This is a genomic window from Rickettsiella endosymbiont of Rhagonycha lignosa, from assembly GCF_964031165.1.
Lineage (GTDB): Bacteria > Pseudomonadota > Gammaproteobacteria > Diplorickettsiales > Diplorickettsiaceae > Aquirickettsiella.
On the sequence record NZ_OZ035011.1, the window covers coordinates 1,150,687 to 1,206,926 of the forward strand.

Consider the following 56,240-nt stretch of genomic DNA (forward strand, 5'->3'; position numbering starts at 1 on the left):
CCTACTTGGTATTGGCGTATACACACTGAAAGCAGCAATAACACTAGCCGAAAAAATTCTTTACCCAAACGCCTTAAAAGAAATTATGGCTGAATTAACTCCTTACTATGAAGAAGCTAAAAAGGAATTAGACCTTAACCAAGATAAAAAGATTGTTTTAGAAGGCAACTCTGTAGAAAATAAACCTCAACCTATTTCTTCTGTTTTTTTTAAATCCTCATCAAATAGAGATAATGCCAATAATGAAGAAAATACAGCTATCCATCTCAATAACATGATTTTAGCCACTCAGCTAAGAAAATAGCTCCCTGATGTTTTAATGGCTATTTGATTCTGATTTTTATCGATTTTTTAAGCATGCGTTTATGAAAAGATCTTATGCAGTGGTTTTTTAATATTTTAAAAAACTAAGAAAAAAAGCTGTTCAAATTATTAAATTATTTATCGAGATAAAAAAATAAACTGGAAAATTATTTTTTATCCTAAATAAATAAAAATATCCTGGTTGATCTGGTCAAGTTAAAAAATATCAATTAAACTAGATAATAAAAAAATAGGAAACAATAATAACAGGAGTGAATTATGCTTTTTCCATCTACATTAAAAAAATTTTCTGAAAATGGTTTTTTTGAATTAAAAAACTCAGAATTTTCTTCTGGAAATATTCGGGATCTTGAAAAAAATATCGAACAACTCCAACAAAAGCCATTTAGTATTCCCCTTCGCATTCGCTTAAAAGATATTCAAATGATTCCAGATAGCTCCCGAAGAAAACATGGTTCGGGACCAGTCATTCAACATGTTCCTCGTCGATGGGCGGATAGTTACGGTGATCTCGCTATTAGTCAAATGGGATCGCTGCAAGGTTTTAATACTCCCGTGAGTTTCGGGGATATAAATGAAGTAGTTTGGCACCCATTAGAATTGGAAACTCCACTTGAGTCATTAAAAAAAGACTTACTTTCTCTATTGACTCAATCCTGGAGTTCAATCGAACTGGATCAGTTGTTTTTCTGCCCTTATCATCAGCTAGATGCATTGGCTACGCAGGAGTTTTATAATGAATTATTGAAATCATTAACTAAAAATTCTGCTTTGCAAGAATTATCGATAAGCCCTTTCTCGCTGTCTAAGCAAATAGAGGTTATCCAGTTTTTAGCCAATACGACATTAGAACTGTTACATCTGGAGATTACCGAAGCGGATCCGTCCGCTTGGCAACAACTTTGTCGAATCTTGGAACATCACCCTACACTTAAAGCATTGAATTTAGGTAATAGTGTTCTTGATACTTCTGCTTACACGGCTTTGGCTAATCTATTAGATAAGAATTATCAAATAGACATAATCCTAGCAGAACCCACGGATGTGAAATTACTGAATGTCTATCAAGCTTTAAAAAAAAGTTTATCTAAACCAGGCTTAGAACGATTCAAAGAAAAATATTTATCGCAAGATAAATTACTGCAAATTGCTATGGTAGCTTTAGAGTCACTGAAAGAATTGAATTCCAATCCACAGCAAACCTTACAGCAAGCAAAACTAGAACAACAATTTGCTTTCTTATTAAGAAGTCAAGCCTCCTTGGCTATTACCGATGGAAATTATACCGACCTCCTACATCCTATTTATCAGGATCATCGCTATCTGATTAACGAAAAATCTCCTGCGCTTGTACAATTGCATGTAGATACCTTACCGTCTAATACGAGCAAAACTATCGGCTGTATTTTGCTGGAAAAGGCATTGGAAGCGAACAATCAAAAAGCCATACAAACCTTATTAAATGCAAACGCTAATTTACTTGAATTCCCTCCTCATGAAGAAGAACCTTTTTTAGTTAAACTGCTGCAAACTCAAGGTGCTATTAAAACACTAGTCCTGGAACGTATTCGTCGCGATTCACAATTAGAGGAGTCTGACCTGTTTCAATTACAGCTTGCAGATGGAAGCAAGACCGTCGGTTATGTTTTATTAAAAAAATCCTTAGAAACTCAAAATCTCTCTGCATTGCAGAATTTACTAAACGCTAAGGCCGATTTGTTTGAAACTCCAGAGGATGAACAAGAACCCTTTTTAGTGAAAGTGTTTCAAAGTCCGGGAGAATTAAAAAAATTCGTGGTTGATTATATTCGCCGAGATTCACGATTAATCGCACTGACGTCCGAACGTTTAAAGAATTATTCCGGCTTACTCCAAGTTTTTACGCACTTAAAAGATCATTTAGACAAGTATAGTTTGCATTTGGTGAAAAAGGATAATCCTTCGCTGTTAATGTCGATTGCTTATGAAGCACTCGCTACCTGGAATAAGATGTTAGGCCTACAAAATCCATCCGAAGCAAGAGATAAGGAATGTGCACAAATCTATAAAGACTTAGATGCAAGCCTGAAAGTAATTAATCAGAATCCTTTAGGTGTCACTTATGCGGCACTTTCTGAAGTTCAGATGATTATGCATAAAATGAAAAAAAAGTCTGTCAATGCCTTAAGAGGCATTTTTAATGTCTCTTCTTTACATGATAAAGCCATAAAATTAGTGGATGAATTTGATAGCCAGTTAGAAGCCAACAAGGCTCAGATTTTTACGCAACAAAACGAAATGCTCAAAAATCAAGCAGAGGAAATCAAGCAACTAAGTGAAAATCGTGCAAAAGAACAAAACCAAGCTCAAGAAAAACATGCCGCGACAGAAGCAAAATTAGCAGCGACAGAAATAAAACTCGATAAGGCTCAAGAAAAACTAGTTACAGTACAAACAGAACTAGCCGAGACGAAAGCAAAACAAGCAGCGGCCGAAACACAATATGCAGAGATCAAGAAAACACTTGAGATATTATTAAAACGAACCAGTAAAAATGCTGTTTCAGAAGAAGAAGCCGTCGATCCAACAACAAAAACTAATGTGCAGTTTTTTCGCCGTTAATGTAAAGGTTTTTAAGGAGGATGCTTGTGATGTTTATCGAAGACATGGGCCAACAACTTGCCTATAAACCCTTTGCATGGATGTCCTGGTGGTGGGGAATAAAATGGGGAGGTTTCATTGAGATCTCGCCGCAACTTAGTAAAGAAAATCCTTTATGGCAGCGTGAGAAAGCTGATCTAGAAAACTTAACGCTGTTTAAACAAACGCCGGATGAATTACAACAACAAATTGCCGCTTATTGGAAAAGGCCTTTTTGGCGACGTTGCTTATTACGTTTATTTACGGATATTACCAATCGGATAATGATTTGGTCTTATTATCAACGTTGCCTTGCTTTTCAGCGCATTCATCAAGAGAATCCATTACTCGAACAACGCTTGCGGCTGTATGAACCCGAACAACGACTGGTGGACTTGTTCATAAAAAAATTAAGTCGGGATCATTCGATCTTAGAACATCGTCTCGAAGCCTATGCAGGAAATACTCAATGGATGGAAAAAAATCTTGATGCCCTACTGACTCAACATGAAAAAAAAAGGCAACGGATTTTTTTAAACCTATTGGACCGCTATTTAAAGGAATTACCTGAAGACTGTGATCGCGAGTCCATACAAAAAAAATTAGAAGATGAATATTCAGAACTTGGCAAAATACTCAGAAATTATTTTCAACATTGGTGCCAACCCTATCAGCCCATACAAGAGAACGCCTGTCGAGCATTGGTGTATGTAGGTCCTGCTGTGGTTGAAAAAACAAGCCGTTGCTCTTTGGGTGCTGATTTAAATTCTTCATTGAGTTCAATCAATGAATGGTTAGCGCTCAAACAATATGCCTTAAAGCAGATGTCAAAAGAAAACCCACCTGACTATGCAGCCATCCAAGCATTTTTACAGCAGTGCTTACACAGTCTAGAAGCATTAATTGAACCACTCCTGTCTGACTACGAAAGATTGGTCTATGAAGCAAAACATCAACGCGTTGATTATAGAGAAATGTTAAAGCGCTCCGAGCATTTACAAGGTCGATTTACCTATTTCTTCCGGCATAGTAGTTTATTATTCCATCCAGATAGATCCGATGGAGGTGAAAATCTCGGTCGAATAAAAACAAATTTGTTTCAAGAATTTCAACAATTGGTTCAAGCTTCATTCGAGAGATTGGATCACGGCTTAGTCATATTAAAGCAATGCATTCCGCCCTCAGAATTAGCGCTGGCTAAGCTAAGAGAGAAGCTTGAACAAGACCTCATCATATTCACAGAAGAGCTTGATCAAAGGTTTCAGCAGATACAAACACAACATGCAGAAATAAAGATAAGACAAGCTAGGATGGAAGCAGAAAATGTAGAGATTAAAAAGACTCTGGAGATACTGTTAAAACGAACGAATACTCATATCGATTCAGAAGAAGAAACCGTCGATCCAACAACAAAAACTAATGTGCAGTTTTTTCGCCGTTAATGTAAAGGTTTTTAAGGAGGATGCTTGTGATGTTTATCAAAAACATGGGCCAACAACTTGCCTATAAACCCTTTGCATGGATGTCCTGGTGGTGGTGGGAAATAAAATGGGGAGGTTTCATTGAGATCTCGCCGCAACTTAGTAAAGAAAATCCTTTATGGCAGCGTGAGAAAGCTGATCTAGAAAACTTAACGCTGTTTAAGTAAAGCCTGATATCAAAAAAATTAATTTTACTATTTAGGATACTTTTCAGAATTGTTTTATTATCTTGCATTTCTTGAACCCAATTGTCGCTAAAGTCTATTAGTTTGTGCATTGGATCCCTTTACACGAAATAATCTTCAATCTGTTTGCAATGGGGTCATTTTGAAATCGTCAAGTTGCTGATAGAAAACAAAGCTAATATTAATATTGCTACAGCAAATGGTTACACCCGGTTGCATTCACCTATGATGCGAAAGCATTATGAAATAGCTGCGCTACTTATAAAAAATGGCGCGGATGTTCATGCGGCTACTGCAAATAATAGCACGCCATTACATTTTGCAGAACTTCCGAAAGCGGAAGCCAGTAGGAATTTATTATCAATAAAATTGATTTAATTTAATAATTCTTCAATATTATTTTGATAATATAAACTAGTGTTTATTATTTGATATTAAATTTATCCTCATATGAGACATGTTATGACTAAAACATTAAACGATCGGTTATTTGACGCAATTAATGAAAATGACATAAAGGAAGTTTCTAAGTGCTTAAAAGAAGGCGCTGTCGTTTATGCAACCGATAGTAAAGGACGGAGGCCTCTGCATCTGGCTTATAAATCTGTTGCGATAGCAAAACTACTTATTGAGCATAGAGCTGATCCTAATGCAACCGACAATGAAGGATTAACCCCACTCCATAATGCTTGTTTTTATAGGGGTATTGAAATCTCAAAGTTACTTATTGAGAAAGGAGCTAATATTAATGTAGCTGATAACAAAGGATTAACACCACTGCATAAAGCTTGCTCAAGGGGCCGGACTGACGTAGCAAAGCTATTTATTGAAAATGGAGCTAAAGTTAATGCTACTGACAAAGGATTAATTCATACTCCTCTACATAAAGCTTGTTTAGCTGAATATACGGATATAGTTAAGTTACTTATTGAAAATGGAGCTAATGTTAATGCAACCGACCATAGATCACCTCTCTATATAGCTTCGTCATTTAAGCGTGATGAAATAGTAAAGCTACTCATAAGCGCTATATTATTGGAAAATCTTGGAAAAAAAGAAAAACCTGAATATATAAAACAACACCAAGATTTCTCAGCTTACTGGGATGAAGAGGTTAAAAAAATAAAAATCAGTTTTTTACAAAGTAAATTGGATAGTAAAACTTTGGCAGAAGATATTGTATATAAAATCTCCTTATTGGAAAAAGATACTTTACTTTCTTTATCCTGTCATCAGTTCTTCAAATTACTATACTTAGAAAAAACAAATGAGCTTTCTAAAAAAGCGGATAAATCGGTGAATACTGCGCCTTCTTCTTCGCCTAATTAAAGAAGTTATATTACGCTGACAGCAACTTAATCTTTAGGAAGCCTTATCGTTGTTTATTTTATTGACTAAAACCACTCTTAGGCTTGGTAGGAAGAATTTTTGTAACATAAGGATCTATCGCTTAAGCTAAAGTATGAGTTTAGCTTCAGTTTTTTTTGTTTTTATTTATTTTTCTAAGGTGCCCTACAAGTGTGATGGGAGAGTGGTAAGATTAGCTAAGTGTATGATTTTACTGGTGGGCCGTGATGGAATCGAACCATCGACCAATAGATTAAAAGTCTACTGCTCTACCAACTGAGCTAACGGCCCCATGAAAACGGAAGCCGAGATTGTAGACAATTTGCTAGTGAATAGCAATCCTAATACACATTTTTTTTCGATGACTCTAGCCATTGCAGCAAATAATTCTATCAATTTAATCTTCAAATAAACTTTGTTTAACTAGTCACCTAAAGAATCCCTGAAATTCCTCCGAATAAACCAAACAAAGAAGTCACTAATAAAATAATTCCAACCAATACTGCATAAACAGGTTTTAAACGAAAGTCTTTCGGTAGTGTGCGTAATGCTAAAAGATATAAAAATCCCAATACTATCGGCAATAATAAAGCGTTCATTACTTCGACACCGACACTTAGACTCACTAAATTTACACTCCCAGAAGCCACTAATATTCCGCCTAACACTAAAATTAAAGTATAAACTCCATAAAACCAGGGTGCTTCTTTAGGATGATGTTCTAAGGAGCGGCGATAACCCATCACTTCACCTAAACCCCAAGCGGCTGTTAAAGAAACCACAATACTAGCAATTAATGCAGCACCGGTCATACCCAAAGCAAATAAAACCCGACCTGTTGTAAATCCTAGGCTGGGTGTAATAGCCTCACTAATTTGTTGCACCGTATTCAGAGGTACTTGTGGATTTATTTTGCCTATAGTAGCGGCGGTCGCTATCAATAACGCAGCCATAATTAATTGTGTAATGATTGCCCCTATCGCGGTATCCCAACGTGCAATCCGCAAGTGACTCACATTTAGACCTTTATCCAATACCGCCGACTGCTGATAGAAAATCATCCACGGCATAATCACTGCGCCAATATTTCCGGCCAGCAAATATAAGTAAGATTTATTTTGCCAGGGAATGGCCGTAAAACCAGAAAGTATTTCATGCGCTACCGGTCTTGCATCCCAAGCAACCCATAAAAAAACTAATTCGAATAATCCTAATAAAATGGCAATCCGCTCAACCGAACGATAAGAGCCTGTCCATGCGACGATGGTCAAGAAAGCCACCACTAAGGACAAGGTTTCCCAGGCTGGGATATTAAATAGCGCCCCAACCCCCGCCAAACCACTAAACTCGCTAAGTATGGCCCCAATACAAGATACTACTAAGGTTGAAACTGACAACCAGGCCCAGGTTTTGCCAAAATAATATTTAATTAATTCCCCATGCCCCATACCCGTTGCGATACCTAAACGCACAGTTAATTCCTGAGCAATATACAGGATAGGCATCAAAATAAACTGTAATGCCAATAATCGATATCCCCAAACTGCACCGCTCTGCGCGGCAGTAATTAAACTGCCCGCATCCGTATCGGCTAACATGACGACTAAACCCGGGCCGATTATACTTAACCAAAATAACGGTTTTTTTAAAATACGGCGCCCATGCAAAATTTTCGATATAGACATACTTTCTTTTCAGCCATTTTTATAATTATTCTGGCTAGAAGTGTATCAATTATAATAGGGGACTTCAATAGTAATGATAATCATTATCAATTAGAAATTGGCTATCTAGCTTATATAATACCTAGGCAATATAGGCAATAAAAGATAGTAAAGCTTTTAAAAGCTTGTTTAGCGAGCTATTTTTTTAGTCGCACTGCCCAATAGAAACTCGCTGCTAAACCCAATAAACTTAAAAAACTAAGCATCGTAGCAAACGCTTGCCAATTCATGGGCAAAATTGCAAATAAACGAGAATTACCCGTAATTGATAAAGGTATGGCAAGTAACACATCCATCAACGCTGCGCCTGCTACTAAACCACAACTGAGCAAAACGGCATCGTGTTGTTGAAAATCTATTTGCGACGCTTTCCCTTTTTTTTGCAAATACAATTTAACGCCATAAGCAAACAAACTTCCGATAAATAAGGGAGTAGAAGAACTTAAAGGTAAATAAATTCCCATCCCTACACCTAGCAAGGAAATATTAATTTTACCGAGTTTATTTATAGCGATTAATACCAGCATGATAATTCCACCCACTGCTAAGCTATTCCAAGGCAGATCATGATTAAATACTCCTTGTGTTAATCCTGCCATCATGGCGGCAGGTGGAGCAGATAAAGTTTGCTGTGGATCCATACCGGTGTGCGGTAATACTGTTGTTAACCCATACACGCTAAAAAGTAATTGCATCACATAAGGAATAACTAAAGCAGCAATGACAACGCCAAGTATTAGCATAATCTGTTGCTGACTAGGTGTCGCTCCAATTAAATGCCCTACTTTCAAATCTTGAATATTATCATTCGCAATACAGGCGGTACCGGCAACCACTGCACCGATAATGATCGTCATAGCCGCAGCATTTAATAATTGTGAACTTAACAATTCATGGCCTTTAAAAAACAACAGGCCGCGTAAAATTAATGCCATAAATAATAAACCTGAAATGACTATGGCAGAACCCGGACTCGCTGTTACACCTACTAAACCCGAAAAATAACCACATAGTGCAGCAAACACAAACCCTATAAGTAACACATACACTACTGCACCGATTATAAATAATTGTGGAAATGCAAACATTAAGCTATGAATTGGCAATAAATAATCGAATAAAAAATAGATACTCAGAATAACTATACCTAAACCGGCGATTAAATAATTTAAAGGTATATCTTGCTCGCTGGGTGAAATCTGTTTTAATGGTTGAAACAGACCTTGTAGTGAAATACGCAAGCTTAAATAAAAAGGATGTAATAAATTTAATAAAGTCCATAAGCCAGCGGCTAACATTGCACCTAAACCAATATAATGAATGTCGATGGCGTAAACTGTTAAACTTTTTGCAACAATCAACGTTTTACCTACCGGTGCAAAATAGCTTAATAAAGGTAAACTAATACACCAAGCAATAACTGCCCCTAACAACAAACTAAGACCCACATTCCAACCAATTAAATAACCTACACCAATTAATGCCGGTGCAAACCCTAAACCAAAACCGATGATGTTAGATTTCCCGAATACCATCCATTTTTCAGTGGATACGGCAATAACTTTTAAACCTGTCTGCGCGAACTCCAAACCTGCACCCAAACCAGTACCCATTAACATTTTATTAATATGAAATGTTTGTTTTTGACTTAACTTTAAAACTTCAGATATCGCACGCGCTTCTGGAAAATAGAGTTGCGGCGTGTTGATTAAAATTTTACGGAGTGGAATCGAAAACAAAATACCTAATAAACCTCCTAATAAAGCAATCGCACAATTTGCAAAATAAGGAAAATAATGCCAATAACCGATGATGACTAAAGCTGGAATAGTAAATACAATGCCTCCAGCAACCGCTTCACCGGCAGATGCCGCAGTCTGAATCAGATTCGCTTCAAAAATAGTTCCGTTACGAAATAAACGCAGTATGGCCATCGCCAATATAGCAGCAGGTATGGATGCTGAAGGTAAAATTCCAACTTTTAAGGCGAGATAAGTACTCGATGCTGCCAATAATATCGATAAAAAAATTCCTAAGACAATGACTCTTAAGGTAATACCGGAAGACTGTTTACTATCGTCTTGCATAGACATTCAATTTAAATGAAATCTTCTTGAATATAATTTTTTAATGCTTCTGGTATGCGTATTTTTCCTTGTTTAGTTTGATAATTTTCCATTAATGCCACTAAGGTCCGTCCCACAGCCAAACCAGAACCATTAATCGTATGTATCAATTCAATTTTAGCGTTTTCTGGATTACGCCAACGTGCGGCTAAACGACGCGCCTGAAAAGATTCAAAATTACTGCACGACGAAATTTCACGATAAGTATTTTGGCTAGGCAACCACACTTCTAAATCGTAGGTTTTTGCTGAACTAAAACCCAAATCACCCGTACACAAAGCAACGACACGGTAAGGTAATTCTAATTTTTGCAATATAGACTCTGCGTCCTGTGTTAACTCTTCTAAGGCTTGATAGGAATTTTTAGGGTCGACAAAACGGATTAGCTCAACTTTTTCAAATTGATGCTGACGGATCATACCGCGTGTATCTTTACCATAAGAACCAGCTTCGCTACGAAAACAAGGCGTATAAGCCACATACTTTTTAGGTAAATCCGATGCAGCGTAAATAGTATCTCGGGCAATATTAGTAACGGACACTTCTGCTGTCGGTATTAAATAAAAACCTTGCTCGCCTTTTAAGCTAAATAAATCTTCTGCAAAACCAGGTAATTGACCCGTACCCATCAAGCTTTCAGTATTGGCAATATAAGGCACATAAACTTCTTGATAAGCATGTTCTTTAGTATGCACATCTAACATAAATTGAATTAGCGCGCGTTGTAATCTTGCCAAACGACCATACAAAACCACAAAACGCGATCCCGCAATTTTTGTTGCACTTGCAAAATCCATTAAGCCATTTGCTTCGCCTAATGCGACATGATCTTTTACAGCAAAAGCAAAGTTAGGTACTTTTCCCCAATGACGTAATGTCTTATTTTGCGATTCATCTTGTCCTATCGGAACGCTTGCATGAGGCAAGTTTGGAATAGTCAAATAAATAGCCGACAACTCAGCGAGTATATCTTTGAGTTGACTCTCACAAGTTTCGCGTTGTTTTTTTAAACCTGCGACTTCTTCTAATAAGCCAGTAATTGAATCCCCTTTTGATTTGGCAAGGCCTACGGCTTTTGCGCTGCGATTACTAGTATTCTGCAAAGTTTCAGTTTCAGATTGCAGTTCTTTACGTCGGGTTTCTAAACGCGATATTAAGCGGGTATCCAATTGGTAACCACGATTTGCTAATTGCTTGGAGATTTCTTCAATTTGAATATCGTTACGTAAATACTTGGGATCTAACATATAATGGCCTAGATTGCTCTTTTTTAAAACGGTAAACTACAAGTAATTATGACGGTAAATATCATCGATGGCAAAGCGATTGCTCAACAAATACGTTTAGAACTTAAACGTCGACTGGAAGAACGGCGCAAAAAAGACCTAATTACTCCTGGCTTGGCTGTGATTTTAGTCGGTGAAGATGTCGCTTCGCAAATCTATGTACGTAATAAACGCGATGCTTGTCGAGATGTTGGCATAAACTCCTTTGCCTTTGATTTACCCAAGTCTATTACTGAGAATAAATTATTCACATTGATTCGAAAATTGAATGTCGACCCCAAGGTACACGGTATATTGATCCAACTACCCCTTCCGCCATCGATTAATACTGCACATATTATAGAAAGTATCGATCCAAAAAAAGATGTTGATGGTTTTCATCCCATCAATTTGGGCCTATTAGCTCAAGGTCGGCCTTTTTTACGCCCTTGCACACCTTATGGCGTGATGCGTTTATTAGCCTATGAAAAAATTTCTTTAAAGGGATTGAATGCCGTCATTGTTGGAACCTCAAACATCGTTGGCAAGCCTATGGCTTTAGAACTTTTAAATGCGGGTTGTACCATCACTTTGTGTCATAGTGCCACGCGTGATTTACAACATCACATCCAACAAGCTGATATCTTAGTGAGTGCCATAGGTAAAGCTGACGTTATTCAAAGCACTTGGATCAAACCCAATGCAGTAGTGATTGATATCGGCATTACGCGCGCGCCCAGTGGAAAACTGCACGGTGATATCGAATTTTCCACGGCTAAAGAAATTGCTGCTTATATTACACCCGTTCCCGGCGGCGTCGGTCCCATGACCGTCGCCATGTTATTAGAAAATACTTTATTTGCTGCAGAAAATGCTAGCTAATTTCTCAAATTGGTTATGGGATAAAGTTTAATCTTCAAATAAGAAACGAGTTTTGATCATTAAAAAAATTCGGCGGCTCCTTTTTTTAGATATTTTACCGAAGTAAATCCTGCTGCTAACAATATTTTTATCGCTGCCAGACTTCTCTGACCCGAAAGACAATATAAAATGATAGTATGACTACGCGTTAATTCATTTAAGCGACGGGGTAATTCTTCTAAGGGTATTAATTGACCACCGATATTTTTTTCCTTATGTTCTGCTACAGAACGAACATCAACCAAGCAAGTATCATTTTTTTGTAATAAATGAATCAATTCTTGGATAGAGAGGGCATAATTGTTTAATGATAATTTTTCAGCGCAGACAATTGCAGGAGTCGGCTCATTCACAAACTCGCCATAAACACATAATTGGCAATCAGGATTCTTGCGCAAATGAATCTCTTTAAAGGACATTGCGAATAGATCGACCCTCAGTAAACGTTTTACTAAGCCAACCCCCCTGTTTACTATCCATTTAATTATTTCTACCGCTTGCAGAATCCCCAGCAAGCCGGGTAACACACCTATTACTCCATCCGTTGCACAATTACCGTTAGTATCCGAAGGGGCAGATGGAAATAAGCAACGCAAACAAGGATTTTCTTGGTTGGCATGAAATACTGAACAATAACCTTGAAATTGTCCTGCACTCGCATACACATAAGGTTTGTTAAACTTAAAACACGTATCATGAATTAAATAACGCGTAGCAAAATTATCTGAACCATCAGCAATTATATCGTATTGACTAATGAGCTTATCAGCATTGTCGTGAGTGAGTTTTTCTGTATAGCAATTCACTTCAATACATGGATTAAGCGCTAAAAGTTGCTCTTTAGCAGAAATTGCTTTTGCTTGACCCAAATCTTGAAAGCGATAAAGTATTTGTCTGTGTAAATTAGTTAAATCCACCCTATCATGGTCAGCTATTCCTAGTTGTCCCACACCCGCTGCTGCCAAATAAAGTAGTAACGGTGAGCCCAATCCACCGAGACCTATACATAATACTCGAGCCCCTTTAAGTTTTTTTTGTCCCTCCAGCCCAATTTCAGGTAATTTAATTTGTTGGGCATAACGCATTATTTCATCTGCTGAAAGAAAAGTAGACATTATCTTGGTTGGTTTATTTGTCGTAAAAATTCTTCAATTGCCATACTAGGATCACGCGCTTGTGTAATCGCTGAAATAACTGAAATCCCTTCCACTTTGGACTTTACAATATCCGGTAAACGTTCAAGATTAATCCCACCAATCGCAACCAATGGATAAGAAAGTGTTCTTCGCCAACATTTTAATTGCTCAATGCCTTGCGGTGAAAATACCATTTCTTTACTGTTGGTAAAATATATCGGTCCACAAGCAATGTAGGATGGATTATTGGCATGCGCGCGTGCCATTTCATAATAACAATGGGTACTCACGCCGAGATATAATCCAGAACGATAAATCGCGTTGATATCCGCGTCATGTAAATCTTCTTGACCCAAATGCACACCTGCTGCCTGCAAACGAATAGCCAGTTGCCAATAATCATTAACAAATAACCTGGCTTGATATTGCTTTGTGAGAAGTACACTCCGCTTAATTTCTTGTTCTAAAAATAATTCGTTCGCTTCTTTAATACGTAATTGAATACATTTTACACCTTGCCTTAATAATCTTTCTACCCAGTGACTGCTATCAACAATAGGATATAAACCTGTGATACACGGCTTAAAAATAGGGGGTAATTTCAATAAAGGTTTTGCACAAACAAAAGGAAGATCGATTTGTTCTTCTGGCCATCCATTATGAAAAAACTTTAGCGTTTGATTTTCTGTATAAGCATTACGTAATCCACGTTGTACATACATTTTTGCAATAACCATCGCATCCTTCAGCGAGTAGTTACGCACTAAACAGGAGGCAATAGCCGTAGCAAAAATAACTTTGGTCACAATAGTTTGTTTTGGTAATCGTGGCGTAGCCATCCAAAACGATTCTTCTTGATTACTCCAATAATCTTGAGAAAAGAAATCTTTTTTTAATTGACTTGCTTTGATTAATACACTTTTAGCGCCCCACTGTAACAAGCGCTGCCCAGCTTGTTGTATGTCTTGATAAGTATTCAGCGTTACATCTAATATTTTCTCCACTTCCAGCAAATTACAGATAAGGAGATCGCTAAAGGGAAGTAACTTTATAAAATCTGCGCGGTTAGATTCAGTGTATTTTGTTATTGTCTCGATTATCGTTGCGGATTGAACATTAAAATTTTTCAGTGTTTCTAAATCAATGCTTGCGCTGTTCCCTTCCGGGTCTGAATAATCAATGATTAATAGCTTTGCTGATTTCATACTTTATTTTCTTGCTGCCAAAATGGTGTATCAATTAATGACGTACTGGGATGAGCAACATTTCTTTCTGGCATTATTCCTGCCCTATACGCCTCATGCCCCGCTATAATGGCATGACGAAATGCTTGCGCCATAGCATTAGGCTGCTGTGCAAGCGCAACTGCGGTATTGAGTAACACGCCATCAAACCCTAATTCCATTACTTTCACTGCATCAGAAGGTTTTCCAATACCTGCATCAACAATCAATGTAGTATTTGGTAATCGGCAACGTAATGTTTCTAAGCCATAGGGATTTAACACGCCTCTGCCGGATCCAATCGGCGCCGCCCAAGGCATTAAAATTTTACATCCCACATCGACAAGTTTTTGACAGATCACTAAATCATCGGTGCAATAAGGAAAAACTTCAAAACCTTGTTCAATTAAAATTTTTGCCGCTTTAATTGATTCGATGGGATCCGCTTGTAAATTATATTCATCGCCGATAACTTCTAATTTTATCCAGGAAGTATTAAATAATTCTCGACTTATCTCAGCCGTTTTAATGGCCATATTAGCGTTTCTACATCCTGCGGTATTCGGTAAAAGAAAACAATTTAGTTTTTTTATAGCTTGCCAAAAATCTTCTCCACCCAAGTTACATGCTGTTTGACGTTGAATAGATAAGGTAATGATCTGTGCGCCCGAAGTCTGAATTGCCGCTGTCATCATCGCCAATGAAGGATAGTGTGCAGTACCTAATAGTAATCTACTTTCTAGAATTTTTCCCGCTAGATTCCACATACTTATCCTCCTTGCATAGGTATCAAAACATCCACACAATCATTGGCTTTTAAGAAAGTAGTGTTAAAATCCCTACGTGCCACTAAGGTATTATTGACGGTCACAGCCACATAATCTTTAAGTTGCTCATTATGCATTAAAAAATCATACAAACTTGATTCAGTTTCAATACTAAGGCTTTTGTTATTAAGAAAAACATTTATCATAAGTTTTCCAAAGTTCTGGATATTGAAGATCCTGTTGATTTATTCCACACAAAATTTCTTCCACTAATGCGGGTGCGATTAAATAACCATGACGATATAGTCCATTCACGGCTATTAACCCTTCTTCGTGATTTATGCAAGGTAAATGCGATGCTAAAGTCGGTCGACAATGCGTTCTCGTTTCAATAATTCGTGCTTCAGCAAAACCAGGATGTAAATAATAAGCCGCTGTCATTAATTCCAAACTCGTACGAACTGAGATGGGACTATAATCTTCAGCTTCAATTTCGCTAGCTCCGATAATATAAATATTTCTGGGCCTTGGAATAATATATAAACTATAACGCGGATGTAAAAAACGAATCGGACGCTGTAATTGCACATTAGGTGCATATAAGTGGATTAATTCGCCTCGCACCGCACGTAAATCGTTAAAAATTGTGCGCGCACCCATCCCTCGACAATCGAAAACATAATCAAATTCATAGGTTTTTTTCTGAGTAATTATTCTTCTAGATACCAATGATGTAAGGTGTGTGTTGCAACGAAATGAAATACCTTGCGCCTGCAAATATTTTTTTAGACTATGCATAACAGACTGACAATCTATTTGTGCTTCATCAGGAAAATAATAGGCTGTTTCAAACTTATCGAGTTCAGGTTCAAGTTGCATCAAGCTTTCTTTGGATAAATGCTGAAAATAATCCTTTGCTGGCAATTTACTACTGATCCGCCGAGAAAAATGCTGCCATTCTGCTTTATCATGAGGATGATGAACCGCAATACAGCCAGCTTGCTGAAAATAAATAGGTTCTGCTAATTGTTTGAGAATAGTAGTCCAATAGGATGTAAGCGATTCTTGACCTAAGCGAGAAATCACCGGATCGGCTTTATCACATTCAGAAAATGGCGTTAATAAACCCGCCGCAGTAGAACTACAATTATTATCTCCTTGTTGTTCATCAAATAAGCTGACTTGCCAGCCGACATTATGTAAGGCTAGTGCTAGCAACCGACCCATGATGCCCATTCCTACAATGCCCGCTTGCATCATCATTCGCTGGCCAAACAATCCGCAACGGCCGGTATTTCCGAGTAGGGAACTTTAGGTAAAAATTGATTGGTATAACAGTCCGTGATTGCAAAATGTTTATCGACAATATTTAAATGTTTAGTATAACGGCCAACTTTATCCCAATCTCGTTCAACGTTGAATAAATTACGCGAAAAAAACGGTAAGCTATGCATAAAAATCTTGTGATAAAGCGGCGTACGTAATTGTGGTTTTGCTTGACATAAACATTCATAGGCTTCTTCAGGTTGTTCGGTAGTTAATGTCGCGCCACGTTGCGTTGCTTTAAGAAAAGATTGAACTAATTCAGTTTTTTGTAAGGTTTGCTCCGGAACAATGAATTGTACCGAACAAAAACAGCAACAACCTAAACCAGCAAGTTGATCGATACGCAAAAACACGGTTTCACCGCGTAGATGTTCTAATTCGATTTTTTGGAAATTAACGAAACCAATACCAGCATCAATAATGTTACGACAGATCGCATCAGTGACATTCATTCCTATGCGAACGGTTTCATAGCTATTTGGATCAATACCCGCAAGTCCTGCTAGATTATCAATAATCTTCTTACCAAACTCGCCGATATAACCTACGCGTTTGCTAACGATGTCATGAAATTGCCGAATTCCACTTGATTTTAAGGCAATTAAGCCAGTGGGAGGCTCATCGAGTAGCGTACCAATCGAGGTGACTGGGTAACCTTTCGCTCTAGCGGCGACAGTATGGATCATCGCTTTTACACCAAAATCAACGCTACCCAAACCGACTAATTCGGTTACATCACTGGGATCGTTGGGTTCGAGTATTGCTAATTTAATATCTTCTTGTGCATAAAACCCTAATTGCTGCGCGACAATAATCGGCGCATGGTAAGGATTGGTATACCAGTTGAGTAACAAGCTGACGCGAGATTTTAATACTGACATTGCCATAACCTCTCTTAATAAATAAAAATGGAGATGGCAAAGAAAAACATCCCACCTAGAAATAGGGGATGAATTTTTTGAAGGCGATCCTTACGCTGATATGAATCAGTTCAAGTTCGACGGGTCATAATCTCAGCCGTTTCCGACACCCCGCGCCATCTAACAAGTCAATTCTATATTAAATTTAATGGCTTGTCTTGCAATTATTATCTCCTGAAGCTCTTTCGATTGGCGTCGCTATGTGCTTCTGAAGTTTCTAATCTGCTTATTAACTCCTTTTTCAAACATCCAACTTGTAATATCAATCTAGTTTCGCTTTCAGAACAAGTGCGCATTTCACTTTCACGGTTACGTAATTCTTGTTGATCCGAGGGAAGCTCGCGTTGCAAGTTGGCCAAATTTGCACTTTCAGTTGCCGTTAAATTGGATCGATAGGTAAGATCAGATATTTTATTTTCTTTTCTTGTTACTGCACGTTGTTGATTAGCACGACGTGTGGTCAGCATTTTTAAATCTCGACTACAATTCGAGAGCTCAGTTTGTTTGTTTTGCAATTTCCTGCTGAAGTTGATCAATGGTTGGCATATTTTTTATTTTTCCAAATATAAAAAAATTAGAAAACGCAGTATAAATAAAGGATTTTTTTTTGCAATAAAATTATTGATAATAATAATTTTAACAAAAAAAATAATAAAAATTATTCAATTTGCATTTCGCTAGCATTAAAATCAAAGTATAACTACCTCGTCTCTACATTATTAAAATTACGCAAAAGCATCTTTTTTAAATTAATCCAGGCTTGGTAGCACACACTGCACTTGGAAATTTTATTAAATCGATGGTATTTATAAAGAAAAAATGACGAAGTTGCCCCCATTTAGGCTTTTCGTCAATTTTTTTCATCCCTGCTGTCTGCAGTAATTTAATAGAGGGGGGATTATCTGGACGTGCAGTTGCATAAATACCCGTAAAACTTTCGCCTAAAATTTTATAATTTTCTTTTAATAGGGGTGCATATTCTTGCACAACCAACGGTATGGTTTCCTTCCCATACTTTTGTCCCCAGAATTTCTTATCTAAAGCATAAGCTAAGTGAGCAACACCAGGCCACTTGCTCTCATCTAATAAAACATGTCCAATAAATTCATCGGTATCGTTTTTTAAAATCGCTAATGAACTAAAGGGGTTATCATTATTCCATTTTGCAACCCATTGTTTATGTTGTTCGCCAATTTTATCTTCACTCCAAGGATTTCCATCCATTACTTTAAGCATATTTTCTGAGTCCATAAATAGCTTTTTATAATTACAAAGATGGTTGGGGATAGTAGACTCCATCACTAATCTTTCAGTTTTTATACTTACATTTAATCGATTAGTTTCTGAATTTTTTTCAAAAAAAATATCTGGCATATAACCTCCATGTCAGTAAAATTTCTAATTAAATTGGATATCGTTCTAATAAATAACTAAATACCGTTAATATTGCCATCGCTTCTCCGCCTTCGGGTCGGCCTGGTCTGTTATTAACATTGTAAGCATTAAAATCAAAATGTAACCACGTTGTCTCTGCACTAATAAAACTACGCAAAAACAACGCCGCTGTAATCGCACCCGCAAAGGGTGAAGATCCACAATTGTTTAAATCGGCAAATTTGCTATCGAGCAATTTTTGATACGGTTTATATAAAGGTAAACGCCATACTGGATCCTGTTGTTGGTGACTATGTTGTATAATATCATGTGCTAATTGTTCTTGGTCGGTAAAAAAGGCACTTATTTCTGTTCCGACTGCACCTCTTGCAGCACCAGTCAAGGTAGCAAAATCAATCAACAATTCTGGACTTTCACTATCCGCTTCACACAAAGCATCCGCTAAAATAAGTCGACCTTCAGCATCGGTATTTCCAATCTCTACCGTTAAACCATGTCGAGTCTGAATAATATCACCTGGTTTATAAGCGTTGCCTGCAATCAAATTTTCCACAGCAGGAATCAATAAACGTAAACGCACCGGTAACTGATGTGCCATAATCATTTCGGCTAAACCGATAGCATTTGCTGCACCACCCATATCCTTCTTCATAGCCAACATATTGCCACTAGACTTTAAATTATAACCACCCGAATCAAAGCATACGCCCTTACCCACTAAGGTAACTTTTGGATGTTTACTATCACCCCATTTTAAATCAACTAAACGTGGTTCATGACAACTTGCTTTACCGACAGTATAAATAGCGGGATAGTTAGCGGTTAATAAATCTTCTCCAACTATCTGTGTCACTGAGGCATGGTATTTTTTGCCGATCTGAAATACATTTTCTACGAGTTCTGCCGGATCCATATCATCCGCTGGCGTATTGATTAGATTACGAACTCTATAAATCGCTTCAAGTTTTATCATTAATTGAGCATGGTTCTTTTTTGCAATAAGCAATTGTGCTAAAGGTCGAGTTGATTTTTTATATCGGATAAATTCATACGCACCTAAGCCCCATGCTAAAGCAATTTGTTCCAATGATTTACATTTATCTATCCCTTCAACATGATAATGACCCTCGGGAAGTACAGTGGGTAGCAAACCGAACGTCCAGAAATCCGCTTCATCATTACATATCAACAAAATTTGTTGCAATTGTCCTGCGGTTCCAGGAAGTAAACTGTAACTTCCTGGTTTTGCAATAAAATTAATCGATTGTAACCATTGTTGCGTGGTATTTGTCTGTTCTGCTAACCAAGCTGGCCACGACTCTGGCAAAATAGCCGTAATAGGGACGGATCGCAAGGATTCATGAATAAAACAATTAGACACTCAAAACCTCCCGTGCTGAAACATAAGGCTTATCAAATACATGCGCCACCGCTTGATGTGTGATACGACCACGTGAAATATTCAAGCCATTACGTAAATTGATATCTTCAGCCAACGCTTGGTAAATACCTTTGTTCGCTAGAGCTAAAATATAAGGCAGTGTGGCATGCGTCAAAGCAAACGTCGAAGTACGTGGCACTGCACCCGGCATATTACTCACACAATAATGAACAATATCATCGACAATATAAGTAGGATCCGTGTGTGTTGTCGGCCGGCTTGTCGCAAAACATCCACCTTGATCAATGGATACATCCACAACTACCGAACCTGGGCGCATTTTATTTAATAAATCCCGTGTTACAATTTTCGGCGCTTCTGCTCCGGGTACTAACACCGCACCTATTAATAAATCTGCTAAGGGTACATATTTCTCGATTGAATCTTGTGTGGAAAAAATAGTATTCAATTGTCCACCAAAATGTAGATCTAATTCTTTTAGTTTTGCGGCTGATTTATCCAACACGGTCACTTGCGCTTCTAAGCCTAATGCCATGCGAATGGTATTACTACCCACAACTCCGCCACCTAAAACAACAACACTCGAGGATGAAACACCAGGAACACCCGATAATAAAATTCCACGTCCTCCTTGTGCCTTCTCTAAACAATGTGCGCCAGCTTGTATCGACATGCGTCCTGCTACTTCACTCATAGGCGCTAACAAAGGCAAACCACCCCGTGCATCGGTAACTGTTTCATAGGCAATAGCCGTACAATTCGAAGCTAACAATAATTCTGTTTGTTTTTTATCAGCCGCTAAATGTAAAAAAGTAAATAAAGTTTTTTCTTCATTTAAATAAGCACATTCTTGTGGTTGCGGTTCTTTAACTTTAAGAATCAAATCGCCTTGCTCGAAAACTTCTTGTGCGCTATTGAGGATAGTAGCCCCTGATTCTTGATAATCACTATCTGAAATATCAACACCATTCCCTGCATTTGTTTCAATGAAAACTCGATGACCATGATCAGTCAGTTCGCGAACGATAGATGGCACTATAGCTACTCGATATTCATTGTTCTTAATTTCTTTAGGAACGCCAATATGCATATTAACTCCGTATTAAAGGATGTTGTCAGGTTTGTACCACTTCCTTGTGTAAACTATTCTTCACAAAGCCGTAAGTATATTTTTTAAACGGTTAGCTTCGACTTCTAAGACTACACTTGGAACCCATCACAAAATACACGGGTTTTATAAAAAGTCCATTATAGAGTGTGTTTTCTTTATCAAAAAATATGAAAATTGAGAGTACCCATTAAAATGCAGCCCAGCTATTTATCATTAATGTTGTTTAACATTAAATGATACAAATGTTTTTTTTCCTCTTCGTTCAAACCGGATTGCTTTCCTTGTTGTAATAACTTATCGATTTGTCCTTCTGCAGCTGATTTTTTTAAATGCTTGAGTAAATCATGAAATTCAGCTTGCACCCCAGATTCGGGGATAGTTAAAGGAAAATTTATCAATTGTTTGAAAATTTTATAACGAGCTTCATCTTCTCGCCAATATTCTAGTAACATAGCACTGGTTAACTCTGGATTTTGCTTGAGTAGTAAAAATAATTGAACTAAAAAATCACTCCCAGGTAATTCTAATCTGCTTAATAGTTGACATTGCTTGTCGGAAAGTGATTTAACGATTTGCGGGAATTGCACTAATAAAGCAATCGCCAAACGCATCGGCGAAGAACGATTGGCTGTATTAAACCTTGGTATTTTTTTTGGCATTTTTTTTACTACATTACTTTTATCATTCACAGTAACTTTTTTTAATGTCACTACATCCATATTAACTAAAGTGGCCAATTGTTCAAATAATTTATGCTGCATAATACCCACCGCTACTTTTTCAATCAGCGGGACGGCTAGCTTCGCCAGGCGTGCTTTACCTTCTAATTGATTAATATCAACTTGCGTTAACAAATAACCAAATAAAAATTCACCTAAAGACTGCGCTTGTTGCAACCTAGCAATAAATTCAGTACAGCCTTTTTTTTGTATCAAAGAGTCTGGGTCTTCGCCATTAGGTAATAATAAGAAACGTAATATATAACCATCTGTTAATAAATCTAAGCTTTGCTCTAATACACGCCATGCCGCTTTTTTTCCGGCAATATCGCCATCAAAACAAAAAATTATTTCCTGTGTATGACTCATCAGTCGACTTATTTGATCCTGGCTGGTTGCAGTGCCCAGGGTTGCGACAGCAAAAGAAAGATCCGCTTGAAACAACGCTAAAACATCCATATAACCTTCAACCACTATAATGCGTTCTAACTGACGATTTGCCTGAAATGTTTCATAAAGACCATACAGTTCTTTACCTTTATGAAAAAGTGTAGTTTCAGGCGAATTCAAATATTTGGGTTCCTGTTGCGTCAAGACACGACCGCCAAATCCAATGACGCGTCCTCTTCTATCACGTATTGGAAACATAATTCGATCCCGGAAACGATCATAATAACCTTGGCTTTCAGATTTTTTAATTAATAAGCCCGCTGCATATAAATTTTCGGTATCGTTAAAATTTTTAAGTAAGGTATCCCAAGCCGCTGGGGCATAACCTAAGTTAAATTTTTTCGCTATCTCGCCCGATAGCCCACGTTGTTTTAGATAGTTAATAGCGAGTGTATTTTGTCGTAATTCTTTGGCATAAAATTGCGCCACCTCTTCTAACAAACCATAAAGATTAGATGAAGCTTTATAAATTTCTTGATGTTTTGCATGCTGCGGAACTTCCATGCCTATTTGTTCCGCTAATGAATTCACTGCTTCAACAAAACTTAGTTTTTCATATTCCATTAAAAAACTAAAAGCATTTCCACCTACAGAGCAACCAAAACAATAGTAAAATTGTTTTTCTGGCGTAACGGTAAACGAAGGTGTTTTTTCGGCGTGAAAGGGACAGCAGGCAATATAATTTTTACCTTTTTTTCGCAAGGGAACGCGCGCATCAATAAGCTGCACAATATCTACGCGCGCTAGGAGCTCATTAATAAATTCCTGTGGGATGGGTGCTAGTGACATATTTATGTACTCCTCGCACTTGAATCTTTGTCTGTATTACGGCTCAAGAAGAAATAAACGAATTTTTAAGTCAACCGTGCTTTAATTTTTGCGCTAATTTGTGTCATGTCAGCACGACCTTGTAATCTGTCTTTCAGTTCTGCCATGACTTTTCCCATCTCCTTAACTGAAGTAGCACCTACTTTTGTAATGGCTTCAGATACCATACGATCAATGTCTGCTTCACTTAATGGTTCGGGTAGATAGGTTTGAATAATCTTGACTTCTAAACGTTCTTGATCGGCTAAATCATCACGTTTAGCCTGATCATACTGAGCAATAGAATCGCGACGTTGCTTAATCATTTTATTCAGTATCTGTGTAATACGCGTATCATCTAATTCAACGCGTTCATCCACTTCAACCTGCTTAATCGCCGCCAAAATGAGCCGTACCACACCCAAACGTTGCTTATCGTGTGCTCGAAGAGCAATCTTCATATCTTCCTGAATTTGCTGTTTGAGAGAGGTCGTCATGCCGGTATTAATGCTTACGCTTTGTTTTAGCGATAAAGCAAGGATTATCACGCATCAAGCGCTTGCGACAACGCTTGACTGCTGCTGCGAAACGACGCTTGCGCGCTTCAGTGGGTTTCTCGTAGTATTCACGACGACGCACTTCAGCGAAAATACCTGATTTTTCACAGGCACGCTTATAACGGCGAATAGCCGACTCGAGTGTTTCGCTGGTTTTAAGTATTACGCCGGGCATGTAGTGCAGTTCCTCAATTAAAGTTAAAATAGGTGCTAATTCTAACCAGCAATCCATAAAAATGCAAAGTTTCTATTCAAAGCAAACCGATATCCATCCAAAAAACATACATTGTGTATTAGGGATTGAAACTTCCTGCGATGAAACCGGTATTGCCCTCTATCATGGTCAAAAAGGTCTCATTGCTCATTCGTTATATAGTCAAATTGAGCTACATAATCTGTATGGCGGCGTCGTTCCAGAACTCGCCTCACGCGACCATATTCTTAAAATATTACCCTTACTACAAGAAACTTTGACAGGTGCCAATCTCACGCTCTCAGCTATCGATGGCATTGCCTATTGTGCAGGACCTGGCTTAGCAGGCGCTCTATTGGTCGGTGCGGCTTTTGGACGTAGTTTAGGCTGGGCACTCGGAATTCCCACCTTAGGCGTACATCATATGGAAGCCCACTTGCTCGCGCCTATGCTAGAAGAACGTGCCCCAGAATTCCCATTTATTGCCCTATTAGTTTCCGGCGGCCATACCCTGCTAGCACAAGTATATGGTATCGGCGATTACAAGATTCTAGGCGTCAGTCTAGATGATGCGGTAGGCGAAGCTTTTGATAAAACCGCCAAATTATTAGGTTTAAATTACCCAGGTGGCCCTGCTATCGCTAGATTAGCTGAGCAAGGCCAAGCTAAACAATACACTTTTCCACGGCCCATGGTAAATAGACCCGATTGCGATTTTAGTTTTAGTGGATTGAAAACCTTTGTAAATACAACATTAAAAAATAGCGATCAAACTGCACAAACTAAAGCAAATATTGCTCATGAATTTCAAGCTGCGGTAGCGGATACTTTAGTTATAAAGGCTATGCGCGCTTTAAAGCAAACCGGCCTGCGTCGCTTAGTGGTTGCAGGTGGCGTAGCAGCTAATACCTGGCTCCGAAAAGAACTCGCCAATATGGCAGCTAAGCATGACTTTACACTTTACTACCCACGACCCAGTTTCTGCACAGATAATGGGGCAATGATTGCTTATTTAGGCTATCGTCGCTTAAATTTAGGTCAAAGCGATAATTTAGGCATAAAAACCATTGCGCGTTATCCTTTAGATCAGTTGGATTAACTACACGAAAATTTTCATGTGCCGAAACAACAATCAAACTGTCTATCCCGATCCAGAGGAGGAAAAGAAGTGAGGGAACAATTGACTATTAAATGCAGCAAAGACTCTTCTTCATTATTAAGCTTAGCACAAAATAACAATATTTTTCTTAAACTACTTTTACTTTCAGCATCAAAATTAAATAGTAAACCCAGATCTTTTAATTTTTCATAAATACCGCATATAGTTATATTATCGGGTAACTCATTTTGTTTATAAATCGATAAAAACTTATTAACAGGATCCTTATAATTTCTTTTCCAAGCCCCTGAAAAAAATCGGTAAATGATCCCCAAGCAACCCTCACCTTTAGAATAATCTTTTAATAAAACAATACAGGTTTTTATCGGATCTTGCTCATAAAAATAGATATAATCAGGAATATTTTCTAAATCTAATTCTCGTCCTGGTATTCTATTTGCTAAAGTTAATTCATTGAGTTGAACTTTTTCTTCAGATGTCAAACTATTTTTCAATAAATACGCTAATATCATATTAATTTCAAAAGCAAGAAAACTTAAATCAATATTTTTTCCTTTAAAAAATTGAATACTCACTTTAATCGCTTGTAAATAATCATTAAAAGAACCCGTTGGTGCTTCTTCACTATTCATCGGGGGTTGAAAATTTTGTTCGGCATTGGCCTGTGATGAGCTTGAGGGTTGATTTATTTCATCTTTGCCTAATCCTGATTCAGTTTCAACTTTTTTGATTTCTTTTATGGTATTGTCTATAAGCTCTTCATTACAGTTAAACAATTTAATTAAATTTAATTTGAGGCGTTTTTTTTCTTCATGAACGTCTTTTATTAATCTTTTATTTCTTGTTGATAACACTTCATCATCTATAATATAAAAGAGTTCGACGACCCTATCAGAAAAAGTTAATTTTTTTTCGGCACGCACTATTTCTACTTTAGAAGGAGAGAATATACCCTTTAGAAGTTTTTGTGAGGGATCAGCTAAATTTGTAGCAGAAGTATTTTTAAATTTAATCGGCATAACTAATCTCCATGTAATTAAAATCTTTTTATTGAAAAATCTCTTTCACCCAACAACATAACATAAAAAAAGTTTTTGTAATAAATTTCGGAAACAGTTTCTCTTAAAATAAAAATTATTTTTTCTTCTTCAATTGAGTTTGAGTTAATTGGGGTTCTGTACCTTGAAATAAACGTTGAATATTTGAAAAATGCCGTGCTACGAGTATTATCGTCATTAAAAGAATCGGCAAATAAACCGCCAACGAATAAGAATAAAAAACATAAAAAAACGTCACGATAGCCGCCAGCATGGATGCAACAGAAATATAACGAAATACAAACAACACCACCGCCCAGCTTAATAAACCTATCAAGCCTAGAGGCCACGCTAAAGCAAATAATCCACCCAATGCGGTTGCTACGCCCTTCCCGCCACGAAAACCAAAAAAAATCGGATATAAATGACCTATAAAAGCAAAAAAAGCGACCCATGCCAAAGACGCTAGCGGCAAACCAAACAATTTAGCTAGCATAACGGGAATCCAACCTTTGAGCACATCTCCCAATAATACGATAGCAGCTAATTTTTTTCCGCCTATTCTAAGGATATTGCTAGCCCCTGGATTCCCTGAACCTTGCGTACGAGGATCAGGTAGCCCTGCACATTTACTCACGATAATCGCACTGGACAAAGAACCCAGTAAATAGGCAATTAAGATGAAAATAAGTAGCGATAACATAAATTTTCCTATATAGACTCTTTTTTAAAAAATTCGCATCTTGAATAGATGCCGCGGTATAATATAAACGATAAATAATTTTCTTGATTGAAAATTGCGACAGCCAATTTATATACTCACAGCAATTGGGTTTTGACAAGTGCCGCGAAAGGATTGCCGTCCGCGCGATACACAGACAATGTCAAGTGCCAAGAGTATAGTAATAATTATTAAAAGGTCCTAACATGACGCCCAAAGCGGATAATTTAATTTGGATCGATCTCGAGATGACTGGACTTGATACTAATCAAGATAAAATTATTGAGATTGCAACCATTATCACAGATTCTCAATTAGAGATTATAGAAGAGGGTCCTGTGTTTGCTATATTCCAATCTGAACAACTATTAACCGGAATGGACGATTGGAATAAACGCCAACATAAGGGCTCAGGTTTACTGGAAAGAGTAAGAGTCAGCAAAACAACCGAAGAAGAAGCGGAAAAGCAAACTCTAGAATTTATCATGACGTATGTCCCCCCTAATAAATCACCAATGTGTGGTAATAGTATTTGCCAAGATCGTCGTTTCTTAGCCCGTTGTATGCCGATATTAGAAAAATATTTTCATTATCGGAACTTAGACGTAAGTACATTAAAAGAACTAGCCTATCGTTGGAGTCCAAGCATATTGGATGGCTATAAGAAAAAATCTAAACATTTAGCACTAGAGGATGTACGAGACTCTATTAATGAATTACGTTATTATCGCGAACATCTATTTAAACTTTAACTTTTCGAATTGATTTTTATGGCAGATTATTCAACCAAAGATTTAAAAAACGGTATGAAGGTCATGTTAGATAATGACCCTTACACTATATTAGAAAATGATTACGTTAAACCAGGAAAAGGACAAGCTTTTAACCGGATTAAATTACGTAATTTAAAAAATGCACGCGTTATTGAACGTACTTTAAAATCTGGAGATAGCTTACAAGCGGCTGATGTATTTGATCTTGAAGTTCAATATCTCTACAACGATGGAAATGTTTGGCATTTTATGGATGCCGAAACCTACGAACAATACGCAGCAGATGAATCGGCGGTGACAGAAGCTAAAATATGGCTAAAGGAACAAGACTTATGCACTCTGACCTTATACAAGGGTTCTCCTTTGTGCATAACACCGGCTAATTTTGTTGTTTTAAAAATAATTGAAACGGATCCGGGTGTGCGCGGCGACACATCTGGCGGGGGTGGAAAACCCGCTACTTTAGAAACAGGCGCTATCGTCCGAGTCCCGTTATTTATCCAAATTGGTGAATTAATCAAAGTTGATACGCGCACCGGCGAATATCTTTCCAGAGTAAAAGCCTAAAAGATTCTATTTATACTCAAAGCAATGGGATTTTTGACAAGGCGCCGTAAAGATAAGCAACCGGAGTGTATTCAAAATACATGAGGATTGCGAATTGAGCGGCAACACAGTCAAAAATTCAAGTGCGAAGAGTATAGTATAAAAAAAGATGGATGATCGGTAAAGATCATCCATCTCAGTTGCGCTCCTGCCCCAATCAACTGCTAAAAAAAAACTTAGCAAGCTTATCCAAAAGCATTAATTTGACTGTTAGCGTTTGTCTTTATTACCTGGCCATTGTGGTTTATTTGGATTACCTTCTGGGCCGTGTCCGCCGTGGTGTCCAGGATTGTGTGGAGGTTTTTGTGGACCAATACCTGCATGACTTGGCCATTTTGGTTTTTGGTGTTTCGGATCGTGAGGAAATTTACCTTTGTTCATATGAGCTCCTAATTAAAACATATAATGTCTCTCCTTTAAGCCTAGCAAAGACCTCGCTAAATACCATAATATTACTATTGATTGATCAAAATTTAATCAATTTATACGCATAACTTAGTGAAGCATAAAATCTAAAAAAAACAGCTTATTTAGTGAGATTAAAAAGATATTTAATGCTTAATGGAGAATAATAAACCCATGGCATAGAAAGTCGTAAATAGTTGTCAGCTAAATACTTAATTTATTTAAATCCACTAAACGCCGTGGTGCTATGCGACCATCTTCTAAAATTTCGCCCACACCAATAAATCGGCCACTTTCTTGTAATAGTAAACGCAGCAATCCTTGCTTGGGGAGATTTGGAAGCAATACTGCTTGTCCACGATAAAGATAGTAAGCAGCCGCTTGTGAAATTTTTAAAACCGGCCATTCGTTTAACAAACTATCTAAACTCAGTAATTTTTGATCGCAATCGGCTTGGCTTAAGGTTTGTAATTCTTCCAAACTCACCATTTGTTCCGCATGATAATCAGCCACTCCTAAACGACGCAAATCAGATACATAAGCACCACATCCTAACGCTTCACCTATATCTTCTATTAAAGTACGTATATAGGTTCCTTTACTACATTTAATCTCTAAATTAAGTACATTCTTTGCATTTGATATTGTCTGTGTATCGCGAGGATCGCAATCCTTAGATAGGTTGGATATATCTGCATGCTTGTTGCGATCCAGTAACCGTAAGCTATGTATGGTAACAGTTCGAGGACTACGTTCTACTATGATACCTTGTCTGGCTAATTTATATAAAGGACGACCTTTATGTTTTAGTGCAGAAAACATGGGTGGAATCTGTGAGATTGTTCCGCGAAAAGCTGATAAAACTGTTTCTAGTTGATCAACCGAATAGTTAGAGACGGGACGTGACTCTATTACTTCTCCCTCAGCATCCCCAGTGTTGGTTTTAATTCCTAAGCAAGCACTTACAATGTAAGTTTTATCTGCATTGAGTAAAAACTGAGAAAATTTTGTAGCTTCTCCGAAACATAATGGCAACAAACCCGTAGCTAAAGGATCTAAGCTTCCTGTATGCCCCACTTTACTTGCCGAAAATAACTGTTTTACTGTTTGTAATGCTTGATTTGATGTCATCTTTTTAGGTTTATCAAGCAATAAAATACCATTGATCGAACGTTTTTTGGAGATTAAGGGGTGCATAACTTATTCTTTTATAAATAATTATTTCTATACTCTTGGTACTTGAATTTTTATGAATGATTTATTCAGAACGTTTAGCCTTGTCTTTTGCAATGACGTTGTCGATTAAGCTATGAATACGATCACTTTCTTCCATGAAATCATCATAAAAAAAACGCAGGCTAGGCACTTTGTATAGCTGTAAACGCTTTGCTAAAGCATAACGTAAACGAGCAGCTGCCTTTCTTAATAATTTAACCGCTAATTCCTTACTTTGCTGTTTATCATTTGAGTTTTCCACATCTAACTGTGTAAAAAATATATCCGCATAAGAGAGATCACGTGACACTTTTACTGAAGTAATTGTAATGAATTTCAAACGGCTATCCGCTATTTCTTTATTAAGAATGTTATTACTTAGTTCTTTCTGTATCAGATCGGCAATACGCGCGGTGCGACTAAATTCTTTTGGCATTAGATAGTTCTAGAAATAGAAATACGTTCATACACTTCAATCATATCGCCTACTCGCACATCGGTAAAATTTTTAATACCAATACCGCATTCCATACCATGACGAACTTCAGCAGCGTCATCTTTAAAACGGCGTAAAGAATGCAATTCACCTTCATGAATCACAACATTATCACGCAACAAACGAATAGGCGCATTTCGTCGCACTAATCCTTCTGTCACCATACAACCGGCGATAACACCGAGCTTAGCGGAACGAAACACTTCGCGAACTTCTGCTAAACCTAAAATATTTTCTTTTATTTCTGGAGCCAACAAGCCGTTCATAATATTTTTAACCTGGTCTATCAGGTCATAAATAACGCTATAATAATTCATTATTAAGCCTTCTTTTTCTACCGTTCTTTTTGCAGTGGCATCTGCTCTAACATTAAATCCTAAAATCAATGCTCTTGAAGCTAAAGCAAGATTAGCATCGGATTCAGTAATCGCACCTACGCCCACATACACCAGTTTTATTTTAACTTCAGAAGTAGAAAGTTTATTCAAGGCTTCTTGTAAGGCCTCAGCGGATCCTTGCATATCCGTTTTCAAAATAATATTCAAAGTCTTAACTTGGTTTTCATCCAACTGGCCAAAAATATCATCGGTTTTAATCGTCCGTTGTTGTGCTAACTTAGCTTCGCGTAATTTTCCTTCACGGAATAAAGCAATTTCGCGTGCTTTACGTTCATCAGCAACAACCACTGCTTCATCACCGGCCACTGGAGCACTAGATAGACCTAACACTTCAACGGGCATAGAAGGTCCAGCTGCTTCAACTAATTTACCTCGCTCATCGAGCAATGCTCTGACACGGCCATAAGCAGTCCCTGCTAATAAAAGATCGCCTTTATGTAGTTTTCCTCGTTGTACTAATATAGTGACAACAGGTCCTTTCCCTCTATCTAAACGTGATTCTATAACTATTCCTTGTCCTGGACCTTCTTGTGGCGCTTTCAGCTCTAAAACTTCTGCTTGCACCAAAAGAGAATCTAATAAGTCATCAATACCTGCACCTGTTTTTGCTGAGACTGGGATAAGCATCGTATCGCCGCCCCACTCTTCAGGATTGAGACCTTGTTTGGCTAATTCATTCTTTATTCTATCGAGATCAGCTTCAGGTTTATCAATTTTATTCACTGCAACAACAATAGGCACATTCGCCGCTTTAGCATGTTGGATAGCTTCTATTGTTTGTGGCATCACACCATCGTCAGCAGCAACAACCAAAACAACAATATCTGTCACTCGTGTACCACGCGCCCGCATCGCTGTAAAAGCGGAATGTCCAGGTGTATCCAAAAATGTAATAACTCCCTTTGGTATTTCTACGTGATAAGCACCAATATGTTGTGTAATACCACCCGCTTCTCCCTGTGTCACTTTGGTCCGTCGAATATAATCTAAAAGAGAAGTTTTTCCATGGTCAACGTGACCCATGATAGTCACCACAGGTGGGCGCGTCAGCAATTCACCCATTTGTTGTTGTGTGGTATTTACTAAACCTTCTTCTAATGCATTAGCGCTAACAGGCTTAGCAATATGGCCCCTTTCTTCTACTACAAGTATGGCGGTATCTTGATCGATAGCTTGATTAATAGTTGCAATGACGCCCAATTTCATTAATGTTTTAATAACTTCAGCAGCCTTAACCGACATTTTCTGCGCTAAGTCACCTACCGTAATTGTTTCAGGAATTCCAACCTCATGTATGGCGGCTACGGTTGGTTTTTCAAATTGTTGTTGTAAAAATTGATCGGGTCGTTTGTGCTTACCCGTTTTTTTACGGTAACGAAATTGTTCATCGGATTCATCTTCAAGTTGATAAATCGCTTTATGTCGGTATTTCGCCAACTCTTTTTCTTTTAAATTACGATTTTTATGCTTTTTCTCACGTTCCAGCCTTTCTGCATTAGTAGGTAAAGCAATAATCACTTTTTCGTTAGTTGGTTTAGATTTTTTTTCTGGATTCGTTGCGGGCGCTATGAATTTTTTCTCAGCAGGCACTTGCTCTTTTTCCACAGTTTCATTAGATAATACCGGCTCTTCACTCGCAGGAGTATTACTCTCCGAAATGGGTTCAGCTTGTATTTCAGGTGGGTGCAATTTTTTCTCTGCAGCGATTTTCTCTGCTTGATGTGCTAATTCTTCTGCTTTTTGAGTTTCTTTTGCTTCGTTAGCACGATTAGTCTCTTCATCTATTAAGCCTTCATTACTTTTCACATAAGTTCTTTTTTTGCGAACTTGAACTTTAATAGTCTTGGCTTTACCTGAGGTATCTTTTACTTTAAGTAAACTCGTGCTTTTACGAGTTCGCGTCAACGTAATCACTTTTTTAGGACTATTATCCGCAGAAGTTTCTTTTCCAAGCTCAATGGAAACCTTATTTGCAGTTTTATCTTTAATACTTTCTGTCATACATGCTTCTCCTGCCAATATTTGACAGCTTCGAAAACCTACTTACATTTTTCTGAACATACATTATTGCTGCTTTATTTACTTATCTATCGAACTTTATATATTTATTACACATCCTGTTATTTCCTGGATTTTTTTAAGTAAAAATAATCGTTCTATTTTTTTGACTCCTATTTTTTCTCTTCGGCAAACCAAGGAGCACGTGCAACCATAATTAGCTTTCCGGCTACTTCACGATCTAATTCGATAATATCTAACAAATCATCGACTGCCAACTCAGCTAAAGCCTCGCGTGAAGAAACACCTTTTTTAGCTAATGTGATGGCTATCTCTTCGGTAATACCTTCTAAGGAAAGTAAATCTTGATGCGGCTCTAAAAATTTGTCATGCTCAGAGACCGTCGACTTTTGCTTAGCCGCGGCTTGTGTCGCTAACACTTCTTTAGCACGATTCTGTAGCGTTTCTACTAATTCCGAGTCAAAATCTTCAATATCTAATAGTTCTTGCGCTGATACATAAGCAATTTCTTCTAAACTGGTAAAACCCTCTCGCGCTAACATCTCAGCTAGCTCTTCATCTATAGCAAGCTGTTCCATAAAAAGATTTTGTAAACCTTCCGACTCTTTAACCACTTTTTTTGCCGCTTCTTCTACAGTGATAACATTAATGATCCATCCCGTTAGTTCACTGGCTAAACGTACATTTTGACCATTTCGACCAATAGCTTGCGATAATTGTTCCTCTTGTACAGCCACATCCATGACTTTAGTATCTTCGTCCACCACAATAGAAGCGACTTCAGCAGGTGCCATCGCATTGATGGCTAATTGAACAGGATTATCATCCCACAGCACAATATCAATTCGCTCACCCGCTAATTCACTGGAAACGGCTTGTACTCGCGCCCCACGCATTCCAACGCAAGCACCTATAGGATCAATGCGACCATCATTAGTTTTAACCGCAATTTTTGCGCGCGAACCAGGATCACGCGCTGCACTTTTAATTTCAATCAACTCTTCAGCAATCTCGGGTACTTCTATCTTAAAAAGTTCAATTAACATTTCTGGTCGTGTACGACTCATCAGCAACTGAGGCCCTCGTACTTGTGGATTCACGGCATATAAATAGCCGCGCAAACGATCTTCGGATCGTACTTCTTCGCGGGGAATCATTTCTTCACGTGGGACAAAAGCTTCTACGCTTGCGCCTAAATCCACGATCAAACCTTCTCGTGTAATACGCTTGACTATGCCTGACAACAACTCGCCAATACGATTGGTATAGGCCTCTGCTATCTTAGCGCGTTCAGCTTCTCTGACTTTCTGGATAATGACTTGCTTTGCCGTTTGCGCTGCAATACGACCAAACTCCACCGAAGGCATATGTTCTTCTATCACATCGCCAATTTGGCTATTTGGATCCCGCTTTTTAGCTTCACTTAAAAGTATTTGTTTTAAGGGATCAAAAGGAACATACCCATCTTCAAGATTATTATTAGCACCCATTCCATCCGCAACGACTGTCCAATAGCGAAAAGTATCATAGTCGCCGGTACGGCGATCGATAGCCACGCGGACATCAATATCTTGACCGGCTTTTTTCTTAGTCGCCATCGCTAAAGCGGCTTCTATCGCTTTAAAAATTAACTCTTTATCAACATCTTTTTCGTTAGATACCGTCTCTGCCACTAATAAAATTTCTTTTTTCATAGCCTGCCTCCGGTTATTTATTCATTTCAGGCAATACATTCGCACGCAAAATATTGTCCCACGTTAACACTATTTCTTCCCCATCCTGATTCAACACTATCCCAACTACTCCAACTGATTGTAAAAGACCTTTAAATTTGCGTTGATTATCGATGGGCGTATGTGTAAAAACACGCACATTATGACCAACATAACGCTGGAAATGCTTCTCTTTAATAAGGGGTCTATCTAAGCCCGGAGAAGAAACTTCTAAGTTATAACGACCTGACAAAGGGTTTTCTACATCCAATAATGCACTAACCTGGCGGCTGACACGCTCGCAGTCAGCAAGCGTAATACCCTTTTCACTATCGATAGTGATACGCAATACACTTTGTTGACCTTGTGTCAGATAGATACAAGCCCATAACTCATAACCTAGGGCTTCAACCGTCGGTAAGATCTTTGTTTCTATCGCTGAATTGTTTTTCATCGTCTACAAAGGGCTTGAATTATAAAAAATTACCCATCTCAACTAGCTGACGCTAAAAAAATATTTTGGATGCAACGCGCGACGCCGGCTTTTCAAGGAGCGGAATTTACTCAGGTAAATGAGCACCGCAAACAAAGTCGGCAACAAAGCGCTGCGCCAAAAGCTGATATTTAGCGTCAGTCTAGTCAAAATAAAAAGCCCCTTAATGGGGCCTCTCACACAATAAAATTGGTAGCGGGGGTAGGATTTGAACCTACGGCCTTCGGGTTATGAGCCCGACGAGCTACCAGACTGCTCCACCCCGCGATAGCGGCACAGAGTATACTCCATTTAATGCAGTAATTACAATGGGATAAAACATTCTAATTGTGTCTTTATAACTTCCAGAATTAATCGTTGGTTTAGCTGAAAAATAAGCTTTAAATCCCAGGTTAGCACTCTTTTCACACATCGAAAAATCATAACTCCAGCATGTCTACTGCTCAGGAATTTTAAGGAAGTTACTTAGCGTTTAAATGTACATGCTGACAAATCTTCGGGCTTTGCTATCTCAGTGGCAAAAAAAAGAAAGAGGAGGATTATGAGGGTTCACTGGAATCTCTCTCTCTTCCATAGGATGTTGTGTAGAGTGTGAAGTAAAAAATTGCGAATGAAAACTGATACCAAAGGTATATAAAACCCTGGGGGTATATAAACGAGTATCCAACTCTAATAAGCGTATTTGGCCTAAGAAAAGTTGATATAACTTTATCTTCCAAATAAAAATCGGCGTATTCACCTTCAGAGATTCCCATGATTGTAGTTTTAGAGCTTGCAAATTAATATTAACCAAAGGTCTCAATGTTTGCAGCTTTTTATTGACCGCATAGGCATTTCCACCGCCTAAATTAGCCACCACAAATACGGTATCCTCATTTTCTAGCGCTAACTTTAATTCCTCTAACGTATAATTATATTTTATGAAATTTTTATTCTTAGGTATAGGTTTATCGTAAAGATCGGTTAATTCTTTCCGCAATGTAAATGAATCCACTTCCTTAAGGCTCTGAATACTCATGCGTAAATTTTCTGACCTATTTTCGATACATTCAGACACATAGCAAGTTTGTGCAAAAAAATTAAGGAAAGATTGTTTACTAGAAAAACCCAAACTTAATGCGGTAAAATTTAAACTGTAATAGTAAATATAATAATGAATGGTGGAAAATTTATGATTTTTGGGATTAAAATATGCTTGGCGCTTAACTTTAGCAAAAAAACTATCTCTCAAAAGCAAGTGTAACTTTTGTTTTGTATTTTTTTCAAAATCATACAAACTTATCCTTTTTTGACCCAGCTCCGATTTTGCAATTGCCAGCTGTAAATTCTTCTTATGAGAATATCCATATTGATTTAAAAACTCTTTAATGCCTAACTTATGTAATTCTTTATAAAAATTCTCCCAGGTTAAATCATAAATGGACTTTGCATTAAATCGGCTGATGTCCTTAAGCCATTTTTCTATTTCGATTCGTTTAGTATTTTTTGACGTGAAAAAGCTTAGTTGTGGTAATGATTCCCTATTCATGATTATTATTCCTTTAATTCAAACCTATTATGATAATTTCTGACTAACGCCACAAGCATCGAGCAAGTTTACAAAGTCTTTCCCCTGTACGGTTTTATTTAATTGCCAATATATATTCAAGTAACTTTTTAGCAAATAATTATATTCTGTTGAGGTTAAAATTTTTAATATTCCTTCTGCTTGTTTTAAATCATTAAGATTATGCGTCGACTTTTGGAATAAAATGGCAGCTAAAATAGTCGCTTTGGTGGCCCCACGAGCTTTATTACTATAATAAAATCCTTGAATACATTCCTCCAAGGCACGATCTTTATCCCACGTTTGCCAATCTTGAAAAAAAAGTGATGCTTGCTGCAGGTATTTTTCAGAATGTGAAACTAATTGACCTTTAGAATTAACCGCTGATAACAAAAATAACATTCCTAAAATACTTGCTTCAATATTCGCCCAAGAGCAATTACCGATAACTTGTCCTTGGATAGGTAGATTCGCGATGCTAACTAAACCTAAATAACGGTGTATTCCCTGAGTTAGAAATTCCCGGGATTGACGTGAATAAATTAATTGTTTGCAAAACTCCTTATCCCAAGCATAAGGACGCTGACACTGATAGATAACAATGCTGCCTTCCCGACGGCTATTTTCACCTCGATCACAACGAATCAGCCAATTTTTATATTTAATCAATGCAATGGCATGCCCTTCATAAGCGATGGGTAATAATAATAATTCTTGATCTAACAAAGCATCTATACTATGTGTATGGTCTTTAATATTCAGCGTATAACGTTGATATTTTAGTAAGGCCTGCGCGTTAGCAAATGCTGCAATCAATTTTTGTAAATTTTCGAAGTAAGACCGCAAATGGCGCGAAGAAAAATTATTCTGATAGCGCCGCAAAGAGTTAAGGATGACATCGAGTGTAAACTCTAAAAAAAATCCTTCATAGTCTATTTCAATAAAACGCCCTGCAGCATTAACAAGATCGACCTGTCCTATTAATTCATAACGGTGTCCAAGCAACTTAGCTTGAATAAAATCTTGAGCGAAACTTAATTTAGCACCATATCGATAGAGTAATTTTTTTAATTCAATTTGTTGTCGCAATAGGGGGTAAACTAAAACAGCTTGTCCTGCTGTGGTATAAGCATTCGCATCTGCTTTATTTGCCAGTAATAATTCACATAAAGCTAAATTGTGATTATCGACTGCCCAATGTAATGCCGTGCGGCCCGTAGTATCGGCATTATCGATAACAGCGCCATATTCTAATAATAAGGCAACTACATCATTCTTATTGGCAATCGTTGCTTCTATTAACGGTGAAAACCCATATTCATCGGTTTCTTCTATATCCGCACCCGCTAATATAAATTGCTCTACTCCTTTGAGTGTACCAAACAAAATTTCGTGAGCAAAAGTAGACTTTACCATTATCTAGCAAGCGTTACACTTTTGCTTGCACCCAATCCAAGATTTTTTTGTAAGCGTAATTGATTTTCTAGCCGTTTTTCGGGAAATCGCTCTCTAGCTTCAGAATTATCGCTAGGGATCGCGCAAATCTTAGGGTCATCGCCACTAAATTGCTGACTATGAGCTAATAAAGGATGTCTTTGCGGAGATTCACTAAAACCACAGGATCGTGAATTTTTCTTACCGAGTAAATTGTTAGGGTCTTCAGAAAAAGGACAACTACCAAATTTTCTCTGCCCATCTGTGCGTTGCCGACGCTCCTTATTAAAGGCCGCCTGTAAATACGCATTGAGTTGCTCAACACTGAGCGCAATACTCCCTGCACCACTATCGCCGCCGTCTTCATCATCCTTATCTTCTTGTTTTTTTAACCCGGGATTTTCATAGGCCAATGGAGAAAAAACATTATTCACTGCGTCTTCTTGGTTCATAGGAACCAATAACCCCGCTTGTGCTGTCTCCTTATCATGATTACCTTTACTCATACAAGATAATACCCGTTAATTTTTTTATTTCAGTTCTTCAAGTATATCCATTAGTTACTACAAACTTGAATCTTAAATAGCATTAGATTAAATAAACTAATCGAAATACATTGGAATTTTTGTCTGTGCTGCCGCTCAACTTATATTCTACCCCAACTAGGGCAATAATTTAACATCTTTCAATGATAGCACCCATAATTCATACGTATCTTTTCTAAAAAAAGGGGTATTAAGATCCACGACATTTAACGAGGATGAGCCAGATATCGCTAGGGTAGAACGGAGATTCTAGCAAATTGCTTAAGAGCCTGAATATGGCAATCTATGGTTAAGCCTTTACGTAGCAAAAAATCTCTCTCGGGCCTATATTCTTTTGATTTAACCTTTTCTAATGCATCAATGATAGTTTCTGGAGTTACTGTTGTAAGTATAATTCCATCGTTTGCTTCGAGTAATTCAGCAGCGCCTACATCGGATGAAACAATAACGGGCGTCCCAGATTCTAGCGATTCAACAATAGTAATTCCAAATGGTTCATAGGTAGAAGCTAAAATCGTTACATCTGCAATACAATAATAATCTTGTATTTGCTTTATAAAACCCAACCAGCGCATATTATCAGGCAAGGAAATCGTCGGTTTTTCACCCAGAATAAGACAAAGAAAATCATCCTTCAAACACCTAAAGGCGTTAACAAGAGGATATAATCCTTTACGGGCGTGATTAGTGGAAACAAATAACACAATCGTTGTTTTATCAGAAAAACCTAACTTTTTTCTTAAATCATGCTTCTGCAGCGTGGTTTTATAATAGAAATGACTGTTACTAACGGGGGGATAGAGAACTTTAATCTTACTAGCAGCACTTGGATAGTGCTGAATTATTTCATCTTTTATTCGCTGAGAATGAGCAATAATTAATGGTGTTCTTTCAAATGCCCTTTTCTCGAAATAAGTCTCAAGGTAATTATGTATAAAACGGTAACTTTTCTTAGTTAAAAGATAAGCTTTATGCACACCTCCACAAATAAGTATATCTTGTCTCGTCGTTTTTACTAAGCTAATTACCAAATTATGATTACAAATTAAATTTTCCCTATCACACCCTAAGTAAAAAGCAAACTTCTTTAACGAGCGAGGTAAAAACTTGTAAGGGAACTTAAGAACGGTTAAGGGTGGCAATGATTTTAAAATATCTTGATTTATTTTACAAACGCAAAGCGTTAATTCATCACCGGCTTTAGAAAACCCCAAAATAATATCTTTTAAATAAGTCTCCATACCGCCTTTAAAGCGAAAATGTGTATGCTTTATAGCAACTTTCATGTCTTATCCCATAAAATAGATGAGAAAAAACAACTCAATAAAATTACATACAAATTTCCAAAAGCAGTGCTGGTAGTAGTAATATCAGTGAATCCATTAAATACCAGTGCTAATAATGTAGCTTTAGCAAACCATTGTGCTTCCGGATCTCGCCATAACTTTTTAACTTCAATCCAAGCACTCAACAAAATTAATACATAAACAACTAAGCCGATGATCCCTAATTGCACAGCTATCAGTAAATAAGAGTTATGCGGATCATTTAATAACGTATTAGCTACAACGACCATACCTCCGGTTTTTTTATAAGCTTGTGGAAAGCCTCCCACCCCCACCCCTAATAAAGGGTGTTGTTTAATAATTGTGAATGAATTTAATGCAAATTGTATCCTAAGGCCAATACTGGTATTTTGTGAAGCAGATTGAGTGCTAAAATTCGAAACAAGATCTTTTACTCGATATTGGAAGGTGGGGAAAATTTGATAACTCAAAAAGGACAACAGTAATACCATTAATAATGGCCAGGTATAATTTTTAGAGGTTGTATATCGAAATAGCAAAAAAACTAATAAGATAATAGCAATAAAACAGCCAGTACGTTCGGAATTAACTGAAAATAAGGAGAAAAAAAGAAAAATAGCTATTGGTAAAAAATAAAATTTATGTTTTTCTTTTAAAAAAAAGTCCAGCGAAAAATAAAAAGCAAATGCCAATATAACCGAAGCGGGGATGGGATTGACCAAATAACCCTCGGGTTGTTGACCAAACAAAACGGAAGAATATCGAAACAAAGAAACAGATAAAATATTCCAATGTGTCAATAAAATTAATAGGGAAGCCACGATTGCTGAGCTAATTAAACAATAGATAATCCGTTTACGTAGCTCTAATGAAGTAACTAAAGGCAATAAAAAAGGAATATAAAGTAATTTTGTATAGTGAAATAACGCCGACAAACCATGCTTTAAACTTGCTATTGTGTAACTTAGACTAATCGCCAATAACACAATTAATGCTATACTCCATTGGATAAATTTCAAACGCCTCACAGCATAGCAGGCGTCTCCCCAATGACCTGCCAACAAACTAAATACGACTGCTAATATAAGGGAATTGCGGCTAAGCCAAGGAGATAAAGCTAGAAAGAAAGTTCCTAATCCTAGAAAAAAAACGGCTATTTGTTCTGAATAACCAAAAAATTTTTTAAGTTCCGATAACGTTCTTGTCATTTCTTTAAAAACCTTCACTAAATATTACAAATTTTAAGAATAACTACTAAATAGGTAACCATTCATCAAAATTTTGTACGCAGCATTTATTAAAATTTAGCTTATAAATAATCTTGAATCATTATTTCAGCAATTTGTATGGCATTTAAGGCAGCGCCCTTACGAATATTATCCGCAACTATCCACATATCCAAACCCAAGGGATAAGAAATATCCTCTCGAAGTCGTCCTACCATAACTTTATCACTATCAGGGTGTGTAATAGGCGTCGGATAACCATTATTGGCAAGCTTATCGATAACCAACACACCAGGAGCTTTTTTTAATAGCTGTTTGGCCTGGTTAGCACTGATTTTCTTTTTGGTTTCTATATGGACTGCTTCTGAGTGTCCATGAAACACAGGTACTCGCACGGCAGTAGGGTTCACTTGAATTTCTGGATCGGCAAAAATCTTTTGTGTTTCCCAGACCATTTTCATTTCTTCACGGGTATATCCATTTTTCTCAAACTCATCAATATGCGGAATAACATTAAAGGCAATTTGCTGAGTAAAAGCTTTCGGTTGCTTAATAGGTAACCCATTTAATAATTGACCTGCTTGCTGAATCAATTCATGAAAAGCAGCTTTTCCCGCTCCAGAAACCGATTGAAAAGTAACAACATTAATACGTGTTATGCCCACAGCATCATAAATAGGCTTCAATGCAACTAACATTTGTATCGTAGAGCAATTTGGATTAGCAATAATGCAACGTTCTTTATATCCGGCTAAGGCCTGCGGGTTAACTTCTGGGATAACTAAAGGAACATCGTCGTCATAACGAAATTGAGGTGTATTATCAATAACTAAACAACCTTTTTGCGTAGCCTTAGGAACATATTCAGCGGAAACTTGTGAACCTGCAGTAAATATTGCGATGTCCGCTTGCTTAAAATCAAATCCATCTAAATCAGATACAATAAACGCTTGTTTATTAAATTCCATCGTCTCACCAGAAGAACGTTCACTGGCGAGTAAATAAAGATGTTTTATAGGAAATTTTCGTTGCTGCAAAATAGTTAGTACCGATTGACCAACAAAACCAGTAGCACCAACTATGGCTAAATTAAATTTCTTGTGCATAACAAATTAACTGCTCTTGGGTTAATAAAAATATTTCCGCTTCACCCTTTTCAAACTCTAACCAAAAAAAAGGAATTTGCGGATAACGCTTGATTAAGGCTTTTTTGCTATTACCTACTTCTATAATCAAAATACCCTTTTCTTTCAAATATTTCTTGGCTTGTTTAAGAATTTGAATAATGAAATCTAAACCATCCTCTCCTGCTGCCAAGGCCGCAGCAGGTTCATGTTGGTATTCCATCGGCATACTCGCAAAGTCTTCAGCATTAACATAAGGTGGATTACTAATAATAATATCGTAAAGTCGGTGATTTAGGTTTTGAAAAAGATCAGAGTGTATTAAATTAATTTGACCTTGAAGTTTATGCTCAGCTATATTTATAGCTGCCACTGCTAATGCATCCTTAGAATTATCGACGGCATCAACATGTGCTTCGGGTAAGGCGTATGCACAAGCAATTGCGATACATCCACTACCTGTTCCGATATCAAGCACTGTATTAATTCTGTTGGTATCTTCAATCCAAGGACTAAAATCGTGCTGAATTAATTCAGCTATCGGTGAACGCGGGATTAACACACGTACATCAACATAAAAAGATAAATCAGCAAAATTTGCTTCATGCACCAAATAAGCTGTAGGAATGCGATCTTCCACACGTTGGCGAATATTTTCTATAAGTAAACGTCGCTCAGCTAAGCTTAAGGTAGCCGCTAAAAAGCATGGATTTAAATGGGGTCCCAGTTTTAGTGTAGATAACACTAAATAAAGTATTTCATCCCAGGCATTATCAGTACCATGACCATAATAAAGATTAGCTTTATTAAACTGAGTCAAGCCCCAGCGTAATATGTCTTGTAAATGTCTAAATTCTATTAATGCTGCTTTAAGCTCTTCATTAGATATACAATAAGATAATTTAGCCACGGTTTTTTAAAAATTGAGTAGAATATTCCTCATTTAAACATAGGCCTAATAGAGAAACAATCACAGATTACAATAGATCCACTTATAAAATGAATACTCGCTTAGATTAAACCGATTGAGTAAACTGCTAAAATTGGGGCAACTCAGAGGACCATTGAAAATGGTAAAAAAGCCATCCGATCTGCCAATCATCGATAAAAATATAGATAAAGCATTCACTAAAGATTCGAACAAAATTTTAAAAGAATTACTCGATCTGTTTATAAAAGAAACCCCTAAAATACGAGCCGAAATCAATCTGGCTTTTCAAAAAAAACAACAGCAGAAACTTAGCGATTTATTACATAAGTTATTGGGTTCATGTGTTTATTGTGGATGGATACGGCTCAAATACAGCATCATTACGCTGGAAAATGCCATAGCCCAGGATAATTATTCTAAAGAACTTTTAGACCAATTTAATACTGAATTAGAGGCAGCCTTGGATAAGGCAAAAGAAATAACTCACTCCTAAGCCAGCAGTTGCCCTAGTCGATTTTATTATATTAAGAAAAAATTGAAAAAGCTTCATAGCATTAAAAAATACAACGAATACAAAAGTGGTATTTTTGCATGATGAAGAATATAACTATCGATGAAGTAAGATATTTGTTAGGTATGTAATGGCATACCCTCAAAGACAAGTATGCCATTATTTGGTATATAAAAATTAGGCAGATGTAGTCTCTGTCTCTGTACGTTCAACTAGCTCAACCATGGCCATGGGCGCACAATCACCGGCACGATAGCCGCATTTCAGAATACGTAAATAACCGCCTGGTCTTTTTTTAAAGCGCGGGCCCACGGTATTAAAAAGTATAGTCACTGCTTCTTTATTACGTAAACGATCAAAAGCCAAACGTCGTTGCGCAACACCATCACTCTTTGCTAAAGTAATAAGTGGTTCAGCAACTCGACGTAGTTCCTTAGCTTTAGCTAAGGTGGTACATATGATTTCCTTGGTTAACAAAGAGGCAACCATATTTCGAAACATCGCGGTTCTGTGACTGGATGTTCGGCCTAATCGACGGCCGGAATTAAGATGACGCATAACACTTAGCCCTTTAAATTAATCTTTATTAATATCTTCAGTTTTTTCTAATTTTTCCGCTTCTTCTGCACCTTCTAAAGATTTTTTTAGAGAGGTCAGTTGCTGCATAGGAACGTCCATCCCTAACATCAATCCGCGTTTTTGTAACGCAGTTTTGATTTCACATAAAGATACTTTACCTAAATTCGGTGTTGATAAAAGTTCTGATTCAGCTTTAGTAACCAAATCAGCAATACGATAAATATGTTCAGCCTTCAAACAATTAGCCGCACGCACGGTTAACTCTAGCTCATCAACAGGAAGTAATAGCATAGGGTTAATATCAACCATATCTTCAACGACTTCATCTTCTGTTTCATGTTGTAACTCAACAAAAGTATGTAATTGTTCTTGTATGATCGTAGCAGCACGACGTATCGCTTCTTCCGGCTCGATGGTACCGTTAGTTTCTAGATCAATAACCAACTTATCTAAGTCAGTACGTTGCTCGACACGTGCATTTTCAACGGAATAGGTTGCACGTAAAATAGGATTAAAGCGTGCATCTAATTGTAATGCGCCTACTTCACTCACGAATTGATCATCTGCCTTACGTAACGAAGCGGGTTGATAACCACGTCCTCTAACTACTTTAAGGGTCATTTTAAATTCTTTTGGCTTGGTTAAATGCGCGATAACAAAATCAGGATTTTTAACTTCAACGTCATGCGGTAAAGTAATATCTCCTGCACGAACAGGACCTACAGTGTTTTTGGCTAACTCAAGTGTAACCTCTTCTTTACCATGCATCTGAAATGCTATGCCTTTTAAGTTTAGTAAAATATCGATAATATCTTCTTGTACACCATCTAGACTACTATATTCGTGAAGCACACCTTCGATTTTTGCTTCCACAACTGCGCAACCTGGCATCGACGATAGCAATATACGACGTAGGGCATTTCCTAAGGTATGACCAAAACCAGCTTCAAAAGGTTGCAAAGTGATTAACGCTCTATTTGGCGCAATACTTTGAACTTCGATGGTTTGTGGGGTTAAAAACTTCTTAACATTCGTCGACATGGGCTACCTTCTTACTTAGAGTAATACTCAACGACTAGATTCTCATTAAATTCTAGGGGCAATTCGCTACGCTCAGGAATTAACTTAACAATTCCCTGTAATTTAGTAGAATCCACATCTATCCAACCAGGCTGAGGCTTTTGTTTCGCGAGTTCCAGCGCAGCTTGGATACGCGTTTGGGCCTTACTTTTTTCCTTAATCTCAACAACATCGCCTGCCTTAACTTGATAGGAAGGAATATTAACAATATTTCCATTTACTTTGACAGAACGATGCGAGACTAACTGTCTTGCTTCAGCGCGCGTCGCAGAAAATCCCATACGAAATATAACATTATCTAAACGACATTCTAACAATTTAAGTAGGTTTTCACCGGTAATGCCTTTACGCTTTGCAGCCTTAGCATAATAAAGTCGGAATTGCCTTTCTAATACACCATAAGTGCGTCGAATTAATTGCTTTTGGCGAAACAATACACCAAATTCAGATAATCTACCGCGTTTAGCGCCATGCATACCTGGAGGCGTAGCTAACTTACATTTGCTATCAAGTGCACGTATACCACTTTTTAACTGTAAATCAGTCCCAAGTCTGCGTGCTAATTTACAAGTAGGACCTCGGTATCTAGCCATTAAATTATTTACTCCCAATTATTAATATATACTCTGAGTATGTTCTAAACTCGACGCCGCTTAGGGGGTCGACAACCATTAAAAGGAATACCCGTTACATTTAGTATTTGTGTCACTTCTATATCTTTATTCTTCAATGCCATAATAGCTTGTTCTGATCCTTGACCAGGTCCTTTTATTCTAACTTCAACTCGACCCAAGTTATGTTTGTACTTAGCTCTATATTTATCGTAGGCTTTTTCTATCGCCTTTTCGAAAGCAACTCGAGCAGCAAAGGCTGTCCCTTTTTTAGTACCTTTAAAATCACAAGCTCCAGCAGAAGATATACCTAAAGTATCACCACCCTTGCGAATACAAATAATCGTATTGTTAAACGATGTACTCAGATGAACGATTGCATCGGGGATAACCTCTTTGCGTTTACGGTGAGCTCCTGCTAAAGCCTTATCTGCCATCGTTAAGGGCTGAGAAGCATGTGAATTGTAATCTGTCATATTAGTGAATACCTACGCTTTTACATTTTATTGGAAACATGACCATTATATTAATCTTTACGAATCATTTTACGAGGGCCTTTACGCGTACGTGCGTTAGTGCGGGTACGTTGGCCACGGACTGGTAAACCACGGCGATGACGTATGCCTCTATAACAACCAAGATCCATCAAACGCTTGATACTGATGGAAACTTCTCGTCGTAAGTCACCTTCCACTTTATAAGTAAGAATCTTCTGCCGTATAGCATCTAGCTGGGCATCTAAAAGGTCCTTAACTTTGGTCTCAGGCAAAATATCCAAGTCTTGGCATATTTCACTAGCGCGTGAACGTCCAACGCCATAGATAGCAGTTAAACCGATAACGACATGTTTATTTATTGGTATATTGACACCGGCTATTCTAGCCATTTTTCACTCCAAACCCTTAAATTTAAGATATTTCAGAAGGCGCAGTAGGGTATCTCACTCCTGACTAAAAATCAATAACACTCTCGCAAAAATACTTCAATTACTAGTAACCTTAGTAAGCTGCGGGTCGCAATTTAACTGAACTTTAAAAAAGAAAATGCAGTGGTGTTTCCCGTTCAACCAGTAATCTAGTAATACTACTATCCTTGACGTTGTTTATGGCGAGCTTCAGCTGAACAAATGACTCTTAATTTGCCTTTTCTTTTAATAACCTTGCAGTTTCGGCAAATTTTTTTAATCGACGCTCTAACTTTCATAATAACCTCTAAAGATGATACTCATATTCTCTGAGCCAATTAATAGGCGGTACCTGGCCCACCAGACAAACCTTTCAAATTGGCCTTTTTAAGTAAAGATTCATATTGATGCGACATCAATAAAGACTGAACCTGGACCATAAAGTCCATAATGACCACTACAATAATTAATAGGGAAGTACCCCCAAAATAAAATGGCACATGCCAAGTAAATATCATAAACTCAGGTAATAAGGCAACCAAAACCAAATAAATACAGCCTATCAAAGTAAGGCGAGTCATCGTTGTGTCAATATATCGCGCACTTTGTTCGCCAGGCCTAATACCAGGGATAAATGCCCCAGATTTCTTCAAATTATCAGCAGTTTCTCTAGGGTTAAAAACCAATGCGGTATAAAAAAAAGAAAAAAATATGATTGCCGCAGCAAATAACAAAATATAAAGCGGTTGACCGGGTGATAACCAGAAACTAAGCTTTCCCAACCAACTCAAGCCTTTAACGTTAGCAAACCAATTTGCAAACGTTCCCGGTAACAACATGATACTAGAAGCAAATATAGGGGGAATGACTCCAGCCATATTAATCTTTAAAGGCAAATGACTAGTCTGTGCACTATAAATCTTACGACCTTGTTGGCGTTGCGGATAATTAACCGTAATTCGACGTTGTCCGCGCTCCATGAATACGACAAAAGCAGTTACCAACACAATAACTGCCAAAATACAGAGTAAAGTTAGAAACTGAACTTGACCCTGTCTAAATTGCTCTAAGGATTTAGCCATAGCCACTGGCAGTCCTGACACTATCCCTGAAAATATTATGAGCGATATACCATTGCCAATACCGTGTTCAGTAATCTGCTCGCCTAACCACATCAAAAACATCGTACCAGTAACTAAAGTAACGGTAGCTACAAAATAAAAGAAAAAACCAGGATTCAGAACAACTTGATTACCAACTAACCATTTTGCCATACCCACGGCTTGAATTAACGCAAGCAGTGCAGTCCCATAACGCGTGTATTGATTCAGTTTACGCCGCCCGGCTTCACCCTCTTTTTTAAGCTCTTCCAATGCCGGGGTTACAGCCGTTAAAAGTTGAACAATGATAGAAACTGAAATATACGGTAGTAAACCTAAAGCAAAAACAGTGAATCGAGAAAGAGCACCCCCAGAAAACATGTTAAAAAGACCTAATATACTATTGCTCTGGTGGCTAAATAAATCGGCTAATCGGTGTGGATCTAAACCAGGTACAGGAATATGGGCACCGATGCGATAAATAATTAATGCCAGCAAAACAAATAGCAAACGTCTTTTCAGTTCACTAAATCCGCTATTAGGCGTGCGCCCTTTCGCCGAAGCAGCAGTCGTCGCTAGACGGCTAAGTTTTTCCATCTATTTAAGCCTCAACACTGCCACCGGCTGCTTTAATTAAAGCCTCTGCTCCCTTACTTAACTTTATACCTTTTACGGTTACTGACCTTTCAAGTTTACCTGTTGCTATGATTTTAACCTCTTTTGTCAAAGCAGATACCAACCGGCAATCTTTAAGTACTTGTATGTCAACAACATCCCCTTTAATTGTATTTAAGGCATCAATACGTAACACCTGAAGTGACAATGATTTAAAAGATGTAAATCCGAACTTAGGTAAACGACGCTGTAAAGGGGTTTGTCCACCTTCAAAACCTAGTTTATGAAAGCCACCGGCTCGCGCACGTTGTCCTTTATGACCTCGTCCGCAGGTTTTTCCTAAACCAGAACCTATTCCTCTGCCTACACGCTTTGCAGCGGGCTTCGAGCCCGGAGCAGGCTTCAATGTATTAAGATACATAATTAGACTTCCTCTATTTTGAGTAAATAAGCAACTTGATCGATCATTCCACGCATAGGTGAATTATCTTTCACCTCAACAATCTGATTTAACCGCTTTAAACCCAACGAAAGAACTGTCGCAGTATGATGAGGTAAACGACCCGAGATACTACGTATAAGAGTCAAGCGCAATTTTTTTTCTGACATATCTACTTACCTAAATTATTCGTAAATTTCTTTAATCGATTTTCCACGTTTATCTGCAATCATTTCAGGTGTAGACATACTTGACAATGCTTTTAAAGTGGCGCGCACAACATTGATTCGATTTGAAGATCCAATGATTTTTGCTATGACATTTTTAATGCCTAACACTTCAAAAATTGCGCGCATGGGTCCGCCTGCAATAATACCTGTTCCTTCAACTGCAGGAAGTATTATCACCTTAGTTGCTCCGTGACGACCTATCAACGGATGATATAAGGTATGATTATTCAATTCGATATAAAGCATATCGCGTCGAGCTTTTTCCAAGGCTTTTTGCATAGCAACAGAAACTTCTCGCGCCGGTCGTTTGCTAAAACCAATACGTCCTTTGCCATCGCCAACGACAACTCCCGCAGCAAAGCTAAAAATACGTCCACCTTTGACGACCTTAGCATGACGATTAACTGCAATTAATTTTTCTTGCAAGCCATCACTTTTTGTTGATTGATCAAAACTCATCGATGAATAACCTTTTAATTAAAAGGGCAATCCGGCTTCCCGGGCTGCCTCTGCCAATGCCTTGATACAACCATGATACTTAAAACCTGAACGATCAAAAGCCACTTGATTTATTCCAACCGCTAATGCTCGCTTTGCTATAAAATCACCAACTATCGTCGCTGACTTAATATTATTTCCAGTAGTACCTAAGGTCTTGATTTCTTTATCAAGTGTAGACGCACTTGCTAATACTTTATCGCCCCGATCGGCTGATACAATAATTTGCGCATAAATATGCTTAGACGTACGTGCCACACATAAGCGTGCAACACCTAGTTGACGTATTTTAGCACGCGTCTTAGTTGCCCTACGTTTCCGTTTTAACTTCTTGTCTAACATGCCTACCTCTAATCGCTATTTTTTCTTAGTTTCTTTTAATTTAATGCGTTCATTTGCATAACGCACACCTTTACCTTTATAAGCTTCAGGTGGACGATACTGACGTATTTCCGCTGCAACCTGTCCAACTAATTGTTTATTAAAACCTTGTATGACTATTTCTGTCGGAGTTGGCGTGGTAATAGTAATTCCATCGGGTATTTCATAATCTCTAGGATGTGAAAATCCTAATGTTAAGTTAATTTTTTTACCTTGTACATTCGCTCTATAACCCACGCCTACTAATTGCAGAACTTTCTTAAATCCCGTTACTACGCCCTCAACTGCATTAGCTATATTGGCACGTGTAGTCCCAGCTAAAGCATCAGCTATTGTACTTTCATCGATAGGACTCACTTGTAAAGATTTATCTTTAATTTCAATATTAACTTGTTTAGGCAGCTTCAAATTCAATACCGATTTACTGCCTTTAACAACTAGTGTTTCACCATCCAGCGTGACTTGCACATCGCCGAAATTTATTGGATTTTTTGCAACTCTTGACATATCAACCTTTCTTAACGTTTATTCAACGATAGCAATAACTTCGCCGCCTTGACCCAAAGCTCGAGCCGCTCTATCAGTCATTAACCCCTTAGGAGTAGATATTATGGCTATTCCTAAGCCAGCGACTACTTTAGGTAGCTCAGTCGCTGAACGATAAATGCGTAATCCAGGACGACTCACACGTTTTAATGCTGCAATAACGGGTTTATCTAAATAATACTTTAAAAATATTGTCAGCGAGGACCTACATCCTTTTTCTTCACATTGAAAATCAGAGATATATCCTTCATCTTTTAACAACTTAGCAATAGCTAATTTAATTTTTGACGAAGGCATCGATACCGATGGCTTTTCAATCGCTTGGGCATTTTTTATTCGGCAGAGCATATCTGCGATAGGATCTTGCATACTCATATTTTTTACCTTACCAGCTTGATTTAACTAATCCTGGGAGCTCACCTTTCATAGCATAAAGCCGCAGCATATTTCGAGACAGTCCAAAGTGCCGATAAACTCCACGTGGTCGCCCTGTTAAACGACAACGGTTACGTAATCGCACTGGAGAAGAATCACGTGGCAATAATTGAATTTTTTGTTGCGCCAACCACTTATCTTCATCAGATGCAGTTATGCTGTAAATAATTTCTTTCAACTCAGCACGTTTCACCGCATACTTTTTAACGATAAGTTCGCGCTTTTTCTGGCGCATAATTACACTTTTCTTTGCCATAAATATTAATTCTCTTTAAACGGAAACTTAAATGCAACTAATAAAGCTCGTCCTTCCTTATCAGTTTTTGCGGTCGTAGTAATCGTAATATCCATACCACGTAAAGCATCGATTGTATCGTATTTAATTTCAGGAAAAACAATTTGCTCACGAATTCCTAAACTATAATTCCCACGACCATCAAAAGATCGAGCGCTAAATCCACGAAAATCTCGAATTCGCGGTATCGCTACACTAATTAAGCGATCTAAAAACTCGTACATACGGTTTTTTCGTAATGTTACTTTACAGCCGATAGGCCATTCTTCTCGGATTTTAAAGCCCGCATTAGATTTCTTTGCCTTAGTAACAATTGGTTTTTGCGCAGCAATTAATGTCATATCTGACACGGCTGCATCAATTACCTTTTTATTTGCTGCGGCTTCACCGACACCCATGTTGAGTGTGATTTTAGTAATACGTGGAACTTCCATGACGCTATCATATGCAAATTCTTGCCTAAGCTGCGCCATAACTGTATTTAAATAATATTCTTTTAACCTTGCCATCAAATCTCACCTAATTATTAGATATCAACCAGCTCACCGTTGGATTTAAAGATACGCACCATCTTTCCATCCTCCAGTTTTTTAATCCCTACCTTATCACCTTTTTTCAAAACTGGATTATACAAAGCCAGATTCGTTAAATTAATTAAAGCTTCTTGCGATACAATTCCCCCAGCAACATTTTTTTGCGGGTTAGGTTTCACATGTTTTTTTACTAAGTTAATGCCTTCTACGCGCGCACGGTTCTTAGTAGTGCAAACACTCAATATTTTACCTTGTTTACCCTTATCTTTACCGGCTATGGCGATGACCGTATCACCCTTTCTAATTTTACGCATATTGTGCTCTACCTTATAATACTTCAGAGGCCAAAGAGATAATCTTCATAAAGCGTTCGGTACGTAATTCTCTAGGAACAGGACCAAAAACCCGCGTGCCTAATGGTTGGTGTTGTGCTGTTAATAAAATAACAGCATTGCTATCAAAACGTATCACACTCCCATCACCTCTACGTACTCTTTTTTTAGTACGTACAACGACAGCATGCCAAACTTCACCTTTTTTCACCTTACCGCGTGGTACAGCATCTTTAACGCTGACTCTAATAACATCTCCAACTCCCGCGTAACGTCGCTTTGACCCACCGAGTACCTTAATACACATCACACTGCGAGCGCCGCTATTATCTGCCACAGCCAGTTGAGTTTGCATTTGTATCATAAAAAACTTCCCCTATCCCGTCGTTTCTTCAGGAACGGGTTGCTGATTTATCGACTTTACTACCACTTGCACAAGCGACCAGGCCTTACGTTTAGAAATCGGGCGTCCCTCCTGGATAATAACGATATCACCTTCTTGACATTGATTTTCTGCGTCATGAGCAAGAATTTTACTGCTACGTTTTAAATACTTTCCGTACTTAGGATGCTTTACTTTACGTTCTATCGAAACGTTAATGGTTTTATCCATCTTATTACTGATAACTCGACCTGTTAAGGTTCGATTGACTTTAATAGCTTGGCTCATACTTTTTTCTGGCCTATGTTTTCGTGTAAAATAGTTAATGTTGTTGCTAACAACCGCCGAACTGCTTTTAATCTATGTGTTGCAGTCAATTGATGTGTCGCATGCTGTGCTTCCAATTTAAACTTTTCCTGTCCTAACTTAAAACTTTCTTCCTTAAGTGATTCAATGGATAAATTTCTCAATTCAATCTTTTCTTTCTTATTCATTAAAGCACCGTCCGCGTAACAAAATTAGTTGTCATAGGCAATTTCGCTGCAGCCAGTTTTAAAGCCACTCTAGCCATCTCAGCAGATATACCTTCCATTTCAAATAAAACGCGACCCGGTTGAATAACGGCTACCCAATATTCAACGCTACCCTTACCTTTACCCTGACGCACTTCCAGAGGTTTTTTTGTAATCGGCTTGTCAGGAAATATCCTAATCCAAACCTTCCCACCTCTTTTAATGTGTCGAGTTAAGGCGCGGCGCGCTGCTTCAATTTGTCTCGAAGTAATAAAGCCTGCAGCTGTTGCTTTCAAGCCAAATTGTCCAAAACTAACTTCTGTACCTCGTGTAGCAATTCCGCGATTACGCCCTTTAAACTGCTTACGATATTTTGTTCGTTTGGGTTGCAACATAATCTTTTCCCAACTATCTATTCTTCAATATTATTTTAACGCGTCGCTTCATCTACAATTTCTTTATTCACAGCATGTTTAGTGCTAGCAGGTTGACGTCTGCGACTATAATGCTTTTGATTTCGATCATCAAGAAATTGTGTTTTAGCTTCAGTAGTTTCAATATTCGAAATTTTTGAACGATCAAAAACTTCACCCTTATAAATCCAAACCTTTACACCTAATTTACCATAGGTTGTTTGCGCTTCTGCTAAACTGTAATCGATGTCCGCACGAAAAGTGTGTAACGGCACACTTCCTTCTTGATAGCGTTCGCTACGCGCAATTTCTGCACCACCTAAACGTCCCGAAACATTAATCTTAATTCCAAGCGCACCTAATCGTAAGGCTGTTTGCACCGCACGTTTCATAGCACGACGAAACATAACACGTCTTTCTAATTGTTGTGCAATATTTTCTGCAACTAATTTTGCATCTAATTCTGGTTTCTTCACTTCCACTACGGAAAGTCGAACGGGCACCAGCATAATTTTTTCTAGTTGCTCTCTTAAACGATCGATGTATTCACCTTTTTTTCCGATCACTATGCCTGGCTTTGCAACGGAGATCGTTATTTTTGATTTTCGGGCTGCGCGTTCTATTTGTATTGAAGAAACCCCAGCTTGTAAAAGCGCCTTTTCAATAAGTTTACGAGCACATAAATCACTGTAAAGATTATCCGCATAATCACGGGACTTTTTTGCATACCATCTAGCTGTCGATGTTCGGGTAATACCTAAACGTATTCCAACAGGATTAACCTTATGGCCCATAATTAGTTTTTCTCCCCATTTTCATCTGACACTTTTACTGTAATGTGACACGTTGGTTTTAATATGCGGTTGCTTCGGCCTTTAGCACGGGCATGCATACGCTTTAAAGTTGGACCTTGATCTACAAAAATAGTCGAAACCTTCAGCAAATCGATATCGGCTCCAGCATTATGTTCTGCATTTGCTACAGCAGATTCTAAAACTTTTTTTATCGCCTTAGCATTTTTTTTGACACTCATGGTCAAGATTTGCATTGCCTTTTCCACGGTTTGACCGCGTACTTGATTCGCTACTAACCGACATTTTTGCGGTGATAATCGTGCGTATTTTAAATGTGCTGCAACTTCCACTTTCTATTCCCCATTAACTATTTTTTTTCATCTGCGCCTTTGGCTTTCTTATCAGCTGCTCTATGGCTACGAAAAGTTCGTGTAATAGAAAACTCTCCTAATTTGTGACCTATCATATTTTCGGTAATATAAATAGGAACAAAGTCACGACCATTATGAACCGCTATAGTCAAACCTATCATTTCAGGCAAAATCATAGAGCTACGCGACCATGTTTTAATAGGTCGCTTAACACTTGCGGCTTGGGTTGCCTGTACTTTTTTCGTTAAATGTCCCTGTATATATGGACCTTTTTTTACTGAGCGTGGCACTAGATCACCTCGTCAAATTAAATTATTTCTTCTTACGTCGTTGCACAATCATTTTTGCATCGCGTTTATTGCGGCGCGTTTTATAACCCTTGGTTGGAAGACCCGTAGGACTCACCGGATGTCGACCACCTGAAGTTTTACCTTCACCACCACCATGCGGGTGATCAACCGGGTTCATCGCCACACCTCTAACGGTAGGACGAATTCCACGCCAACGGGATGCTCCTGCCTTCCCTAACGAACGCAGATTATGATCATTATTACTGACAACACCTATGCTCGCTTTACATTCGACAGGTACTTTTCGTAGCTCTCCCGATCGCAGCCGTATAGTAGCATAATCTCCCTCACGTGCAATGAGCTGTACATACGCCCCAGCACTACGTGCCAATTGAGCTCCTTTACCAGGTTTCAGTTCAATAGCATGTAATACTGTCCCAACAGGGATATTGCGTAAAGGCAATGAGTTTCCGGGGCGGATCAAAGCCTCCGGCCCAGCATCGACTTGCATACCGACTTTGAGGTCATTCGGAGCCAAAATATAACGACGCTCACCATCTGGATACAAAATCAAAGCAATGTGCGCAGTACGATTTGGATCGTATTCTATCCTTTCAGCACGTCCGCTGATTCCTTCTTTATCGCGCTTAAAGTCGATTAGACGATACTGCTGCTTATGACCTCCGCCTTGATGACGTGTAGTAATTCTACCTTGATTATTACGCCCACCCCTTTTAGGTTTTGGAGCTAATAAACTACTATGCGGCTTACCTTTATGTAGACCCACTTTTGAAATCTCAACGACAAAGCGTCGACCTGGCGAGGTAGGATTTGCTTTTTTACTAGGCATAAAACTTAATTCTCTCTATTTTGTTCCGGTAAAATCGATGTCATAGCCTTCCTTCAAGCTCACATAAGCTTTTTTCCAGCCCTTTAACTGACCTTCAACTTGTTTAAAGCGACGAGTTTTGGCCTTTACATTCAAAAGTTGAACAGCATTTACTTTTACATTAAACAATGATTCTACCGCTTGTTTAATTTCTGACTTATTTGCATTCTTTAATACTTTAAACACAAACTGTCGATGCTTATCTGCCAGCATCGTAGATTTTTCTGATAAATGTGGCCGTTGAATAAGTTTAAATCGGCGCAACTGCTGAGTTAGGGCAATGTTCATCATGCTAAGAGTTCCTCAATTTGTTTTAAAGCAGGCGCTGTGATTAATATCTTTTCATAATGAATTAAATTAACTGGATTAATAGCTTCCACGTCAGTTAATTCTA

Annotated in this window: 68 protein-coding genes, 2 tRNA genes and 1 riboswitch (2 of these 71 only partly in view); of the genes, 11 read left to right on the forward strand and 59 right to left on the reverse strand. The window is 37.9% G+C overall.

Features of this window, described 5'->3' with window-relative positions:
• The 6 genes from AAHI99_RS05090 to AAHI99_RS05115 all read left to right on the forward strand — a co-directional run.
• A protein-coding gene (locus AAHI99_RS05090) for a hypothetical protein (RefSeq protein ID WP_342227222.1) crosses the window boundary here: on the forward strand, positions 1-304 show its 3' end. Its footprint begins 383 nt before the window's first position; the window shows 304 of its 687 coding nt (coding positions 384-687); the start codon falls outside the window, past its left edge; it ends in the stop codon at positions 302-304.
• Between the two features lie 278 nt (positions 305-582).
• Positions 583-2,925, forward strand: coding sequence for a hypothetical protein (locus AAHI99_RS05095; RefSeq protein WP_342227223.1), 2,343 nt, complete (start codon positions 583-585; stop codon positions 2,923-2,925).
• 26 nt (positions 2,926-2,951) lie between these two features.
• Positions 2,952-4,385 (forward strand): hypothetical protein, encoded by a 1,434-nt coding sequence (locus AAHI99_RS05100; RefSeq protein WP_342227224.1) that lies wholly within the window; start codon positions 2,952-2,954, stop codon positions 4,383-4,385.
• Between the two features lie 29 nt (positions 4,386-4,414).
• Positions 4,415-4,591, forward strand: coding sequence for a hypothetical protein (locus tag AAHI99_RS05105; protein WP_342227225.1), 177 nt, complete (start codon positions 4,415-4,417; stop codon positions 4,589-4,591).
• 174 nt (positions 4,592-4,765) lie between these two features.
• Entirely contained in the window at positions 4,766-4,987 is a 222-nt protein-coding gene (locus tag AAHI99_RS05110) for an ankyrin repeat domain-containing protein (RefSeq protein WP_342228357.1), read from the forward strand.
• Between the two features lie 84 nt (positions 4,988-5,071).
• A complete protein-coding gene (locus tag AAHI99_RS05115) occupies positions 5,072-5,938 on the forward strand; it encodes an ankyrin repeat domain-containing protein (protein ID WP_342227226.1) in 867 nt (288 codons plus the stop codon).
• Positions 5,939-6,171: 233 nt separating this feature from the next.
• Here AAHI99_RS05115 and AAHI99_RS05120 read toward each other — a convergent pair.
• The 4 genes from AAHI99_RS05120 to serS all read right to left on the reverse strand — a co-directional run bounded on the left by AAHI99_RS05120 (position 6,172) and on the right by serS (position 11,053).
• A tRNA-Lys gene (locus AAHI99_RS05120) sits at positions 6,172-6,247 on the reverse strand.
• A gap of 140 nt (positions 6,248-6,387) precedes the next feature.
• Positions 6,388-7,641, reverse strand: a complete 1,254-nt coding sequence (locus AAHI99_RS05125) for an NRAMP family divalent metal transporter (RefSeq protein ID WP_342227227.1) — start codon at positions 7,639-7,641, stop codon at positions 6,388-6,390.
• A 176-nt stretch (positions 7,642-7,817) separates the two neighbouring features.
• On the reverse strand, positions 7,818-9,767 hold the full coding sequence (locus tag AAHI99_RS05130) for an OPT family oligopeptide transporter (RefSeq protein ID WP_342227228.1): 1,950 nt from the start codon (positions 9,765-9,767) through the stop codon (positions 7,818-7,820).
• A gap of 11 nt (positions 9,768-9,778) precedes the next feature.
• Positions 9,779-11,053, reverse strand: a complete 1,275-nt coding sequence (serS, locus tag AAHI99_RS05135) for a serine--tRNA ligase (protein WP_342227229.1) — start codon at positions 11,051-11,053, stop codon at positions 9,779-9,781.
• Positions 11,054-11,101: 48 nt separating this feature from the next.
• Between serS and folD the strand changes: the two genes are divergently transcribed.
• The gene (gene folD / locus AAHI99_RS05140; RefSeq protein WP_342227230.1) at positions 11,102-11,953 is read left to right on the forward strand and encodes a bifunctional methylenetetrahydrofolate dehydrogenase/methenyltetrahydrofolate cyclohydrolase FolD; all 852 of its coding nucleotides are present in this window, start codon (positions 11,102-11,104) and stop codon (positions 11,951-11,953) included.
• A gap of 59 nt (positions 11,954-12,012) precedes the next feature.
• Here folD and AAHI99_RS05145 read toward each other — a convergent pair whose 3' ends face one another.
• The 13 genes from AAHI99_RS05145 to rpsU form a co-directional block, all read right to left on the reverse strand.
• Positions 12,013-13,107: a HesA/MoeB/ThiF family protein gene (locus AAHI99_RS05145; protein ID WP_342227231.1), complete on the reverse strand. Its 1,095-nt coding sequence runs from the start codon at positions 13,105-13,107 to the stop codon at positions 12,013-12,015.
• Entirely contained in the window at positions 13,107-14,333 is a 1,227-nt protein-coding gene (gene thiE, locus AAHI99_RS05150; protein WP_342227232.1) for a thiamine phosphate synthase, read from the reverse strand. The genes AAHI99_RS05145 and thiE overlap by 1 nt, the downstream gene beginning before the upstream one ends.
• Positions 14,330-15,118, reverse strand: a complete 789-nt coding sequence (locus AAHI99_RS05155; RefSeq protein ID WP_342227233.1) for a thiazole synthase — start codon at positions 15,116-15,118, stop codon at positions 14,330-14,332. The genes thiE and AAHI99_RS05155 overlap by 4 nt, the downstream gene beginning before the upstream one ends.
• Before the next feature lie 2 nt (positions 15,119-15,120).
• Entirely contained in the window at positions 15,121-15,324 is a 204-nt protein-coding gene (gene thiS, locus AAHI99_RS05160; RefSeq protein WP_342227234.1) for a sulfur carrier protein ThiS, read from the reverse strand.
• On the reverse strand, positions 15,305-16,375 hold the full coding sequence (locus AAHI99_RS05165; RefSeq protein WP_342228358.1) for an FAD-dependent oxidoreductase: 1,071 nt from the start codon (positions 16,373-16,375) through the stop codon (positions 15,305-15,307). The genes thiS and AAHI99_RS05165 overlap by 20 nt, the downstream gene beginning before the upstream one ends.
• A 2-nt stretch (positions 16,376-16,377) precedes the next feature.
• Complete coding sequence (locus AAHI99_RS05170) at positions 16,378-17,325, reverse strand: ABC transporter substrate-binding protein (protein ID WP_342227235.1); 948 nt, start codon at positions 17,323-17,325, stop codon at positions 16,378-16,380.
• A 69-nt stretch (positions 17,326-17,394) separates the two neighbouring features.
• Positions 17,395-17,488: riboswitch (TPP riboswitch) on the reverse strand.
• Between the two features lie 43 nt (positions 17,489-17,531).
• Positions 17,532-17,879, reverse strand: a complete 348-nt coding sequence (locus tag AAHI99_RS05175) for a hypothetical protein (RefSeq protein WP_342227236.1) — start codon at positions 17,877-17,879, stop codon at positions 17,532-17,534.
• A 229-nt stretch (positions 17,880-18,108) separates the two neighbouring features.
• Positions 18,109-18,738: a GNAT family N-acetyltransferase gene (locus AAHI99_RS05180; protein ID WP_342227237.1), complete on the reverse strand. Its 630-nt coding sequence runs from the start codon at positions 18,736-18,738 to the stop codon at positions 18,109-18,111.
• Positions 18,739-18,766: 28 nt separating this feature from the next.
• The gene (locus tag AAHI99_RS05185) at positions 18,767-20,140 is read right to left on the reverse strand and encodes a leucyl aminopeptidase family protein (RefSeq protein WP_342227238.1); all 1,374 of its coding nucleotides are present in this window, start codon (positions 20,138-20,140) and stop codon (positions 18,767-18,769) included.
• On the reverse strand, positions 20,133-21,251 hold the full coding sequence (gene ald / locus AAHI99_RS05190) for an alanine dehydrogenase (RefSeq protein ID WP_342227239.1): 1,119 nt from the start codon (positions 21,249-21,251) through the stop codon (positions 20,133-20,135). The genes AAHI99_RS05185 and ald overlap by 8 nt, the downstream gene beginning before the upstream one ends.
• 224 nt (positions 21,252-21,475) lie before the next feature.
• Positions 21,476-23,230, reverse strand: a complete 1,755-nt coding sequence (dnaG, locus tag AAHI99_RS05195; protein WP_342227240.1) for a DNA primase — start codon at positions 23,228-23,230, stop codon at positions 21,476-21,478.
• Positions 23,231-23,295: 65 nt separating this feature from the next.
• Positions 23,296-23,745, reverse strand: coding sequence for a GatB/YqeY domain-containing protein (locus tag AAHI99_RS05200; protein WP_342227241.1), 450 nt, complete (start codon positions 23,743-23,745; stop codon positions 23,296-23,298).
• 7 nt (positions 23,746-23,752) lie between these two features.
• A complete protein-coding gene (rpsU, locus tag AAHI99_RS05205) occupies positions 23,753-23,980 on the reverse strand; it encodes a 30S ribosomal protein S21 (RefSeq protein ID WP_006035291.1) in 228 nt (75 codons plus the stop codon).
• A 61-nt stretch (positions 23,981-24,041) separates the two neighbouring features.
• On the opposite strand from rpsU, the gene tsaD reads away from it, so the two are divergent.
• Complete coding sequence (tsaD, locus tag AAHI99_RS05210) at positions 24,042-25,097, forward strand: tRNA (adenosine(37)-N6)-threonylcarbamoyltransferase complex transferase subunit TsaD (RefSeq protein ID WP_342227242.1); 1,056 nt, start codon at positions 24,042-24,044, stop codon at positions 25,095-25,097.
• 14 nt (positions 25,098-25,111) lie between these two features.
• Here the strand turns inward: tsaD and AAHI99_RS05215 are convergent, their stop codons facing one another.
• Both AAHI99_RS05215 and plsY read right to left on the reverse strand, forming a co-directional pair.
• Complete coding sequence (locus tag AAHI99_RS05215; RefSeq protein WP_342227243.1) at positions 25,112-26,137, reverse strand: hypothetical protein; 1,026 nt, start codon at positions 26,135-26,137, stop codon at positions 25,112-25,114.
• Between the two features lie 115 nt (positions 26,138-26,252).
• Entirely contained in the window at positions 26,253-26,858 is a 606-nt protein-coding gene (gene plsY, locus AAHI99_RS05220; protein ID WP_342227244.1) for a glycerol-3-phosphate 1-O-acyltransferase PlsY, read from the reverse strand.
• A 224-nt stretch (positions 26,859-27,082) separates the two neighbouring features.
• On the opposite strand from plsY, the gene orn reads away from it, so the two are divergent.
• Together orn and efp are read left to right on the forward strand one after the other, a co-directional pair.
• Positions 27,083-27,628, forward strand: a complete 546-nt coding sequence (gene orn / locus AAHI99_RS05225; RefSeq protein WP_339049837.1) for an oligoribonuclease — start codon at positions 27,083-27,085, stop codon at positions 27,626-27,628.
• Positions 27,629-27,646: 18 nt separating this feature from the next.
• On the forward strand, positions 27,647-28,216 hold the full coding sequence (gene efp, locus AAHI99_RS05230) for an elongation factor P (RefSeq protein ID WP_342227245.1): 570 nt from the start codon (positions 27,647-27,649) through the stop codon (positions 28,214-28,216).
• A gap of 249 nt (positions 28,217-28,465) precedes the next feature.
• Here the strand turns inward: efp and AAHI99_RS05235 are convergent, their stop codons facing one another.
• The 14 genes from AAHI99_RS05235 to prmB all read right to left on the reverse strand — a co-directional run bounded on the left by AAHI99_RS05235 (position 28,466) and on the right by prmB (position 43,085).
• On the reverse strand, positions 28,466-28,636 hold the full coding sequence (locus AAHI99_RS05235) for a hypothetical protein (RefSeq protein WP_342227246.1): 171 nt from the start codon (positions 28,634-28,636) through the stop codon (positions 28,466-28,468).
• A 228-nt stretch (positions 28,637-28,864) separates the two neighbouring features.
• Positions 28,865-29,857, reverse strand: coding sequence for a tRNA pseudouridine(55) synthase TruB (gene truB, locus AAHI99_RS05240; RefSeq protein WP_342227247.1), 993 nt, complete (start codon positions 29,855-29,857; stop codon positions 28,865-28,867).
• Between the two features lie 61 nt (positions 29,858-29,918).
• Positions 29,919-30,311: a 30S ribosome-binding factor RbfA gene (gene rbfA, locus AAHI99_RS05245; protein ID WP_342227248.1), complete on the reverse strand. Its 393-nt coding sequence runs from the start codon at positions 30,309-30,311 to the stop codon at positions 29,919-29,921.
• Positions 30,311-32,770, reverse strand: coding sequence for a translation initiation factor IF-2 (infB, locus tag AAHI99_RS05250; RefSeq protein WP_342227249.1), 2,460 nt, complete (start codon positions 32,768-32,770; stop codon positions 30,311-30,313). The genes rbfA and infB overlap by 1 nt, the downstream gene beginning before the upstream one ends.
• Before the next feature lie 170 nt (positions 32,771-32,940).
• The gene (nusA, locus tag AAHI99_RS05255) at positions 32,941-34,482 is read right to left on the reverse strand and encodes a transcription termination factor NusA (protein ID WP_342227250.1); all 1,542 of its coding nucleotides are present in this window, start codon (positions 34,480-34,482) and stop codon (positions 32,941-32,943) included.
• 13 nt (positions 34,483-34,495) lie between these two features.
• Positions 34,496-34,954 carry a ribosome maturation factor RimP gene (gene rimP / locus AAHI99_RS05260; protein ID WP_342227251.1) on the reverse strand — a complete coding sequence of 153 codons (459 nt, stop codon included), beginning with the start codon at positions 34,952-34,954 and terminating at the stop codon, positions 34,496-34,498.
• Positions 34,955-35,183: 229 nt separating this feature from the next.
• A tRNA-Met gene (locus AAHI99_RS05265) sits at positions 35,184-35,260 on the reverse strand.
• A 244-nt stretch (positions 35,261-35,504) separates the two neighbouring features.
• Positions 35,505-36,521 (reverse strand): hypothetical protein, encoded by a 1,017-nt coding sequence (locus AAHI99_RS05270; RefSeq protein WP_342227252.1) that lies wholly within the window; start codon positions 36,519-36,521, stop codon positions 35,505-35,507.
• A gap of 27 nt (positions 36,522-36,548) precedes the next feature.
• A complete protein-coding gene (ankH, locus tag AAHI99_RS05275) occupies positions 36,549-37,955 on the reverse strand; it encodes a Dot/Icm T4SS effector AnkH/LegA3 (protein WP_342227253.1) in 1,407 nt (468 codons plus the stop codon).
• Complete coding sequence (locus AAHI99_RS05280) at positions 37,955-38,479, reverse strand: hypothetical protein (protein WP_342227254.1); 525 nt, start codon at positions 38,477-38,479, stop codon at positions 37,955-37,957. Before AAHI99_RS05280 ends, ankH begins: the two co-directional genes overlap by 1 nt.
• A gap of 269 nt (positions 38,480-38,748) precedes the next feature.
• The gene (locus AAHI99_RS05285; RefSeq protein WP_342227255.1) at positions 38,749-39,804 is read right to left on the reverse strand and encodes a glycosyltransferase family 4 protein; all 1,056 of its coding nucleotides are present in this window, start codon (positions 39,802-39,804) and stop codon (positions 38,749-38,751) included.
• Positions 39,801-41,033 (reverse strand): O-antigen ligase family protein, encoded by a 1,233-nt coding sequence (locus tag AAHI99_RS05290; protein WP_342227256.1) that lies wholly within the window; start codon positions 41,031-41,033, stop codon positions 39,801-39,803. Before AAHI99_RS05290 ends, AAHI99_RS05285 begins: the two co-directional genes overlap by 4 nt.
• A gap of 101 nt (positions 41,034-41,134) precedes the next feature.
• Complete coding sequence (locus AAHI99_RS05295; RefSeq protein WP_342227257.1) at positions 41,135-42,157, reverse strand: aspartate-semialdehyde dehydrogenase; 1,023 nt, start codon at positions 42,155-42,157, stop codon at positions 41,135-41,137.
• On the reverse strand, positions 42,141-43,085 hold the full coding sequence (gene prmB / locus AAHI99_RS05300; RefSeq protein WP_342227258.1) for a 50S ribosomal protein L3 N(5)-glutamine methyltransferase: 945 nt from the start codon (positions 43,083-43,085) through the stop codon (positions 42,141-42,143). The genes AAHI99_RS05295 and prmB overlap by 17 nt, the downstream gene beginning before the upstream one ends.
• A gap of 160 nt (positions 43,086-43,245) precedes the next feature.
• Between prmB and AAHI99_RS05305 the strand changes: the two genes are divergently transcribed.
• A complete protein-coding gene (locus tag AAHI99_RS05305) occupies positions 43,246-43,599 on the forward strand; it encodes an Hpt domain-containing protein (RefSeq protein WP_342227259.1) in 354 nt (117 codons plus the stop codon).
• Between the two features lie 195 nt (positions 43,600-43,794).
• On the opposite strand, the gene rplQ is transcribed toward AAHI99_RS05305, so the two are convergent.
• The 26 genes from rplQ to rplD form a co-directional block, all read right to left on the reverse strand.
• Positions 43,795-44,175, reverse strand: a complete 381-nt coding sequence (gene rplQ / locus AAHI99_RS05310) for a 50S ribosomal protein L17 (RefSeq protein WP_342227260.1) — start codon at positions 44,173-44,175, stop codon at positions 43,795-43,797.
• Between the two features lie 18 nt (positions 44,176-44,193).
• Positions 44,194-45,237, reverse strand: coding sequence for a DNA-directed RNA polymerase subunit alpha (locus AAHI99_RS05315; RefSeq protein WP_342227261.1), 1,044 nt, complete (start codon positions 45,235-45,237; stop codon positions 44,194-44,196).
• A gap of 11 nt (positions 45,238-45,248) precedes the next feature.
• Entirely contained in the window at positions 45,249-45,869 is a 621-nt protein-coding gene (rpsD, locus tag AAHI99_RS05320; protein ID WP_342227262.1) for a 30S ribosomal protein S4, read from the reverse strand.
• A 44-nt stretch (positions 45,870-45,913) separates the two neighbouring features.
• Complete coding sequence (gene rpsK / locus AAHI99_RS05325) at positions 45,914-46,363, reverse strand: 30S ribosomal protein S11 (RefSeq protein ID WP_342227263.1); 450 nt, start codon at positions 46,361-46,363, stop codon at positions 45,914-45,916.
• Between the two features lie 50 nt (positions 46,364-46,413).
• The gene (rpsM, locus tag AAHI99_RS05330; RefSeq protein ID WP_339049870.1) at positions 46,414-46,773 is read right to left on the reverse strand and encodes a 30S ribosomal protein S13; all 360 of its coding nucleotides are present in this window, start codon (positions 46,771-46,773) and stop codon (positions 46,414-46,416) included.
• 200 nt (positions 46,774-46,973) lie between these two features.
• Entirely contained in the window at positions 46,974-47,090 is a 117-nt protein-coding gene (rpmJ, locus tag AAHI99_RS05335; RefSeq protein ID WP_339049872.1) for a 50S ribosomal protein L36, read from the reverse strand.
• 39 nt (positions 47,091-47,129) lie between these two features.
• Positions 47,130-48,488: a preprotein translocase subunit SecY gene (gene secY, locus AAHI99_RS05340; RefSeq protein ID WP_342227264.1), complete on the reverse strand. Its 1,359-nt coding sequence runs from the start codon at positions 48,486-48,488 to the stop codon at positions 47,130-47,132.
• A 4-nt stretch (positions 48,489-48,492) separates the two neighbouring features.
• On the reverse strand, positions 48,493-48,927 hold the full coding sequence (gene rplO / locus AAHI99_RS05345; RefSeq protein ID WP_342227265.1) for a 50S ribosomal protein L15: 435 nt from the start codon (positions 48,925-48,927) through the stop codon (positions 48,493-48,495).
• 2 nt (positions 48,928-48,929) lie between these two features.
• Positions 48,930-49,115 (reverse strand): 50S ribosomal protein L30, encoded by a 186-nt coding sequence (gene rpmD, locus AAHI99_RS05350; protein ID WP_342227266.1) that lies wholly within the window; start codon positions 49,113-49,115, stop codon positions 48,930-48,932.
• Positions 49,116-49,130: 15 nt separating this feature from the next.
• Entirely contained in the window at positions 49,131-49,634 is a 504-nt protein-coding gene (rpsE, locus tag AAHI99_RS05355) for a 30S ribosomal protein S5 (protein ID WP_339049878.1), read from the reverse strand.
• A gap of 18 nt (positions 49,635-49,652) precedes the next feature.
• Positions 49,653-50,015 (reverse strand): 50S ribosomal protein L18, encoded by a 363-nt coding sequence (gene rplR, locus AAHI99_RS05360; protein ID WP_342227267.1) that lies wholly within the window; start codon positions 50,013-50,015, stop codon positions 49,653-49,655.
• 15 nt (positions 50,016-50,030) lie between these two features.
• Positions 50,031-50,561 carry a 50S ribosomal protein L6 gene (gene rplF, locus AAHI99_RS05365; protein ID WP_342227268.1) on the reverse strand — a complete coding sequence of 177 codons (531 nt, stop codon included), beginning with the start codon at positions 50,559-50,561 and terminating at the stop codon, positions 50,031-50,033.
• A gap of 18 nt (positions 50,562-50,579) precedes the next feature.
• Positions 50,580-50,975, reverse strand: a complete 396-nt coding sequence (gene rpsH / locus AAHI99_RS05370) for a 30S ribosomal protein S8 (protein WP_342227269.1) — start codon at positions 50,973-50,975, stop codon at positions 50,580-50,582.
• Between the two features lie 10 nt (positions 50,976-50,985).
• Positions 50,986-51,270 (reverse strand): 30S ribosomal protein S14, encoded by a 285-nt coding sequence (gene rpsN, locus AAHI99_RS05375; protein WP_425288707.1) that lies wholly within the window; start codon positions 51,268-51,270, stop codon positions 50,986-50,988.
• Between the two features lie 26 nt (positions 51,271-51,296).
• Positions 51,297-51,839 (reverse strand): 50S ribosomal protein L5, encoded by a 543-nt coding sequence (rplE, locus tag AAHI99_RS05380; protein WP_342227271.1) that lies wholly within the window; start codon positions 51,837-51,839, stop codon positions 51,297-51,299.
• Positions 51,840-51,856: 17 nt separating this feature from the next.
• On the reverse strand, positions 51,857-52,177 hold the full coding sequence (rplX, locus tag AAHI99_RS05385; protein WP_342227272.1) for a 50S ribosomal protein L24: 321 nt from the start codon (positions 52,175-52,177) through the stop codon (positions 51,857-51,859).
• 13 nt (positions 52,178-52,190) lie between these two features.
• Positions 52,191-52,559 (reverse strand): 50S ribosomal protein L14, encoded by a 369-nt coding sequence (rplN, locus tag AAHI99_RS05390; protein WP_342227273.1) that lies wholly within the window; start codon positions 52,557-52,559, stop codon positions 52,191-52,193.
• 12 nt (positions 52,560-52,571) lie between these two features.
• A complete protein-coding gene (gene rpsQ / locus AAHI99_RS05395; RefSeq protein ID WP_339049889.1) occupies positions 52,572-52,865 on the reverse strand; it encodes a 30S ribosomal protein S17 in 294 nt (97 codons plus the stop codon).
• Positions 52,862-53,071 (reverse strand): 50S ribosomal protein L29, encoded by a 210-nt coding sequence (gene rpmC, locus AAHI99_RS05400; protein ID WP_342227274.1) that lies wholly within the window; start codon positions 53,069-53,071, stop codon positions 52,862-52,864. Before rpmC ends, rpsQ begins: the two co-directional genes overlap by 4 nt.
• Complete coding sequence (gene rplP / locus AAHI99_RS05405; RefSeq protein ID WP_342227275.1) at positions 53,071-53,484, reverse strand: 50S ribosomal protein L16; 414 nt, start codon at positions 53,482-53,484, stop codon at positions 53,071-53,073. The genes rpmC and rplP overlap by 1 nt, the downstream gene beginning before the upstream one ends.
• 35 nt (positions 53,485-53,519) lie before the next feature.
• Complete coding sequence (gene rpsC / locus AAHI99_RS05410; protein WP_339049894.1) at positions 53,520-54,296, reverse strand: 30S ribosomal protein S3; 777 nt, start codon at positions 54,294-54,296, stop codon at positions 53,520-53,522.
• 2 nt (positions 54,297-54,298) lie between these two features.
• On the reverse strand, positions 54,299-54,646 hold the full coding sequence (rplV, locus tag AAHI99_RS05415; RefSeq protein WP_342227276.1) for a 50S ribosomal protein L22: 348 nt from the start codon (positions 54,644-54,646) through the stop codon (positions 54,299-54,301).
• A gap of 17 nt (positions 54,647-54,663) precedes the next feature.
• Positions 54,664-54,957 carry a 30S ribosomal protein S19 gene (gene rpsS, locus AAHI99_RS05420; protein ID WP_342227277.1) on the reverse strand — a complete coding sequence of 98 codons (294 nt, stop codon included), beginning with the start codon at positions 54,955-54,957 and terminating at the stop codon, positions 54,664-54,666.
• A 22-nt stretch (positions 54,958-54,979) separates the two neighbouring features.
• Positions 54,980-55,807 carry a 50S ribosomal protein L2 gene (gene rplB, locus AAHI99_RS05425; protein ID WP_342227278.1) on the reverse strand — a complete coding sequence of 276 codons (828 nt, stop codon included), beginning with the start codon at positions 55,805-55,807 and terminating at the stop codon, positions 54,980-54,982.
• 15 nt (positions 55,808-55,822) lie between these two features.
• Positions 55,823-56,137 carry a 50S ribosomal protein L23 gene (rplW, locus tag AAHI99_RS05430; protein WP_342227279.1) on the reverse strand — a complete coding sequence of 105 codons (315 nt, stop codon included), beginning with the start codon at positions 56,135-56,137 and terminating at the stop codon, positions 55,823-55,825.
• Positions 56,134-56,240 carry the 3' end of a 50S ribosomal protein L4 gene (rplD, locus tag AAHI99_RS05435; RefSeq protein WP_425288708.1) on the reverse strand. The gene runs 511 nt beyond the window's last position, so the window shows 107 of its 618 coding nt (coding positions 512-618); the start codon falls outside the window, past its right edge; it ends in the stop codon at positions 56,134-56,136. The genes rplW and rplD overlap by 4 nt, the downstream gene beginning before the upstream one ends.

Coding starts and splice junctions, on each gene's coding strand:
- AAHI99_RS05095 (WP_342227223.1), top strand. CDS start 583: ATGCTTTTTCCATCTACATTAAAAAAATTTTCTGAAAATGGTTTTTTT.
- AAHI99_RS05105 (WP_342227225.1), top strand. CDS start 4,415: ATGTTTATCAAAAACATGGGCCAACAACTTGCCTATAAACCCTTTGCA.
- AAHI99_RS05115 (WP_342227226.1), top strand. CDS start 5,072: ATGACTAAAACATTAAACGATCGGTTATTTGACGCAATTAATGAAAAT.
- AAHI99_RS05125 (WP_342227227.1), bottom strand. CDS start 7,641: ATGTCTATATCGAAAATTTTGCATGGGCGCCGTATTTTAAAAAAACCG.
- AAHI99_RS05130 (WP_342227228.1), bottom strand. CDS start 9,767: ATGCAAGACGATAGTAAACAGTCTTCCGGTATTACCTTAAGAGTCATT.
- serS (WP_342227229.1), bottom strand. CDS start 11,053: ATGTTAGATCCCAAGTATTTACGTAACGATATTCAAATTGAAGAAATC.
- folD (WP_342227230.1), top strand. CDS start 11,102: ATGACGGTAAATATCATCGATGGCAAAGCGATTGCTCAACAAATACGT.
- AAHI99_RS05145 (WP_342227231.1), bottom strand. CDS start 13,107: ATGTCTACTTTTCTTTCAGCAGATGAAATAATGCGTTATGCCCAACAA.
- thiE (WP_342227232.1), bottom strand. CDS start 14,333: ATGAAATCAGCAAAGCTATTAATCATTGATTATTCAGACCCGGAAGGG.
- AAHI99_RS05155 (WP_342227233.1), bottom strand. CDS start 15,118: ATGTGGAATCTAGCGGGAAAAATTCTAGAAAGTAGATTACTATTAGGT.
- thiS (WP_342227234.1), bottom strand. CDS start 15,324: ATGATAAATGTTTTTCTTAATAACAAAAGCCTTAGTATTGAAACTGAA.
- AAHI99_RS05165 (WP_342228358.1), bottom strand. CDS start 16,375: ATGCAAGCGGGCATTGTAGGAATGGGCATCATGGGTCGGTTGCTAGCA.
- AAHI99_RS05170 (WP_342227235.1), bottom strand. CDS start 17,325: ATGTCAGTATTAAAATCTCGCGTCAGCTTGTTACTCAACTGGTATACC.
- AAHI99_RS05180 (WP_342227237.1), bottom strand. CDS start 18,738: ATGCCAGATATTTTTTTTGAAAAAAATTCAGAAACTAATCGATTAAAT.
- ald (WP_342227239.1), bottom strand. CDS start 21,251: ATGCATATTGGCGTTCCTAAAGAAATTAAGAACAATGAATATCGAGTA.
- dnaG (WP_342227240.1), bottom strand. CDS start 23,230: ATGTCACTAGCACCCATCCCACAGGAATTTATTAATGAGCTCCTAGCG.
- AAHI99_RS05200 (WP_342227241.1), bottom strand. CDS start 23,745: ATGACGACCTCTCTCAAACAGCAAATTCAGGAAGATATGAAGATTGCT.
- rpsU (WP_006035291.1), bottom strand. CDS start 23,980: ATGCCCGGCGTAATACTTAAAACCAGCGAAACACTCGAGTCGGCTATT.
- tsaD (WP_342227242.1), top strand. CDS start 24,042: ATGCAAAGTTTCTATTCAAAGCAAACCGATATCCATCCAAAAAACATA.
- AAHI99_RS05215 (WP_342227243.1), bottom strand. CDS start 26,137: ATGCCGATTAAATTTAAAAATACTTCTGCTACAAATTTAGCTGATCCC.
- plsY (WP_342227244.1), bottom strand. CDS start 26,858: ATGTTATCGCTACTTATTTTCATCTTAATTGCCTATTTACTGGGTTCT.
- orn (WP_339049837.1), top strand. CDS start 27,083: ATGACGCCCAAAGCGGATAATTTAATTTGGATCGATCTCGAGATGACT.
- efp (WP_342227245.1), top strand. CDS start 27,647: ATGGCAGATTATTCAACCAAAGATTTAAAAAACGGTATGAAGGTCATG.
- AAHI99_RS05235 (WP_342227246.1), bottom strand. CDS start 28,636: ATGAACAAAGGTAAATTTCCTCACGATCCGAAACACCAAAAACCAAAA.
- truB (WP_342227247.1), bottom strand. CDS start 29,857: ATGCACCCCTTAATCTCCAAAAAACGTTCGATCAATGGTATTTTATTG.
- rbfA (WP_342227248.1), bottom strand. CDS start 30,311: ATGCCAAAAGAATTTAGTCGCACCGCGCGTATTGCCGATCTGATACAG.
- infB (WP_342227249.1), bottom strand. CDS start 32,770: ATGACAGAAAGTATTAAAGATAAAACTGCAAATAAGGTTTCCATTGAG.
- nusA (WP_342227250.1), bottom strand. CDS start 34,482: ATGAAAAAAGAAATTTTATTAGTGGCAGAGACGGTATCTAACGAAAAA.
- rimP (WP_342227251.1), bottom strand. CDS start 34,954: ATGAAAAACAATTCAGCGATAGAAACAAAGATCTTACCGACGGTTGAA.
- AAHI99_RS05270 (WP_342227252.1), bottom strand. CDS start 36,521: ATGAATAGGGAATCATTACCACAACTAAGCTTTTTCACGTCAAAAAAT.
- ankH (WP_342227253.1), bottom strand. CDS start 37,955: ATGGTAAAGTCTACTTTTGCTCACGAAATTTTGTTTGGTACACTCAAA.
- AAHI99_RS05280 (WP_342227254.1), bottom strand. CDS start 38,479: ATGAGTAAAGGTAATCATGATAAGGAGACAGCACAAGCGGGGTTATTG.
- AAHI99_RS05285 (WP_342227255.1), bottom strand. CDS start 39,804: ATGAAAGTTGCTATAAAGCATACACATTTTCGCTTTAAAGGCGGTATG.
- AAHI99_RS05290 (WP_342227256.1), bottom strand. CDS start 41,033: ATGACAAGAACGTTATCGGAACTTAAAAAATTTTTTGGTTATTCAGAA.
- AAHI99_RS05295 (WP_342227257.1), bottom strand. CDS start 42,157: ATGCACAAGAAATTTAATTTAGCCATAGTTGGTGCTACTGGTTTTGTT.
- AAHI99_RS05305 (WP_342227259.1), top strand. CDS start 43,246: ATGGTAAAAAAGCCATCCGATCTGCCAATCATCGATAAAAATATAGAT.
- rplQ (WP_342227260.1), bottom strand. CDS start 44,175: ATGCGTCATCTTAATTCCGGCCGTCGATTAGGCCGAACATCCAGTCAC.
- AAHI99_RS05315 (WP_342227261.1), bottom strand. CDS start 45,237: ATGTCGACGAATGTTAAGAAGTTTTTAACCCCACAAACCATCGAAGTT.
- rpsD (WP_342227262.1), bottom strand. CDS start 45,869: ATGGCTAGATACCGAGGTCCTACTTGTAAATTAGCACGCAGACTTGGG.
- rpsK (WP_342227263.1), bottom strand. CDS start 46,363: ATGACAGATTACAATTCACATGCTTCTCAGCCCTTAACGATGGCAGAT.
- rpsM (WP_339049870.1), bottom strand. CDS start 46,773: ATGGCTAGAATAGCCGGTGTCAATATACCAATAAATAAACATGTCGTT.
- rpmJ (WP_339049872.1), bottom strand. CDS start 47,090: ATGAAAGTTAGAGCGTCGATTAAAAAAATTTGCCGAAACTGCAAGGTT.
- secY (WP_342227264.1), bottom strand. CDS start 48,488: ATGGAAAAACTTAGCCGTCTAGCGACGACTGCTGCTTCGGCGAAAGGG.
- rplO (WP_342227265.1), bottom strand. CDS start 48,927: ATGTATCTTAATACATTGAAGCCTGCTCCGGGCTCGAAGCCCGCTGCA.
- rpmD (WP_342227266.1), bottom strand. CDS start 49,115: ATGTCAGAAAAAAAATTGCGCTTGACTCTTATACGTAGTATCTCGGGT.
- rpsE (WP_339049878.1), bottom strand. CDS start 49,634: ATGAGTTTTGATCAATCAACAAAAAGTGATGGCTTGCAAGAAAAATTA.
- rplR (WP_342227267.1), bottom strand. CDS start 50,015: ATGTTAGACAAGAAGTTAAAACGGAAACGTAGGGCAACTAAGACGCGT.
- rplF (WP_342227268.1), bottom strand. CDS start 50,561: ATGTCAAGAGTTGCAAAAAATCCAATAAATTTCGGCGATGTGCAAGTC.
- rpsH (WP_342227269.1), bottom strand. CDS start 50,975: ATGAGTATGCAAGATCCTATCGCAGATATGCTCTGCCGAATAAAAAAT.
- rpsN (WP_425288707.1), bottom strand. CDS start 51,270: ATGCGCCAGAAAAAGCGCGAACTTATCGTTAAAAAGTATGCGGTGAAA.
- rplE (WP_342227271.1), bottom strand. CDS start 51,839: ATGGCAAGGTTAAAAGAATATTATTTAAATACAGTTATGGCGCAGCTT.
- rplX (WP_342227272.1), bottom strand. CDS start 52,177: ATGCGTAAAATTAGAAAGGGTGATACGGTCATCGCCATAGCCGGTAAA.
- rplN (WP_342227273.1), bottom strand. CDS start 52,559: ATGATACAAATGCAAACTCAACTGGCTGTGGCAGATAATAGCGGCGCT.
- rpsQ (WP_339049889.1), bottom strand. CDS start 52,865: ATGAGCCAAGCTATTAAAGTCAATCGAACCTTAACAGGTCGAGTTATC.
- rpmC (WP_342227274.1), bottom strand. CDS start 53,071: ATGAATAAGAAAGAAAAGATTGAATTGAGAAATTTATCCATTGAATCA.
- rplP (WP_342227275.1), bottom strand. CDS start 53,484: ATGTTGCAACCCAAACGAACAAAATATCGTAAGCAGTTTAAAGGGCGT.
- rpsC (WP_339049894.1), bottom strand. CDS start 54,296: ATGGGCCATAAGGTTAATCCTGTTGGAATACGTTTAGGTATTACCCGA.
- rplB (WP_342227278.1), bottom strand. CDS start 55,807: ATGCCTAGTAAAAAAGCAAATCCTACCTCGCCAGGTCGACGCTTTGTC.
- rplW (WP_342227279.1), bottom strand. CDS start 56,137: ATGATGAACATTGCCCTAACTCAGCAGTTGCGCCGATTTAAACTTATT.